This window comes from Streptomyces himastatinicus ATCC 53653 (genome assembly GCF_000158915.1).
GTDB classification, from domain to species: domain Bacteria; phylum Actinomycetota; class Actinomycetes; order Streptomycetales; family Streptomycetaceae; genus Streptomyces; species Streptomyces himastatinicus.
The window spans coordinates 6624381-6666222 of record NZ_GG657754.1; the positions used below are offsets into that span (position 1 = coordinate 6624381).

The window sequence follows — 41842 nt, forward strand, 5'->3', positions numbered from 1 at the left end:
CCGGCCCGCCGGGAGGTCCGCACGGCATCGGCGGCGGCCGCCGCCCCACTCGTTCCATGAACGCACGGCGTAGCAGTTCGCTCTCCTCGAAGATGTCGATGTCGGCCGGGGCGCGCGGCTCCGGCTCCGGACGGGACAGCGGCTCCGGGCGGGACACCGGTTCCGGCCGGGGCAGCGGTTCCGGGCGGGGCGCCGGGACGGCGGCGGGGCCGACCGGGCGGCCCCGGACCGCCTCGCGGGGGGTGAACCCCAGGTCGGTGAGGGCGCGGCCGGGGAACATATGGCGGAAGACGCGCTCGTAGGCGTAGTTGGGGCAGCGGATCGCCCCCGACTCGACACGGCCGATGTAGCGCGCGTCGCAGGAGACCTGTTCGCCGATCTCGCGGGCCGCGCGCCGTACGGACGCCGCGAACTCGGCCGGTGAGAGCTGCCCGCGTAACAGCCGGAACGCGGTGTTCGGCCGCGGTGACGAGGATGAGGGGGATTCCGGAAGCGGCCTCATATGACCCTCCCTACGGTGCTGCCGTGTCGGCGGGGGAGAACCGTACCGGTTACGCCGTTCCCGACATTCGGATATTCCCGGCAATCAAGACGAAACGCCCGCGATCTGCCATGAACTGCCATCCTTTACGGCGGCATTCGGCCGTAGCCGTTGACACTGCCGAGCGTTGAACCCTGTGCAACCCGATGAAGAGGGAGGCCGGAGTGGATATCAGCCGCTCGCGGACGACTGCCCAACATCACCCGCGCCAGGACTGCGATCTGGTCACCGTCCCTGCCCGCCAGGGGCTGGAGGCGGTGGACATCCTGCGCCGCGGCTGCGACGGCCTCGGCCCCGTGATGCACGACAACGCCTGCGACACCCTCGGCTTCCTGGTGCCGCCCGGCACCGCGGACGGCTGGGACATGCCGGGCAGTGCCTGCACCGAGACGGCCGGGCGCGGCATGCGCATAAGCGACGGCGGCGCCGCGGGGCAGGGCGCCACCCACTGGCTGGTGCCGCCGGACGCCGCGTACAGCGGGGCCACCGACCCCGTGGAGCTGCGGGCCGCGCTGGGTGAGGCGGCCCGCACGATCGAGGCCGTCGACCGCTGTCAGTAGCCCCAGGCCGGGGAAGCCCCTGGCCGGCATAGGCCCTGGTGGGCGGACCGGCAGCGTGGCTGTCGGTGGCCCGGCCCATACTGGGGCACATGGCGAAAGGCACGAAGAAGCGAGCGGCGGAGCGCGGGCGCGCGGCGGGCCGGGGGCGCACCCCCGAGCCGATCACCGCATCCGTCGACGGGGGCCTCGCCGAGCTGGTGCCGGACCGCGATCGCCCGCGCGGCTGGACGCTGCTGCTGGACGGCAAACCGCAGTCACACGTGGACCTGGACGACCCCACCCACCTCGACTTCGAGTATCAGCGGCGGCTCGGCCACGCCGCCGATCTCGCCGCCCCGCCGGGGCGCCCGCTGCACGCCGTCCATCTGGGCGGCGGCGCCTTCACCCTGGCCCGCTACATCGCGGCGACCCGGCCCCGCTCCACCCAGCAGATCGTCGAGATCGACACCGCGCTCGTCCAGTTCGTACGGCGCGAGCTGCCGCTCGATCCCGGCGACCGGATACGAGTGCGGGGCGCCGACGCCCGGGCCGGGCTCGCCAAGGTGCCCGAGGGCTGGGCCGATCTGATCATCGCGGACGTCTTCGGCGGGGCCCGCACCCCCGCGCACCTGACCAGCCTGGAGTTCCTGGCGGAGGCCCGCCGGGTGCTGCGCCCCGGCGGGCTGTACGCGGCGAACATCGCCGACGGCCCGCCGCTGGCCCATCTGCGCGCCCAGATCGCCACCGCCCGCGCCGCGTTCGCCGAGGTGTGCCTGTCCGCCGACCCCGCCGTGCTGCGCGGCCGCCGCTTCGGCAACGCCGTCCTGCTGGCCGCCGATCACGCGCTGCCGGTGGCCGAGCTGACCCGCCGCGCCGCCGGGGACCCGCACCCCGCCCGGGTCGAACACGGCCGCGCGCTCGCGGACTTCACCGGTGGCGCGGCCCCGGTCACCGACGCGACCGCCACGCGGTCCCCGGCGCCCCCGGCGGCCGTCTTCGACTGACCTGGCCTCAGTTGTGTCTGCCCGATGTTCAAGCGGGACAGGAAAACTGTGCGTCTTGTGAAGATCTTTTCGTGAGTGCCGATACCGGCCGTTACGGTGGCGCGCGTACGACGACCCCCCACTTCCGTAGGCAGGGCAGGCACACGTGATGAGCCGCAGGTACCGCCGCCGCACCATGAGCCGGAGCACGATGGCGATGGGCGCCACCGCCGCCGTCCTCGTGGCGGGCGGGGCGGCGTTCGCGCTGAGCAGCGCGGGGGGCGACGGCGGGGACATGGCAGGAACGGCACCGGACTTGGGCGCGGGCGCGGGAACGGGACCGGGGACCGGACCGGGCACCGCGCCGGGGACGACACCGGGCACGACGCCGGGGACGGAACCCGAGAAGACCCCGGGGAAGAAGCCGGGGAACGGAGCGGGGCAGGCCGCGGCCGCGCGCTTCGCCCCGTACATCGACACCTCGCTCCACGTCCCCTACGACATGGTGGGCACCGCGAAGAAGACCGGTGTCAAGGAGTTCACCCTCGGCTTCGTCTCCCCTGGCGGCGGCTGCACCCCCAAGTGGGGCGGCAGGACCGGGCTCGCTGCCGACAAGGTGGCCCGGCAGACGCAGGCGCTGCGCGCGGAGGGCGGCGACATACGGGTGTCTTTCGGCGGCCAGTCCGGGTCCGAACTGGCGCTGGCCTGCCCGTCGATGGACAAGCTGACCGCGGCGTACAGCCAGGTCGTGGACCGGTTCAAGCTCACCAAGGTCGACTTCGACATCGAGGGCAAGGCGCTGGAGAACGCCGCGGCGAGCACCCGCCGGGCGCAGGCCATCGCCGCGCTCCAGAAGCAGAACCCGGGCCTGGACGTCTCGTTCACCCTGCCCGTGATGCCCACAGGCCTCACCCGGGACGGCGCCGAACTGGTCGCCGACGCCCGGAAGAACGGGGTGAAGGTCTCCGCCGTCAACATCATGGCCATGGACTACGGCAGCTCCTTCGACGGCGACATGGGCCGGTACGCGATCGACGCGGCCACCGCGACCCAGAAGCAGCTCAAGCGCGCCCTCGGGCTGGGCGACGCGGCGGCGTGGAAGACCGTCGGCGTCACCCCGATGATCGGCGTCAACGACGTCAAGAACGAGATATTCACCGTCGACGACGCCACGGAGCTGGTGCGGTTCGCCCGGGCCAAGGGGCTGGGCAAGCTGTCGATGTGGTCCGCGACCCGCGACAAGCAGTGCGCGGGCGGCACCCAGGCCACGGCGTCGGCGATCTGTAGCTCGGTCGAGCAGGGCGCGCTCGCGTTCACCAAGGCGCTGGGCGGCTACCGGGGCTGACACCCCCTAGTGGTGTTGGCTCTCCTGGTGCTCGCGGTACTCCTCGGCCGTCGGCTTGGCGATCTGGCCGCCGTCGCCGAAGTAGAACTGGGACAGCCGCGCCCGCAGCCGCTCCTTGCGGGTCAGCTTCCGTTCGACCCCGGCCCCGTCCACGGCCGGTGGCAGCTCCAGGGGCTCGTACTGCTCGTAGGCCGTCAGCGTGTACCGCTCGCCCGGTGGCAGCGGCTCGTGCACCTCGATGTACTCGCCGTGCGGCAGCCGCTGGATGATGCCGGTCTCGCGGCCGTGCAGCACCTTGTCGCGGTCGCGCCGCTGCAACCCGAGACAGACCCGTCGGGTGATGGCGAACACCACGAGCGGCACCACGAAGAAGCCGATCCGGCCGGCCCAGGTGATCGCGTTGATCGACAGATGGAAGTGGGTCGCGAAGAGGTCGTTGCCGCCGCCGACCAGCAGGACCGTGTACAGGGCGATCCAGGCGGCGCCGAAGGCGGTGCGGGTGGGGGCGTTGCGCGGGCGCTGGTTGAGATGGTGTTCGCGCTTGTCGCCGGTGATCCACGCTTCGAGGAACGGATAGAGCCAGATGGCGAGCAGCACCATCGGGAAGACCACCAGGGGGATGAAGACACCGAGGACCAGGGTGTGGCCCCAGAGGTTGATCTCCCAGCCCGGCATCAGCCGGATCAGCCCCTCGGAGTAGCCCATGTACCAGTCGGGCTGGGCGTCGGTGGAGACCTGGTCGGGCCGGTAGGGGCCGTACATCCAGATCGGATTGATCTGGGCGATGCCCGCCATCAGGGTGGTGACGCCGAAGACGAGGAAGAAGAACCCGCCGGATTTGGCGACATAGACCGGCCACAGCGGGGGACCCACGATATTCATGTTCTTCTTGCCGGGCCCGGGCTCATGGGTGTGCTTGTGATAGACGAGCAGAATCATATGGAGGGCCAGCAGGCCGAGCATGATACCGGGGATGAGCAGGACGTGGAGGGTGAAGAGCCGGGAGATGACGATCGTCCCGGGGAACTCTCCGCCGAAGAAGAAGAACGACAGATACGTGCCGACGATCGGAACCGACAGCATCGCGCCCTCCATGAAGCGCAGCCCGGTGCCGGACAGCAGGTCGTCGGGGAGCGAATAGCCCATGAAGCCGTCGAACATGCCGAGAATCAGCAGTCCGGCGCCGGAGAGCCAGTTGATTTCGCGCGGCTTGCGGAAGACGCCGTTGAAGAACGTGCGCATCATATGGGCGATCATGCTCGCGATGAAGAGCACGGCCGCCCAGTGGTGGATCTGCCGCATGAGCAGGCCGCCGCGCACATCGAAGCTGATGTCCATCGTGGACTCGAACGCCTGGGACATGCGGATGCCGTTGAGCGGCTCGTAGCGGCCGTGGTAGACCACCTCGTTCATCGCGGGCTCGAAGAACAAGGTGAGATAGACGCCCGTCAGAATGATGATGACGAACGTGTACAGGGCGATCTCACCGATCAGGAAGGACCAGTGGTCGGGGAAGACCTTCCGCAGATTGGCCTTGGCCATCTTGAAGAGGCCGACCCGCCCGTCGAACCATTCGGCAAGTGCCTCGCCCTTTGCTTTGCTCATATCTCATGCATTTACCAGCACCGTCCGCCGTCCGCCCTGTCGGCCGGGCGTGTGGCCCATGCCGTAATCCATTCGGGGTATTCGGGGGAGGGAGCGGCTCCGCCCACCCCCCAGGTTGGGCGGAGCCGCGGTCTTTGTTTCGCTCCGGACGTGGCTACGCCTCCGGCAGCTCTCCGGTGCGGGCGACCTCCGCGTACCAGCGGGCGCTGGACTTGGGGACGCGGGCCTGGGTGGGGTAGTCGACGTAGACCGCGCCGAAGCGCTTGCTGTACCCGTACGCCCATTCGAAGTTGTCCATCAGCGACCACAGGAAGTAGCCGCGCAGATCGGCGCCGTCCGCGATGGCCCGGTGGGCGGTGGCCAGGTGGGCGCGCAGGTACTCGATCCGCTCCGGGTCGTGGACCTGGCCGTCCGCGTCCGGCTTGTCGTCGTACGCGGCGCCGTTCTCGGTGATGTAGAGCGGCACGCCCGGCGCCTCACGGGTGTAGCGCATCAGCAGCTCGTGCAGCCCGGTCGGGTCGACGGTCCAGCCCATCTCGGTGCGGTCGCCCGGCGTCTGGTGGAACGCGACCCGCTCGGAGCCCGGCCAGGGGGAGTGGGCGCTGGCGCCGTGGCCGTCGTGGCGGGCGGCCCGGGCCCCGTTGTCGGTGGCGGCTGATACCAATGAGGGCGTGTAGTAGTTGATGCCGAGCGCGTCGAGGGGGTGCTTGATGACGGCCAGGTCGCCATCGCGGACGAAGGACCAGTCGGTGATAGCCGCCGTGTCCTCGATGAGGTCGCTCGGATACGCGCCGCGCAGCAGCGGCCCGCTGAACACCCGGTTGGCCAGCGCGTCGATACGGCGCTGAGCGTCCAGGTCGGCGGGGTCCTGGGTGAGCGGGCGGACCACGGCCGGGTTGAGACTGATGGCGATCTGGGCGCGGGCCGGGAGGGCGGCCCGCAGCGCCTGCGCGCCGAGGCCATGGGCCAGGTTGAGGTGGTGGGCGGCGCGCAGCGGGGCGAGCCGTTCGGTGCGGCCCGGGGCGTGCACCCCGGAGCCGTAGCCCAGGAAGGCGCTGCACCAGGGCTCGTTGAGGGTGGTCCAGTACTCGACGCGGTCGCCCAGCGCCTCCGCGACGATCCCGGCGTACTCGGCGTACCGCTCGGCCGTCTCGCGTTCCGGCCAGCCACCGGTGTTCTCCAGCTCCTGGGGGAGGTCCCAGTGGTAGAGGGTCAGCACCGGCTGGATCCCGGCGGACAGCAGCTCGTCCACCAGGCCGCGGTAGAAGTCCAGCCCGCGCTGCACGGCGGGCCCGCGGCCGGTGGGCTGGACGCGTGACCAGGAGACGGAGAAGCGGTACGCCGCCAGGTTGAGGTCGGCCATGAGCCGGATGTCCTCGCGGAAGCGGTGGTAGTGGTCGACCGCGACATCGCCGGTGTCGCCGCCGAGCACCTTGCCGGGAGTGTGGCTGAAGGTGTCCCAGATGGACGGGGTGCGGCCGTCCTCCTGCGCGGCGCCCTCGATCTGATAGGCCGCGGCGGCCGCGCCCCACAGGAATCCGGGCGGGAAGGAAAGGGTCATGGAAGCGCTCCCATTCGAGGGTGAGGGTGTGGGGAGGGACGAGGAGAGGGAGGCGATGGCGGTACGGGCGGTGCCGGCGGCGCGGGCGGGCGGCTCAGCCCTTGACCGCGCCCTGCATGATGCCTCCCACGATCTGCTTGCCGAAGAGCACGAACGCGATCAGCAGCGGCAGGGTGCCGAGCAGCGCCCCCGCCATGATCACCGACTGGTCGGGGACATAGCCGCGGCCCAGTCCGTTCAGAGCGACCTGGACGGTGGGGTTGCCGGTCTGGGTGAGCGCGATGATCGGCCAGAAGAAGTCGTTCCACGCCTGGACGAAGGTGAGCATCCCCAGCACGGCCATGGCCGGGCGGGCCGCGGGGAAGACCACGTGCCAGATGATGCGCAGGCTGCTGGCGCCGTCCACCCGGGCCGCCTCGATCAGCTCCGTCGGCAGCGCCTGGCTGAGGTACTGCCGCATGAAGAACACGCCGAAGGCGGTCACCAGCGTCGGCAGGATGACGGCCTGGAGCTGGTCGGTCCACTCCAGCTTGGCGACCACCATGTACAGCGGCACCACGCTGAGCTGGGGCGGCACCATCATCGTCCCGATGGTGAGCATCAGCAGCAGGTTCTTGAAGCGGAAGCGCAGCTTGGCGAAGGCGAAGCCGGCGATGGTCGAGAACAGCACGGTTCCGACCGCGATGGTCCCGGCCACCACGGCCGTGTTCAGCAGCGCCGCGCCCATGTTGGCGTCGTTCCACGCCACATCGAGGTTGTGGAACAGGTTCCCGCCGAACCAGAACGGCGGCGGGGTCTCGGCGAGCCGGGTGTTGGTGCGGGAGGCGGCGATGGCGGTCCACACCAGCGGGAAGAGCGAGCCGATGGTGAACAGGATCAGCACGGCGTAGGTGATCTTCCCGCCGTGCAGCTGCCTGCCCGCGCGGTTACGGCCCTTCCGCCCGGCCGGGGGCGGTGCGGGCGGTGCGGTCGCCGGTCGGGAAGACACGGTGGCGGTCATGGTGGTCCCTCGTCTCCCTCACTGGCTCTTCCGCAGCCGTCGCTGCACCAGCCAGTTGGCCGCGGCGATCAGCAGCAGGATCAGGAACATGGTCCAGGCGATGGCCGAGGCCCGGCCGAGGTGGAGGTTCACCCAGCCCTGCTCGTACAGGTACAGGCCCAGCGTCTGGAATTGGTGGTCGCCCCCGCCGGTCGCGCCCGCGCTGCCGTTGAACAGCAGGGGCTCGCCGAAGAGCTGGGTCGCCCCGATCGTGGACACCACGACGGTGAACAGGATGGTGGGCCGCAGCGAGGGGATCGTGACATGGATGAACTGCTGCCAGCGCGAGGCCCCGTCGAGCGACGCCGACTCGTACAGATCGTGCGGCACGGCCTGCATGGCGGCCAGGTAGATCAGCGCGTTGTAGCCGGTCCAGCGCCAGATGACGATCGTGGAGACGGCGAACTGGGAGGTCCAGGTGCCGTTCTGCCAGTCGATCTTGTCGATGCCGATCGAGCCCAGCGCCCAGTTGATCATTCCGTAGTCGCGCCCGAAGAGCAGCACGAACACCAGCGTCGCGGCGGCCACGGAGGTGGCGTACGGAGTGAGGACGGCGACCCGGAAGAACATCGAGCCGCGCAGCTTGTAGTTGAGCAGATGCGCCAGCCCGAGGGCCATCAGCAGCTGCGGCACGGTGGAGATCAGCCCGATGGTGAACGTGTTCTGGAGCGCGTTCCAGAAGAACTCGTCCTCCCACAGCCGGGAGAAGTTCCGCATCCCGACCCACTCCATATGGGTGGGGTCGGTCAGCTCCACGCGGTGCAGCGCGGACCAGCCCGTGTACAGCAGCGGGAAGAGCCCGAAGGCGGCGAAGAAGAGGAAGAACGGGGCGACGAACGCGTACGGGCTCCACTTGACGTCCCAGTGGTGGCGGCGGGAGCGCCAGGCGCGCCGCCGCTGCTCCTTGGGATCGAGGGGCGCCGCCGAGGCGGCGCGGCGCGGGGCCGCGCCCCCCTGCCCTGCGGGGGGCGCGGCAGTACCGGAGGTGGTGGACATCCGGGTCACTGGTCCAGCGCGTTGTCGATCGTCTTGGTCGCGGCCTTCCAGCCCGCCTCAGGGGACTTGCCCTGCTGGTCGACCTGGAGGATGCCGATGTCCACGAGGTTCTGGTTGATGATCTGGTCCTTCGGGCCCAGCACCTGGACCGGGATGCCCTTGGCGGCCTCGGCGAAGATGGAGCCGATGGGTGCGTTCGCGAAGTAGGGGTGCTTGGCGTCCTTCACATCGGGCAGCGAGTACGACGCCTGGGCGCTCGGCCAGCTGCCGCGCTCCTTGAACAGCTTGGCCTGCTGCTCGGGTGCGGTCAGCCAGGCGACGAGCTTGGCGGCCTCTTCCTTGTTCTTGCCCGCCTGCGGTACGCCGAGGAAGGTGCCGCCCCAGTTGCCGGGCTTGGGCGCGGCGGCGACGTCCCACTGGTCCTTCGCCTTGTCCCCGGCCTTCTCCTGGATGTAGCCGAGCATCCACGGCGGGCAGGAGACGGTGGCGAACTGCCCGTTGGCGTAGCCCTGGTCCCAGGTCTTCTGGAACTGCTGGAGCTTGGCGGTCATCTTCCCGGTGGCCGCCTTGGTGGCGACCTCCCAGGCGTTCTTCACCGCCGGGCTGTCCTTGTAGATGATCTTGCCGCTCTTGTTGTAGTAGCGCTCCGCGTTGCCCGCGACCACCGCGTTGAAGACGCCGCCCGCCGAGTCGACGAAGGCCGTGCCGCTGGGGGCCTTCTTCATGTACTTCTCGCCCGCGGCCAGGTACTTGTTCCAGTCCCCGGCCCAGAGCTGGGCGACCTTCTCACGGTCGGTGGGCAGCCCGGCCTTCTGGAACAGGTCCTTGCGGTAGCAGATCGCCATCGGGCCGATGTCGGTGGCGAGACCGATCGCCTTGCCGTCCTTGGTGACGCCCTGCGGCCATTTCCAGTCGAGCCAGTTCTCTTTCTTGACGCCCTCTGTCTTCGAAAGATCAACGAACTTATCCGCCTGGGTCTGGACGACCTCGGCGATGTTGGCGACCTCGATGCCCTGGACGTCGGCGAGACCGCTGCCCGTGCTCAGGTGGTTGAGCAGCTGCGGGTAGTAGTTCTCATTGCGCTCGATGACCGTCTGCTCGATCTTGATGTCCGGGTGGAGCTTCATGTACTCGTCGTAGAGCCCGGCCTCCTTGAAGCCCATGGTGCCGAAGAGGCCCATGATGATCTTCGTCTTGCCGCTGCCGCCCTCGCCGCCACCGCCGGACTTGTTGGTGTCGCTGTCGCCGTCGTCGGCGCAGCCGCTGAGCAGTCCGGCCCCTAACGCGGCGATGGCCGCGAGGGCCACCGCTCTGCTGCGGTACGTACCAGTGGTCCTGCGCATTCCGTCCTCCTAGCGCCCTGACGTACCGCTCCCGGCCAAAAAGGGGGAATCCATGGGACTTTGAGATGCATCGGCACGGGCGGGCAGTGTGCGGGTTGTGTATGACTCAGGTACTGTGGGAGCGCTCCCAGGTTGATGTGTTGAAGGGTTGCGGGTCCCCGCTGGGGTGTCAAGGGACAGAGCGGAACAACTTCCGGAAACCACACTGCTGTTGAATGTCCACCGCAGCCGCCCAGATGGGGTGGATCTGCTGGGTACGGAGGCTGGAGGCGCGAGATGGCAGGAACCCGGCGGCATGGTGCGGGGCGCGGCAGGCCCACCCTCGAGGAGGTCGCGGCCCGCGCCGGCGTCGGCCGCGGCACCGTCTCCCGGGTGATCAACGGCTCGCCGAGGGTCAGCGACCGCACTCGTACGGCCGTCGAGCAGGCCGTCGCCGAACTCGGCTACGTGCCCAACCGGGTGGCCCGCGCGCTGGCCGCCAACCGGGCCGACGCGGTCGCGCTCGTCATACCCGAGCCCGAGACCCGGCTCTTCGCCGAGCCGTACTTCTCGGACATCATCCGCGGCGTCGGCGCCGAGCTGGCCGACACCGATCTCCAGCTGCTGCTGACCCTCATCCGCACCCCCAAGGAGCGGCAGCGCTTCGCCGAGTACCTCTCCGCGCACCGGGTCGACGGCGTCCTGCTGGTGTCCGTCCACGCGGACGACCCGCTTCCGGACCTGCTGGAGCGCCTGGAGATGCCCGCGGTGCTCAGCGGACGCCGCTCGGCCCACGAGTCGGTGCCGTACGTCGACTCGGACAACACCGGCGGCGCGCAGTCCGCCGTGGAGCACCTCATCGGGCGCGGCCGCACCACCGTCGCCACCATCACCGGACCGCTGGACATGTACGTCGCCCAGTGCCGCCTGGACGGCTACCGCGCCGCGGTCCGGGCGGCGGGCCGGGAGCCGGAACCGGAGCTGGTGGCGTCCGCCGACTTCACCGAGGAGGGCGGCCGCCGCGCCATGCGGCAGCTGCTGGAGCAACGGCCCCACCTCGACGCGGTCTTCGCGGCCTCGGACGTGATGGCCGCGGGCGCCCGCCAGGTGCTGCGCGAGTCCGGGCGACGGGTCCCGGAGGACGTCGCGATGGTCGGCTTCGAGGACTCCGCCGTCGCCCGCCACATGGACCCGCCGCTCACCAGCGTCCGGCAGGCGACCGAGGAGATGGGCCGGGCGATGGTGCGCGTGCTGCTGGAGGAGATCGAAGGCCCCTCGGAACGCCCCGCCAAGCGCCCGCAGGTGGTGTTGCCGACCCAGCTGGTGCGGCGCGAGTCGTTGTGAACGCCGAAGGGGCCGGTGGGCCGCTGGCCGCGGTCCTCCGGCCCCGCCGGGGGACGGACTGTTACAGCGCCGGGTAGGCGTTCCTCAGCAGCTGCTGGAACTGGGCGGAGAACCAGTGGCCCGACAGCGGCGCGTTCGCGAGCGCGCCGGACATGTTGTAGCCGTTGCGCGCGTTGCCCGTGTAGGTCGGGTCGCACATCTGGTCGAAGCCCTTGCCCTCGTCGTTGGGGATCTGGGAGCTGGCACCGTCGGACTCGCCCGGGGGCTTCATCCACACGTACGCGTCGATCCCGGCCGCGGGCGCTGCCTTGGGCCGTTCACCGAGCCCGGCCCCGGACTGGTTGCACCAGTTGCCGATGTGGATCCGGCGGTCGTAGCGGCCGCCGTTGACGTACGTGTCGACGCTGGTCGTGGCGCCGGGACCGGACGGGCGGGCGCTGCCGCCCCAGCCGTTGCGGGAGGTGTCGATGAGCGCGCCGATGTTGGAGGGGAAGCCGACGTTCACCAGTTCCTGGCGGAATCCCTGGGCGAACGACAGCTCGTCGACGTAGCGGTTCCAGTCCACCCACTTGGACTGGCGGACCGTGGTCCCGTTGACGGTGTCGTTGATGGTGAAGTTGTTTTCCTTCAGGGCGCTGTAGTTGGCGGTGTTGACAATGATTCCGCTCACCTTGTCGACCGTGCTGCCCTCGGCGGTCGCGGCCTGCTTGATGATCTGGGCGGTGGGGTTGAAATTGCTGTCCCAGCCGATCCAGCCGTGGTGCCCGGCGTCCACGTAGTTGTAGACGTTGCCGACGGCGCCCAGCTTGTTGAGCGCGTAGCCGACGCCCTTCACATAGTTGCCGTTGGCCTTCATGGTGTCGCACTGTGGCGTGGCGGTCGCGCTGCCGCCGGTGTTGGTGACCAGGTTGGGCAGCGAGTCGATCTCGACGGTGGTCACGATCCGCAGGTTGGAGTTGGCGTATTTCGACTCGCCCAGGATCGACGCGATCGGGTCGATGAACTGCGTCTTGTACTTGTCGATCTCGGTCGGGCCGAGTTCGCCGTTGGACGCGAGCGCCGAGCAGTCACGACCGGGCAGGTCGTAGATGACGAGCTGGACCACCGTCGGCGAGCCGCCCGACTGCGACAGGGCACGGTCGAGGTGGGCGCGCAGCCCCATCTTGCCGCTCGCTCCGTTGATTGCGGCGATCCGGTCCAGCCAGATACCGGTGGGCTGGTTGGAGACCTTGGAGCCGCCGGGCTCGGCAGCGGCGTTGGCGGACCACTCCGGGTTGACGTACACCTTGGCGCCCGCGTACGGGTTGTCGACCTTGGCGGCGGCCCTGGCGGCGCCGTCGGCCTGCGCCGAGGCGGTGCCCGCGAGCGAGCCGACGGTCAGGGCGGTGGCGGCCAGCAGCGCGCCGCCCGCCAGAGCGGCGGCGCGGGTGCGGGTGCCTGGCCTGCGGGAGGGTGGGGGAGGTGAGGTGATGCGGCTCATGACAGTCCTTTCAGGTGATCGCGGAGTCCGATGCCGAAAGCGGTCGGTGTGCCGTTGAAATCGCTGATGAGGGAGGGGCCGGAGGAGCAGTCCCAGGTGTTCCAGGTCCAGCCGAGGTACGAGGCGCGCTTGGCGTCCAGCCAGGCCATGACGCGGTCGATGTAGCCGTGCGAGCAGGTGTTCTCGCCGATCTCGCCCGCCACGAAAGGCACTTGGGCGATCACCGGGGCCAGCTGTTCGGTGAAGCAGCTCTCGCTGGAGCAGGTGTTGAAGTTGTACGTGTGCCAGGCGGCGGCGAGGTTGCCCGCCGGATCGCTCGGCTTGTACGTCAGCCACTGGCGCATGTCGTTGGAGTAGGCGAGGCCGCCGAGCAGGATCACGTTCTGGGCGCCGGTGGCCCGGATCGCCGTGACCAGGCTCTGCATCCCGGCCACCGGGTAGTCGATGCCGGGGCAGCTGCCGCCGTCCCGCCAGCACTTCCAGGCCGCGGTCAGGTCCGAGGTGGCGCGGTCCGGGAACGGCTCGTTGAACAGGTCGAAGACCACGGCCTGGTCGCCCTTGAAGGTCTGCGCGACCGAGGACCAGAACGCCGGGGTGTACTGGGCGTTCGGCATCGGCTTCTGGCAGGTGGCGTACTCGGTGTCCGGGCAGTGGGCATCGCCCCCGGTGTACGTGCCGTGGCTCCAGTGGAGTTCGAGGATCGGCGTGATGCCGTTGGCCTCAAGGCGGGCCACGAAGTCCTTCACCGCGTTGATGTAGGCGGTGCCGCGGTACGCGGAGTTGATGTGCGACAGACCGAGCCAGCACTCCTCGTTGAGGGGGACGCGGACCGCGTTCGCCTTCCATCCGGCGATGGCCTTGACGGACGCGTCGTCCACCGGTCCGTCGAAGATGCCGCGCCCCTGGACGCACATGAACTCGCCGCCGGAGCGGTTGACGCCCAGCAGCCGCCGGGTGGCCCCGTTCTCGTTCACGAAGGTGTTGCCCGAGACGCGCAGCTTCGGCGGGGTGCCGCCCTGACCCGGCGGGGGATCGGTCGGGTCGGTGGGGTCCGTCGGATCCGTCGGGCCGGAGCCGCCGTCGCACGCCACGCCGTTGAGCTTGTACGCGGAGGGTGCCGGGTTGGACCCGGACCAGGAGGCGGTGAACCCGGCGCTGACACTGCCGCCCGTCGCGATCTTCCCGTTCCAGGAGGCGTTGACCGCGGTCACCGTCGTCCCGGACTGCGACCAGGTGGCGTTCCACCCCTGGGTCACCTTCTGTCCGGCGGAGAAGTCGAAGGTGAGGGTCCAGCGGTCGAGCGCGGCTCCGTTGTTGGTGATCGTGACGTTGCCCTGGAAGCCGTTGTCCCACTGGCCGGCGGCGGTGTACGCCACGGTGCAGGACGCGGCCGCCCGGGGAGCGACGGAGCTGCCGGCCGCGGCGGCGGTGCCCGCGGTGCCCGCCAGGGTGAGCGACGCGGCGGCCGCCAAGGCGTAAAGGCGCGGTGGTGCTCGCATGGAGCGACTCCTCGGGTCCACGCGCCGTCCCGTGCGGCGCTGACTGCTGGAACCGCTCCCACTGGTTGAGCTGACCGTAGCGCCAGTGGCGTACATGTCAACAGAGGCGTTCACAGATTTATCGGTCGAAGACGTTCGACCGGCCCATCCTGTTCAAAGACTTGACACTTCTTCAGATGGAAACGGACGCTTGGGAGCGCTCCCACTGGTTCGCACTCCCCCCTCATTTCCGAACCCGCGTGGAGGACCCCCATGCGCGTACAGCGAGGCTCACCCTTGTCAGGAGCGCGTCGGCGGATGAGACGGCTGGTGACCGCGCTGGCCGCAGCCCTCTCACTGCCCGTGGCCATGACCGCCGCCGGTGGTGCCGCCCCCGCCCATGCCGACGCCCGCGCCGTGCAGTGCAACGTCGACTACAAGACGAACGACTGGGGCTCGGGTTTCACCGCCGATCTCACGATCTCCAACCCGGGCACCGAGGCCATCAACGGCTGGACCCTGACCTACGACTACGCGGGCAACCAGAAGCTGGGCAACGGCTGGAACGGCACCTGGTCGCAGTCCGGCAAGACCGTGACGGTCAAGAACGCCGCCCACAACGCGAACATCGCGGTCGGCGGCAACGTCACCACCGGCGCCCAGTTCAGCTACAGCGGCGCCAACGCCGCGCCCACCGCCTTCGCCGTCAACGGTGTCACCTGCCGCGGCGCCCACCAGCCGCCGATCACCGTCCTGACCAGCCCCACCCCGGGGGCCGTCTACAGCGCGGGCGGCACCGTCCCGATGGCGGCCACCGCCGCGGCCGCGGACGGCGCGACCGTCACCAAGGTGGAGTTCTACAGCGACACCAAGCTGCTGGGCACCGACACCACCTCTCCGTACAGCTTCGACTACACCGACGTCCCGGCGGGCGACTTCTCGCTGTACGCCAAGGCGTACGACAGCCAGGGCGCCGCCGCGGAGTCCACCCCCGTCGGCATCCATGTCGCGGCCGGTCCGGCGCTGGTCGCGAGCCCCGCCCAGCTCGGCGTCGAGCAGGGCAAGACCGGCACCTTCGGCCTCCGCCTGTCCACCAAGCCGTCCGCCAATGTCACGGTCACGGTGGCCCGCACCTCCGGCAACACGGGCCTGACCGTCTCCTCGGGCGGCAGCCTCACCTTCACCCCCACCAACTGGAACACCGCCCAGCAGGTGACGGTTGCCGCCGCCAACTCGGGCACCGGCACGGCGACCTTCACCGCGACCGCCACCGGTCACACCAAGGCCGAGGTCACCGTCACCCAGCTGGCCGCCGCCAAGACGTACGACGCCCGCTTCCTGGAGCTGTACAACAAGATCACCGCCCCCTCGGCGGGCTACTTCTCGCCCGAGGGCATCCCGTACCACTCCGTGGAGACCCTGATCGTCGAGGCCCCCGACCAGGGCCATGAGACGACGTCCGAGGCGTACAGCTATCTGATCTGGCTCCAGGCGATGTACGGCAAGGTCACCGGCGACTGGACCAAGTTCAACTCCGCGTGGGACATCATGGAGAAGTACATGATCCCCACCCACGCCGACCAGCCCACGAACAGCTTCTACAACGCCTCCAAGCCCGCCACGTACGCACCCGAGTGGGACCAGCCCTCGCAGTACCCGTCGAAGCTCGACGGCAACGTGCCGGTGGGCCAGGACCCCATCGCGGCCGAGCTGAAGAGCGCGTACGGCACCGACGACATCTACGGGATGCACTGGATCCAGGACGTCGACAACGCGTACGGCTACGGCAACTCGCCCGGCAAGTGCGAGGCGGGGCCGTCCGACACCGGCCCGTCCTACGTCAACACCTTCCAGCGCGGCCCGCAGGAGTCCGTCTGGGAGACCGTGACCCAGCCGACCTGTGACGGCTTCAAGTACGGCGGCAAGAACGGCTACCTGGACCTGTTCACCGGCGACGCCTCCTACTCCAAGCAGTGGAAGTTCACCAACGCCCCCGACGCCGACGCCCGCGTCGTCCAGGCCGCCTACTGGGCGTCCGAGTGGGCCAAGGCGCAGGGCAAGGGGAGCCAGATCTCCGGCAACATCGCCAAGGCCGCCAAGATGGGCGACTACCTGCGCTACGCGATGTACGACAAGTACTTCAAGAAGGTCGGCAACTGCGCCGGCGAGACCACCTGCCCGGCGGGCAGCGGCAAGAACAGCTCCAGCTATCTGCTCTCCTGGTACTACGCCTGGGGCGGCGCCACCGACACCTCCGCCGGCTGGGCCTGGCGCATCGGCTCCTCCCACGCCCACGGCGGCTACCAGAACCCCATGGCGGCCTGGGCGCTCAGCGCCTACGCCGACCTGAAGCCCAAGTCCGCGACCGGCGCGAGCGACTGGTCCACCAGCCTCAAGCGGCAGCTGGAGTTCTACCGGTGGCTCCAGTCCAGCGAGGGCGCCATCGCGGGCGGCGCCACCAACAGCTGGCAGGGCCGCTACGCCACCCCGCCCGCGGGCAAGTCCACCTTCTACGGCATGTACTACGACGAGAAGCCCGTCTACCACGACCCGCCGTCCAACCAGTGGTTCGGCTTCCAGGCGTGGTCCATGGAGCGCGTCGCCGAGTACTACAACCGCACCGGTGACGCCTCGGCCAAGGCCGTCCTCGACAAGTGGGTCACCTGGGCGCTGTCCAAGACCACCATCAACCCCGACGGCACCTACCAGTTCCCGTCCAACCTCCAGTGGTCCGGCCAGCCCGACACCTGGAACGCGTCCAGCCCCGGCGCCAATACGGGCCTGCACGTCACCGTGACCGACTACACCAATGACGTGGGCGTGGCCGCCGCGTACGCCAAGACGCTGTCCTACTACGCCGCCAAGTCGGGCCACACCGCCGCCAAGAACACCGCCAAGGCGCTGCTCGACGGCATGTGGGACCACCACCAGGACGCGCTGGGCATCGCGGTCCCCGAATCCCGCGCCGACTACAACCGCTTCGACGACCCGGTCTACGTCCCCAGCGGCTGGACCGGCACCATGCCCAACGGCGACAAGATCGACTCCGGCTCGACCTTCCTGTCGATCCGCTCCTTCTACAAGAACGACCCGGCCTGGTCCAAGGTCGAGGCGTACCTGAAGGGCGGCGCGGTGCCGAGCTTCACGTACCACCGCTTCTGGGCCCAGGCGGATATCGCCCTGGCGATGGGCTCGTACGCGGAACTCTTCGAGTAGCGGCTACGGCACCGTGGTGGGGTTCCCGGGAACGGGAGCCCCACCACTCCGTCCGGCCAGGGCCGCCTCCAGCCGCCGGATGTGGCGGTGTTGCAGACGTGCGGTGCGTTGCAGCGACATGACCACCCGCAGGAACTGGTCCATGTCGGCGGCCCGAGTGAGGATGTCGTCGGGCACCCGGTCGTCGGCCAGGCACTCCCGCTCGTCCTGGGCGAGCAGGGCCCGGGCCCAGGCCCGGGTGACCGGCTTGAACATCCCGGGGTGGTTGGCCACGATCCTGGCCCGGACGGCCAGGTCGTTCTCGGCCGCCTCCACATGCAGACCGTCGTCCTTGTTGCGCGCGCCGAACAGCGGCTCGTGGAGGTGATGGGCCGTGAAGCCGCGCTCGGCACAGGCGATCCAGAAGTCCCAGTCCTCCCCGGTGCGCATGTCCTCGGCGTAACCGCCCACCTCCTGCCACACCTCGCGGCGGTAGAGCGAGCAGTAGAACATGATCAGCTGCCGCAGCAGCAGGTCCTGGTCGTAGGCGGGAAGCTCCAGCGCCTGCCCGCGCGGGTCGTCGTCGGTGAAGACGGAGACGTCGGTGGAGACAATGGCGATGTCCGGGTTGTCGTCCAGCACCGCGACCGTCCGCTCCAGCATCGTGGGGGCGATCACGTCGTCGGCGTCCAGCGGCAGGACATAGCGGCCGGTGGCCGCCGCGATGCCCGCGTTACGGGCGGCCGAGACACCGGCGCCCGCCTGCTCCAGCAGCCGGATGCGCCGCCCGGGGTGGCCGGCGATCAGCGACCTGGCCACCGCGGCGGTGTCATCGGTGCTGCCGTCGTCGACCACGACCAGCTCCCAGTCCGGAAAGGTCTGGGCCAGTACGCTCTCCACCGCGTGCGGCAGATAGTGGCCGTAGTCGCGGCAGGGGATGACCACCGAGACCGCCGGGAGAGTGCCGCGCCGCCCCTCGTGCGAAGCCCCCGGGAGACCGGTCCCCCGGGGGCCGCGTTCCGGCCCGGTCGGTGCCGGGGTCACCGGTGTCCGTCGCCGTGGACGGCGTGGCCGTACGCGTTCCGGTGAGTCACCTCGGCCGTCGAGGGCTGGGCGGAGACGGCGATGTTGGCACAGTTCGAGGCCGCCGCGAGGGGCGTGGTGAAGATGAGGTTTCCCGTGTTGGAGGGGCCCGCGGAGTCACACCGGTTCGCCTGCACCACGCCGTGCGGATCGCCGAAGATCTGCGCGAAGTTGAGGCAGCTCGACCCCTGCACCGGCCCGAGGGTGTCGCACTCGTTGGTCTGTCGGAGGGGGCTGTCCAGATCGAGGGCGCCGGCGTCGGCTCCGCCGAAGACCACCGCCCCGGCCGCCGCCGTCACCAAGGCGGCCGTCTTTCCGATATTCATAAGATTCTCCTCGTGCTGCGGAACGCTCCAGGGATAATCGGCTAACGAGCGCTTCCGACGCGGGATTCGGAACCGGCGGCACCTTCACCTGCCTGGCTCATGGGGCCGTCGCCCAGGTGGTGGGGGTGCACCACTTCCACCGCGGGCAGCGCCCAGCACTCGACGCCCATGTCCTGGGCCAGCGCGGCCAGTCCCTCGGTCTCGATCAGCCCGCGGTGGGGGACGGCCGGGAACACCAGGCCGTCGCGGTGCAGATCGGCGTGGACCAGCAGGGCCGTACCGCCGACCGCGTCGACGCGGACGGTCTCGCGTGCGCGCAGTTCGTCGAGATAGATCCGGCCGAACCCCTTCGGCGGCTGGAGGATGCCGTCCCGGAGCCACTGGTCCCAGTTCAGCGTGTGCGCGTCCGGGCGCAGCACGAAGGTGTTGAGGTCGAAGCTGGGCCCGGCGGGCTCGGTGACGCAGTGCGGGACGACGATCTCCCGGCGGGCGCCCAGCAGGCGCTGGACGAGGTCGGCCGGGTAGTCGGTCACATCGACGTCGAGCCACAGCACCCACCGCTCGTCGGCGAGGGCGCGGGACAGCAGGTGGTTACGGGCCCTCGCCAGCACCGATCGCCGCTGCCGCTGGACGGCCGGCTCCCAGCGCGGCCCGGCCAGCTCCAGGCCGAAGTGGCGCCGTACGAGAGTGACGCGCCGGAACTCCGCCTCCAGCCCGGGCAGCGCGTCCTGGAGGGCCTCCCAGGTCCCGTCACGGCTGTCGCCTTCCAGCAGGCCGACCGAGACCGCGTCGCGGGGGTAGTCGAGGGTGTGCAGGTTGTCGAGGTAGCGCGGCAGGAAGGCGGCGGCATTCTTGACGGGGGTGAGGACGAGGAGCGGGGGATGCCCGTCGGTGTCGGTGCGTACGTCCACGGGGGCGGGGCGCCTGGCGTGAGGGACGCGCGCCGAAGGCCCGCCGGTGACGCCGGCCGCCTCACCGGCGGTGTCCGGGGCCGTGTACCGCGCGGCGGCGGCCGGGTTCTCGGCGTCGATGACATCCGCCGGGGCGAGGGGCAGCCGTGCCGCCATCGCGTGCACCTGGTCCGTATAGGAGTCGCCCGTGGGCCACACCTGGGTGGCGGCGTCGAAGAGGCTCGTGAAGTGCGGCTCGTCGAACGTGTTGGCCCCGTGGATCACGTAGGTGTACAGCTCCGGTGCGTCCAGGGACACGGTCCGTCCGCCGCGTACCACGGCCTCCGCGACCGGGGAGTCCTCGCCGCTCCGCCGCTCCGGATAGCGGGGGAGCGCGTCCTTCGCGCAGAGCATGGAGCTTTCCCACACCCGTACCCCGGAAAGCGCCAGCTTGCGGCGCGCGGGCCACCACAGCCGCTCACGGGCCAGGAAGCACGCCGTGGCGTCCAGCCCGAGGACCGCCGCCATCTGGATCTCCAGCCGCTCCGGGTCGTACAGGTCGTCGTCGTCCCACTGGCACACGTACGCCCCGGTGGCCAGGTCCACCGCGATGTTGCGCAGCTCGCCCAGCGTCCGCCCCTCAGGTGGCAGCCGGTGGAGGCGGATCCGCGGGTCGGCGAGGGCGCGTACGTGCTCCTCGAGGGAGTCGTCCGCGCCGTCGTCCACCACGACCAGTTCCGCGCGGGTGTAGGTCTGGGCGAGGAAGCACCGGATCGCCCGCTCGGCCAACGGCAGCCGGTCCTTGGTCACCATCAGACAGGACACCGTCGGCGCGGCCGACCCCGAGGCCCACCGTCGTCGCTGCGCGTCGAGGTCGACCACGCCGTGGGCGCAGGGGTGCAGCTCCTGGCTCGTCCAGAACCTGACCTGGCGGCCGGTCGAGGCCGCCGGCGGACCGGAGTCCTCACGCGCCCAACTGCTCGACCAGTGGTGCACGGCGTGGGCGCGGTCCCGATCCACCTCCCGCCGCCCGAACAACTCCTCCGCGAAGGCGCTCAGCGCGGGATACACGGTCTCCGCGCCCAGGATCGTGATCGAGCAGTCCTCCGGCGCGCTGTCGACCGCGCGCGTGAGCAGGAACGGGCCCGTCGCGTCCAACGGGCCGGGCATGGTGTGGGCGCCGACGAGCTGCCGGTGCACATGCGGCCAGAACGGATGGCCCGGCCGTGACGCCATGAACGCGTTGCCGACGATGCGCGGCAGACCGCTGCGGCGGTTCCACGGCAGTCCGGTGTGTTCCTCCGGCTCGAGACCGAGGACGAGCTCCTTCCCGGCGAGGAGCCCGGCCATCGGGCGCAGACACTCGAAGTCCATGTCGACGTACAGCCCGCCGAAATGGTCGAGGAGGAAGTAGCGGATCGCGTCGGCCCGTTTGATCGGCTCGGCATAGCCGTCATAGACGGGCAGGAACCAGGCGTAGTGCTGTTCGAGGAACGCCCGGTTGTCGGCGTCCGTCCACAGCCGGTACTCCCAGTCGGGATGGTGCCGGCGCCAGGTCTCGGACCACGTCCGCCACTTCGGCGGTACGTCCGCGTTCTTCCAGGTCTGGTGAATAAGAGGTGGAATCCCCTGCTTCTTGGGCATCCGCACAGTATGTCCATGCGGCGTGCCCACCGGGCGGAGCGCGTCGTCGGGACATCACCCGCCCGGCCCAGCGCACACACCGGACCAGGTGGGAAGGGCCTGCGCGTCGCCGTGGGACGCCGAGCGGGAGTCGCCCGTCCGGGGCATCCGGGGTGCGCGGGCGTCCTGCGGGCCGCAGCGTGGAGCCATGACCGAGAGCGAGAGCCCGCGCGTCACCCGGCCGACGATGGTGGTGCTCGGCGTCCAGGACGGCACGCCTCCCTACCGCCTGGTGGAGGTCGCGGGGGAGCTGGTCGGCAAGGCGCACTCGGTCCTGGACGTCATCGAGATCGCCCGCCAGCTCGGCCTGGACGACATCGACCTGGACGACCCGGACGTGGTCCGCTGGGTCGGCGGCGACAAGTTCACCTGGACCCCGTGGTGGCCCCGCCACCCGCCCAAGCCCGAGCCGCGGGCCTGAGGGCTACTGCTGCTGCGCGGGTTCCGATGCGGCCTTCAGCCGCGCCGCCGCCTTCCGGGTCACGTCCTGCACGAAGGCGGTCTCGCTGCTGGGGGAGAAGGTCACCTCGACGACCGTGGCGCCTTCCCGGATCTGCACCACGTTGGGGTCGGGCTCGGGGAGGCGGAGTCGTGCGACGCCTTCCCCTCCGGCTTCCCGCCGGATTCCGCGCCACAGCCCGCCGTGACCAGCATGGCCGCGACACAGACCGCTCCGGCCACCGTCTTCATGAACGGCTCAACGGCTCAACGGCTCAACGGCTCACGGCCGGGCAGGGCGACCGTGAGCAGCGCGCCCAGCGCCGCGACCGCCGCGAGGGCGGCCAGGGCGGGCCCCATCGCCGCGGCGAAGGCCCCGGCGCCCGGCAGCCGCAGCAGCATCGTCGCGGCGGCCACCCCGAGCGTCGGCCCGATGTTCATGGCGGTCTGCTGGAGGCCGCCCGCCACGCCCGCGTGCTCCAGGGACGCGTGGTGCACGATGACGGCCGTCGCGGTGACCATCACGGTGGCGAAACCGGCCCCGAGCGCGAAGAAGCAGCCGCCGATCTCCGGGGCGGTGGCCGCCCGGTCGAGCCGAGAGAAGAGCAGGATGCCGAGCGCGACGAGGACCATCCCCGCGCCCGCCGTACGCCGTGGCCCGTACCGGCGTGCCAGGACGGCCGACACCGGCGCGCCCAGCACCATCGTCGCGGCCAGCGGCAGCACCCGCAGCCCGCTCTCCAGCGGGTCCAGACCCAGGACGTCCTGGAGGAAGTACGTGCCGACGAACAGCGCCCCGAACAGCGCCGCCGACGCCGTCACCAGCACCCCGAGTGCCGAGGCGACCGTCGCCGAGCGCAGCACGCCGGGCGGCACCAGCGGGCTCGGTGTGCGGCGCCCGTGCCGTACGAACGCGCCCCCGGCGGCCGCCACGGCGAGGAACCCGAGCGCGGTGGCCGTCGTCCAGCCGGTCTCCGGTATCCCGGCGAGCGTATGGACCAGGCACACCAGGGCCAGCGCCAGCAGACAAGCGCCCGGCAGGTCGAGGGCCACGCCGGTGCGCGGCCCGTCCGCGGGGATGCGTACGACGAGCGCCAGCACACCGACCGCGACCGCGGGGGCCACGCTCAGGAAGAAGACCGACCGCCAGCCGAACTGCGCGGCGAGCGCCCCGCCCACGATCGGCCCGGCGGCCGCCGCCACCCCGATGGCGCTGGTGCGCAGCGCGATCGGCATCCCGAGCAGGTCGCGCGGGTACGCGGCGCGCAGCATGCCGAGGGTGGCGGGCTGGAGCAGCGCGCCGAACACGCCCTGCGCGACCCGCAGTCCGATCACCCAGCCGATGCCGGGCGCCGCCCCGATCCCCGCGGACGTGGCGGCGAAGCCGAGCGTGCCGACCGCGAACACCCGCTGGTGTCCGTACCGGTCGCCGAGCCGCCCGGCGAACACCAGCAGACTGGCGACGGCGATGAGATAGCCCGTACTGGTCCACTGGACCTGCACGAACGAGGCGTGGAGATCGCGCTGGAGGGCGGGCTGGACGACGGTCAGCACGGTGCCGTCGAGGGCGACGATCACGGCGCCGGTGATGCTGCCGACGAGGGTGAGCCGCTGCCGGTGCCGCGTCTTCACGCCGTCCCCAGGTGCGCGTCCATCGCAACCCGCAGCAGCGGTTCGACGTCCTCGGAACCGGTCGCGAGCTGGAGGCTGCCCCATTGCCGCAGTTGGGCGATGCCGTGCAGATTGGCCCACAGCGCCCCAGCGACGAGATCCGCCTCGGCCTCGGGGCGCACCCGGTGGACCAGCCCCGCCAGCACCTCGAACAACGGCAGACTGGTCTCCCGCAGCCCCAGCTGGTTGCTCTCCAGCAGGTCGTGACGGAACATCAGCTCGAACATGCCGCGGTTGGTCCGCGCGAACTCCAGATAGACCCGCCCCAGCGCCATCAGCTGCTCCCGGGGTTCCGGGCGCCCGTCCTGGACCGCCGCCCCGGCCTCCCGGGCCAGCGCTTCGAAGCCGCGCCGCGCGATGGCCGACAGCAGCGACAGATGCGTCGGGAAGTAGCGCCGCGGCGCCCCGTGCGAGACCCCGGCCTGCCGTGCGATCTCTCGCAACGACAGGGCCGCTACGCCTTCCCGGTCCACCAATGCGACGCCCACGTCGACCAGTCGGGCCCGCAGCCCCGTGTCCTCTTCGCTCATAGACAGTGTCTACCAGTCGTGCGTAGACACTGTCTACTGTCAACCAAGGGTTGACACGAATCAGAGTGTCAACCCATAGTTGACACATGACGAACCCGGACGCGAACGCGCAGCCCGTCGACATGACGCACTCCGTACGCCTCGACGACCTGATCGAGGCCATCAAGAAGACCCACACCGACGCCCTCGAGCAGCTCACCGACGCGGTCATCGCCGCCGATCACCTCGGGGACGTGGCCGACCACCTCATCGGCCACTTCGTCGACCAGGCCCGCCGCTCCGGCGCGTCCTGGACCGACATCGGCAAGAGCATGGGCGTGACGCGGCAGGCGGCCCAGAAGCGCTTCGTCCCCAAGGGCTCCGCCGCCCAGGACCTCGACCCCAGCCAGGGCTTCGGCCGCTACACCCCGCGCGCCCGGAACGTCGTGGTCTCCTCCCAGAACGAGGCCCGCGCGGCCAACAACGCCGAAATCCGCACCGAACATCTCGTCCTCGGCCTCCTCGCCGAGCCCGAGGGGGTCGGCGCCAAGGCGATCACCGCCCAGGACGTCCTGCTGGACACCGTCCGGCAGGCCGCCACCGCCGCCCTCCCGCCCGCCGTCGACTCCATGCCCGCGCTCGTCCCCTTCGACGCGAGCGCCAAGAAGGTCCTCGAACTCACCTTCCGCGAGGCCCTGCGCCTGGGCCACAACTACGTCGGCACCGAGCACATCCTGCTCGCCCTCCTCGAGCACGAGGACGGCTCGGGGCTGTTCGCGGACCTCGGTATCGCCAAGGCCGGTGTCGAGGCGTCCGTCGTCCGGATGCTGGAGCAGATCAAGGTGACCTTCCCCGAGGAGGACGCGTAACCCGCGGATGACCCCTGGGACGCCGCCCGCCGAACGAGTAGCGCGGGCGGCGTGGGGTGACCGGTACGCACATACGCCCGAAGCGTCGGACTTATGATCCAACGCGTGGACATCCCCGACAGAATCATCGCCCTCCAGCAGGCCGCCGACGCCGAGCACGCCAAACTGGCCGGACTCGCCGACGCCGAACGCGAAACCCAGTGGAAGCACTGGTACGAGGCCGCGGTCACCGTGCAGGCCGCCGTCACCGACCACGCGCGGGAAGCCGGACTCAGCCGGTCCGCGCTGGAGTCCGCCGTGAAGAAGGCCGTACGACATCCGGCTCCGGCCGACGGCTGAGCCCACGCACCTGCCCCGGGGAGTGTGAGCTGCGCGACCCCGCCGCGTGTTCCCTCCCCGGACCGGCTGAGCGACGATGAGGGTGGTGGCCCGGCCCCCACGGCCGGGCGCCGCACCCCGCATCCGCGCCCGCTCCCCGGAAGGACGCCGTCCGCTGATGCGTCTCCTGCTCGTCCGCCATGGCCAGACCCCCTCCAACCTCATCCACGCCCTGGACACCGACATGCCGGGCGCGGAACTCACCCCGCTCGGACGGCAGCAGGCGGAGGGCCTGGTGGGGCGCCTCGCGGACGAGCGCATCGACGCCCTGTACGCCTCCCCGCTGCGCCGCGCCCAGCAGACGGCGGCACCCCTCGCCCGCGACCGCGGCCTGGAGGTCGTCGTCCGCGAGGGCATACGCGAGCTGCGCGCCGGTGACCTGGAGATGCGCGACGACGGCGAGTCCGTGCAGCTCTACCTCAAGACGGTGATGGCCTGGGCCGCCGGTCAGACCGATCTGCCGATGCCGGGAGGGCAGACCGGCGAGGAGGCCCTGGCCCACTACGACGAGGTGATCGAGGAGATCGCCGACTCGGGAGCGGAGCACGCCACCGTCATCAGCCACGGCGCCGCCATCCGCACCTGGGCCGGTGCCCGCGCCCTCAACATCGACGCCGCGTTCGCCGCCCGGCACCCCCTGGAGAACACCCAGGTCGTGACCCTGGACGGCGCCCCGCGCTGCGGCTGGACCGCCACCCACTGGGGCACCGAACCGCTCGTCTGAGGCGACGGAACAGCCTCAGAAATTGCCGTTGGACAGGATCTCGCCCTCGGCGTCATAGACCGTGACGAGTCCGTTCTCGGAGTTCTTCCAGTCGGCGAAGGCCGACGCGATCAGTTTGCCGTCGGACGCGTGCGGGCCCATCATGCCGCCGGTGTAGTCGGTCCACACCTCGGCCGAATCCAGGACGTCGTTCTGCTCGTCCGCGCCCTGGACCTTGGTCACGTGCCCGACGGCCGCCTTCTCGGGAGGCGTGCCGTTCTTGGCGACGAAGTCCGCGAACTCCCGCGCCTGGCTCCTGTCCGCGGACTTGGCGTCGGCCTGCCCGGGTTCCGTCTTCTTCCGGGGCGCGGAGACCGCGGTGCCGGACCCGCCGGAGTCCTCGCTCTCTTTCCCACCGCCGGACGCGATGCCGCCGATGACGCCCACCGCGATGAGCGCCCCGACGGCGGTGAGCACCTTGTGCCGGGCGAACCAGCTCCGCTGAGGCTGCGGCGGGACGGCCTGCGGCATGGACTGCTGTGGTGCGGTGTGCACGGTGTCCCCCATATGTGTCGCTTGATGCGGTCGGCGTCGGGAGGGGAACGTATCAATGGATAAGCGGACTTGATGCTCTCTTGAACACCTGAGGATGGTTCTTGGGGATTTTGCCGAAGCTCGGCCGCGATGTGAGATACAGGGGCGCACCTACACGCCCGGCCAGCGCGTACCCAGCTCCGCGTCCCGGCACCAGGCGTACTGCTGATCGGGCGTCACCGTCAGGCCGAAGTCGTACAGCTCGGGACGCCCCTCCGCCAGCCACCGGTCCCACCCTCGCTCCACCTCGTCCGCCAGACGCCGGGGCCCGCCCTGGTGGGCGGCCGTGGTGCCGTCGCCGACCGCGGCGAGCATCGCCCATGACGTCGAACCGTCGTGGAGCCAGGCGTTCAGCCCGTCCTCGTCCTCGGCCGTCGTGATCCGTACGTCCGGTGCGGAGACGCGCAGGGCGAACCGCAGGTGCCAGTCGTCGCGAAGCGGCGTCAGGTCCCGCGTGAACGGCCGCTCGTCCGCGTACGCAGCGGCCTCGCGGACCTCCTCGAAGGGCCGGCCCGGGTCCGTACCGCGAGCGGGCATGAACGTGGCCAGGCCCTGCACCCATCCGCTCGCCGACCGGCCGTCGTCGGCGACCGTGAGCGCGACATGCCCCAACCGGCCCCAGGGGACGACGATCCGGCCGCCCGGCCGGGTCTGCTCGGCCCACGCCCACGGGACGCGGTCGACCGCGTAGGTGGCGATCACGCGGTCGTACGGCGCGCCCGCCGACCACCCCGCGGCGCCGTCGGCGACCCGCACGTCCACGTCCGCCCCGGCCCGCTCGAGCCGCCCGGCCGCGGCCGCCGCCAGCTCGGTGTCCACCTCGACGCTGACCACGGAGCCCGCGCGCCGGGCGAGCAACGCCGCGTTCCAGCCCGTACCGGTGCCCAGCTCCAGCACCCGCTGACCGGGCTCCAGGAGCAGCGCGTCGAGCATGTCCACCACGACGCCCTGCGCGGACAGACTCGACGACGGCACGCCCCCGCTGATCTCGGTGACCGCGGCCGTGTCCGGCGAGCCGTACACCTCGGCCGCCCACTCCGCGAAGGCGATACCGCGGTCGATGGGCACGTACGCCCGCCCGTTCCAGCGCCAGAGCCGGTCCGGCGCGAAGGCGTCCCGCGGCGTGGCCGCGACCGCGGCTCGGATCCACGGTGACCGCCCGGGCCACGCGCCGCGCTGGTCCATGGCGGCCTCCAGCGCGGCGCGCGGCCCCTCGTGGCCGGTCACTTCCGGTGCGCCCCGTTCCCGGGCTGCGGCGGCGGCACCTGTCCATCGGAATTGCCCGGCGGCGGCTTGCCCTGGCTCGTGTCCGGCGGCGGCTTCTCGTGCTTCCCCACGGCTTCGTCCCCTCCGTTGTGAGGCGTGAGCGTTCATGCTGACGCCGGACCGGCGTACGCGGCAGGGCGCACGGGCGCTCCGGGCGGGCGGCGTCGGGGCGCGCGCCTAGGGCTGATCAGCCCGGAAGGGAGAGCGGGGTGGCCTATTCCCTTCGCGGCGCGGTCACCGTCAGCCGCTCGGGGCTCTCGGAGGTCCATTCCCTGCCCCCGGTGAGCGCCCGGAGGATGTACGTCTTTCCCTCGCGCACGTCCGAGACGACCGCGTACCGGCCGGTGTCCTCGTCGCGGACCCGGTCGCCCACCCACACCTTCCCGTCCTTCACCCGGCCGCCTCGCACTTCATCTCGGCCCAGACCTGCTTGCCCCAGCGGTACAGATCCGTCCCCCATCGCTCGGCGAGGGCGTCGACGATGAGCAGGCCACGGCCCCTGGTGCTCTCGCCGTTGGAATCTGTCCGCAGGAGCGGTACGGACCGGGTTCGGTCCGAAACGCCGAGGCAGATGAACTCCTCGGACGGCCGGGTGACGACAACCCGGATCGACTCCAGGCGGGCGTGATTCACGGAATTGGAGACCAACTCGGTGATCACCAGCGCGGCATCATCGATCAGGTCCTCCTGACCCCAGGCGGCCAGTGCGGTGCGCACGAGCCTGCGGGCGGCTTCCGCGCTCTCCGGTACGCGTCGCATGGTCTGTGAATATCCGGGGTGCCCCTTGGGGCGAGGTGTGGCGGTCACGGGCATCAGGACCTCGGTAAGTGCGAAGTGAACGGCCTTGCCCGAGTGAACGACGGCTCGCCGCGCGCGATGAGGAAATGTCAGCTGGATGCGCAATCCGTACAACCGGAAATTATCGACCGACTCTTCTCACCGAGGGGGCTTGGCTGGCTACGGTGGGTAGGTGGAGGAGAACGAGAGCCTCAATAACGCCATGCAAGAGCTCGGCCTCACTCAGGCCGGGCTGGCCGATGCGCTGAACGACCACCTGATGTCCCAGGGGCATGAGGGCACGGTGAGCGACCGGACGGTCCGTCACTGGCTGGCCGGAAAATCCCGATGGCCGCACCCTCGGCAGAGGGCGGCGTTAGAGGCAGTATTCGGGTGTACCGCCGAAGAACTGGGATTCGTCCCACCGGTCCGAAGATGCCCCGTCACGGAACGGGAGGAGCCCGTGAGGCGCAGGAACTTCCTCACCGCAACCACCGGTACGACGGCCGCGGTTGCCGTGCCCCTCGTCGCACGACACTCCGTAGGCACCTCCGACGTGATCCGCCTCCGTTCCGGAGTGGACGACTTAGTGGCGTTGGATGCCACACGGGGAGGTCATGACGAACTGGAGCGTAGGGCCCTCGCCGGGGCGGCCGAGGCGCTGGAGAAGCAGAAGCTGGGCGCCTCCCAGCGCATCCGCCAGAGGCTGTTCAGTGTGGCCGCCGATTACATGTGCGGGGCCGCTTGGTCGGCCATCGACGACAAGCGGACCGACCGGGCCCGGGGCTTGCTGGACCGGGCACTCTATATGGCCGGGATGGCCAAGGACTCCATCGCCGGGCTGGAAGCCTGGAACATGTACTCCGTTCTCGCCCTGCATCGAGGTGAGTACACCGAGGCCGTCGACTCCGGCTATGCGGCGCAGGCGACGGCCATCGCCCGACGCGACCCGTTCTACGCCTCTCTGGCCCACGCCCGAACGGCGCTTGCCCACTCCACCCTGGGCGACCGACAGGCCGCCTTACGCTCCCTCGGGTGCGCCCACGAGGCATTGGGCAAGGCGTCCCTGGATGATCCCCGGCCGAGCTGGATCGCCTTCTACGGACCTGCCGAGCTGCTCGCCCTCACGGCCATCGCCCGGGACAAGATCGGCGAACCGGCGGAGGCCGAGGCTGCCTCTCACCAGGCCCTGGCGAGCATTCCGAAGGAGTTCCGCCGCAACCGCGCCCTGGCCACCGCGCGGCTCGCCCTGAGTCAGCTTCACCAGCGCGACATCGACCAGGCGTGCGCTACCGCTTCCACCGTCTTCACGCTGATGGCCGGGCACCCGATCCCCGGCCGTATGCGCTCTCTTCTCGGCGACTACTACCGGGACTTGATCACCCTTGCCCCCGACGCGAGCGTCGCCCGGGAGTGGGCCGACCGCTACCGAACCGAATGGAGCCGAGCTTGAGCGCCGCTGGTCTGAACATCCGCCACTTCACCCACGTGGATCTTCCGGAGATCCGTCAGACGCTGATCGACCTGCATAACGACGCTTATGCGGACGCGATGGATGATGAGTTCAATCAGCGCTTCCCCTGGTTCGTGGACCACTGGGGCGGCCGCCCCGGGTTCTTCTGCGTGATCGCGTACGACGGCGACAAGGCGGTGGGCTTCGCGTACGGCGCCCCGGGCACGCCCGGTCGCGAATGGTGGCGTGACCACGTCGACCCGGCGCCCGAGAAGCACCGGACCTTCTCGTACTCCGAACTGTCTGTCAGCCCGGGGTGGCGGAAGCAGGGCGTGTCCGAGCGGCTGACCCGCGCGCTCATGGAAGGACGGGACGAGGATCTCGTGGTCCTGCTCGTGGACAGGGAGCACCCGCGGGTGCAGGCCCTGTACGAGTCCTGGGGCTTCCGGAAGGTGGGGGAGGACCAGCCCTTCCCGGACTCCCCGGTCTTCGCCGTGATGCTCGCCGAACTGCCGCTGAGCTGAACCGCTATGGGTGCCCCAAGATGTTCGGGGCGACCGTAGCCGCCCCGGTGCTGATGAGGGTGCCCCGGTGCGCCGTTCCTCGCTACTGAAGAAGGCGCCCGCACCGCCGCCGCCCACACCGGTCGGGCCATCGTCATGGCCGAAGTCGCAGTGGCCCGTGACCGCGGCGCCCTGGCGCAATACCTGCGCAATGACGTCGCCCCGCTACGCCGAGGCCGCTTCCGCACGCAGAAGATCCGCCAGCACCCCACGCTCGCCGTCGAGTCCGGCGTTCCCGGGCACGACGGGTTCGTGATGCGCACACCACGCCCGGCGCCGTGTCGCTGATCAGCTCGTTGCCGTCAAGGCCTCGCGGGCGGCGGTGAGGATCTGCTCGGAGAGTGGGGAGCCCTTGGTGGCGCGGGCCAGGACGAGGGCGCCGAGCATCGTGCACAGCCGGGTGAGGCCGTCCTCGTCCTCGGTGGCGAGCCACTCGGCGAAGTCACCCACGCCCTCGGCGTAGACGCGGCGGGCCTCGCGGTCTTCGGGTTCGCGCGCCATGTCGTTGGCGAGCGCGGCGGCGGGGCAGCCGTCCGCCGCGCTGTCGCGGTGCTCGGTCGAGAGGTAGGTGTCGATCAGCGCCTGCTGGGCGGCGTCGCGCTGACCGGCGTACTGCTCAAGCCCGTCGTTACGAAGCCGGGTGAGCCCCTCGAAGGCGTGGGCGGTGGCTTCGTCGACGAGCGCCTCCTTGGAGGCGAACTGCTTGTAGAAGCCGCCGTGGGTCAGACCAGCCGCCTTCATGAGGTCCGCGACGCTGACGTGGGTGCCCTGCTCCCGGAACAGCCGGGAGGCGGTGTCCACGACCCGCCTGCGGTTTTCCTCCGCTTGCGCCTGCGATACGCGGCCCATCGGGCACCTCCCGGTTTGGATGTCGATTGACATCCATTCTAGGGCGTGCTTTAGATTATGGACGCCATCTAATTCAGCGCTGGGAGCAGGCATGGAACTGAAGAACGCGGTCGCGGTGGTCACCGGCGCCAACCGGGGGCTCGGGCGGCATCTGGCCGCCCAGCTCGTGGAGCGCGGGGCGAAGGTGTACGCGGCGGCCCGCCGCCCCGAGACGGTGGACCTCCCGGGCGTCACCCCGCTGCGGCTGGACGTGACGGACGAGGCGTCGATCCGGGCCGCGGCCCGTACCGCATCCGACGCGACGCTGCTGGTGAACAACGCGGGCATCTCCACCGCCACGCCACTGATCGCGGGCGGCCCGGATACGGTGCGCCTGGAGATGGAGACGAACTTCTACGGTCCGCTCACCGCGACGCGGGCCTTCGCCCCCGTCATCGAGGGCAACGGCGGCGGCGCCGTGCTCAACGTCCTGTCCGTCCTGTCCTGGCTGCACCCCGCCCATCTCGGGTCCTACGCCGCGACCAAGGCCGCGGCATGGGCGCTGACCGACGCGGCCCGGGAGGAACTGGCGCCGCGCGGTATCGCCGTCTCGGCGCTGCACGTCGGCTACATGGACACCGACATGGCCGCGGGCGTCCCCGCCGACCAGAAGGCCGACCCCGCCGAGGTCGCCGCACAGGCCCTGCACGGCATCGAGACGGGCCTGCCCGAGATCCTCGCCGACGAGATCACCCGGCACGTCCGGCAGAGCCTGGCCGCCTCGCCGAACGCGGCGTGAGCGCACCCCCTGTCGACCTTTGAGTGAAACCTGGTCGCCTCGGTGGAGGCCAGCCTGAAGCGCCTGGGTACCGGCCACGCCGACCTGCTCTGGGCGCACTTTCCCGACGAGCTCACGCCCGTGGAAGAGATCCTGCGCGGGCTCGACGCGAAGTGAGCGAGGTGCCGCCCGGAGTCCCCACGAGGCGATCGCCGGGTCCCTGGGCGGTGTCCAGGACGGCGCCTCCGGCCGCGTCATTCCCTCAGCCGCGCCGGTGGCCTGACGCCCCAAGGCGAGAAACGGAGACGACGATGAAGGCCTTCATGGTCGAGCGGTACGGCGACCAGGCCGGGGTGCGCGCCGGCGAGATGCCCGATCCGCGGGTGGGCGCCGACGACGTCCTGGTCCGGATCCACGCGGCGAGCGTCAACCCGCTGGACCTCAAGCTCCGCGACGGGGAGTTCAAAGCGATCCTGCCCTACCGTCTCCCGCTCATCCTGGGCAACGACTTCGCCGGAGTGGTGGTCCGGACGGGATCGGCCGTCACACGGTTCGCGGTGGGCGACGAGGTCTACGCGCGGCCCGGCAAGGACCGCATCGGCACGTTCGCCGAACTCATCGCCGTCCACCAGGACGACGTGGCGATCAAACCGACCACGCTCACCATGGAGGAGGCCGCGTCCCTTCCCCTGGTCGCCCTGACCGCGTGGCAGGCGCTGGTCGAGCGGGCACACGTGAAGCCAGGACAGAAGGTCCTGATTCATGCGGGCTCCGGCGGCGTCGGCACCATCGCCATCCAGCTGGCGAAGCAGCTGGGCGCGCACGTGGCCGCCACCGCGAGCACGGCCAAGGCCGACCTGGTGAAGGGGCTCGGCGCGGACGTCGTCGTCGACCACAAGCAGCAGGCTTTCGAGACGGTCCTCGACGGCTACGACGTCGTCCTGGACGCCCTCGGCGGCCAGACGCTCAAGAAGTCCCTGCGGGTGCTCAAGCCCGGCGGAATGGTCATCGGCATCGCAGGCCCGCCCGACGCGGCCTTCGCCCGCGAGCTGGGCGCGAACGCGATCCTCCGGCTGGCGATGAGCGCGCTGAGCTACCCGACCCGGCGCCGCGCCAAGCGCCGGAACGTGACGTACTCGTTCCTGTTCATGAGGGCCAGCGGCGACCAGCTGCGCGAACTCACGCCGCTCGTCGACGCCGGGAAGATCCGTCCCGTCGTCGACCGAGTCTTCCCGTTCGAGGAGACCCGGGAAGCCATGGAGTATGTCGAGAAGGGCCGCGCGAAGGTCGGCAAGGTCGTCGTCGCGATGACCTCGGGGCACGACGACTGACTCGCTTCGTCCTGTGTCACTCGCCCGAGCCTGGGCACACGGGGGTGGACCCAAGGGGGGCCTCCCGGAGGAGCACCGCCGTGATCAAGAAGCTGCACGACATGGGCCTGCGCAGCGAACACGCCTACACCGCCGCTGTCGCCTCCATCGGACTGTCCATAGTGACCTGGGCCGCCTCGCTCCGCGCCGAGCCCGGCCGCGGCCTCGACCGGGCGGACCGGTGGGGGATCTTCGTCGGCGAGTGGGCGCCCACCTTCTTCGGCCTCGGTATCGCCTTGTCCCACTACGAGCAGGAAGAAGGCTCGCTGATGGAGAAGGCGCACGCCAACGGGGAACGGCAGCGGCAGATGGCAGGCACCGCGTAGGCCGGCCGGACCCCTGCGTGTTCCCTGTGTGTTCCCACGGCACGGGGCACGACGAAGGGCCGACCTGCTTCCGCAGGTCGGCCCTTCGTCGTTCAGGGTGAGTAACGGGACTTGAACCCGCGACATCCTGGACCACAACCAGGTGCTCTACCATCTGAGCTATACCCACCACGACCGCTGCGTTCCGCACCGGCCGAGAAAAACTATACAGGGTCGGCGGGGGTGCTCGCTCCCGGCTTTATGGCGCGCCGGGAGCGAGTCGCTACGGCTGCCGGGCGGGCAGGACGTGGCGGGCCGCGATGGTCTTCGCCGTGTCCGAGTCCGGGCCCGGCTGGGGGACGAAGACGGCCTCCCGGTAGTAGCGCAGTTCGGCGATCGACTCGTGGATGTCGGCGAGTGCGCGGTGGTTGCCGTTCTTCTTCGGGCTGTTGAAGTAGGCCCGCGGGTACCAGCGGCGGGCCAGCTCCTTGACCGAGGAGACGTCGACGATCCGGTAGTGGAGGTACGCCTCGAGCGTCGGCATGTCCCGCAGGAGGAAGCCCCGGTCGGTGGAGACCGAGTTTCCGCACAGCGGGGCCTTGCCGGCGTCCGGGACGTGCTCGCGGATGTACGCCAGGACCTGGGCCTCGGCATCAGCCAAGGTGGTCCCGCCGTCCAGCTCCGCGAGCAGTCCGGAAGCCGTGTGCATCTCCCGCACCACCTCGGGCATGGTGGTCAGCGACTCGGCGGGTGGCCGGACAACGATGTCCACTCCGTCGCCCAGAATGTTCAGCTCGGAGTCCGTGACCAGCGCGGCCACCTCGATGAGCGCGTCGTCCGACAGCGAGAGCCCGGTCATCTCGCAGTCGATCCACACCATGCGATCGTTCATACGTCTCACCCTACGGGGCGTTCCCGCTGGCCGGGCAGGGTCGGACGGCCTGGTGCGCGGCCCGTGGCCTGCTCGGGCAGGCGTGGGGCGTACGCATCGGATTCCGGCTTGCCCGGTTCCGTACCGCCCGGTGGATGCGGCGAGTGCGGAGGGTGATGGTGGTGGCTCGTATGAGTGACCGGTCCGCCGGGTCGGCGCAGCGGCATGGCGTGCTCACCGGGGCGCTGTTCGAGCACCTCGGCACGGTCGCCGCCGCCGAGCCGTTCGGCCCGCTCCATCCGGTCCAGCCGGTCCGGGCCGCGGTCCGGGGCGCCGCCCTGGGGCCTGCGGGCGCGGTACGCGGCCCGGTAGGCGGCCGGGGAGGACCCCAGCTGCCGCCGGAAGTGCCCGCGCAGCGCGACCGGGGACCGGAAACCGCAGCGCCCGGCGACCTCGTCGACCGAGTAGTCGGAGGTCTCCAGGAGCCGCTGGGCCTGGAGCACCCGCTGGGTGATCAGCCACTGGAGTGGAGCGCTCCCAGTGAGCGACCGGAACCGGCGGTCGAAGGTGCGGCGGCTCATATAGGCGCGGGCGGCCAGGGCCTCGACGTCGAACTGCTCGTGCAGATGCTCGAGCGCCCACGCCACGACCTCGGCGAGCGGATCCGCGCCGATCTCCTCTGGTAACGACCTGTCCAGGTAGCGCTCCTGCCCTCCACTGCGGCGCGGCGGCACGACGAGCCGGCGGGCCAAGGCCCCCGCGGCGTCCGCGCCGTGGTCGGTGCGCACGATGTGCAGGCACAGGTCGATCCCGGCGGCGGTGCCCGCCGAGGTCAGTACGTCGCCGTCGTCCACGAACAGCTCGCGCGGATCCACGTGGACGGATGGGTAGCGCTTGGCGAGCGTCGGCGCGTACATCCAGTGGGTGGTCGCCGGGCGGCCGTCGAGCAGCCCCGCGGCGGCCAGTACGAAGGCCCCGGTGCACAGGCCCACGATGCGCGCGCCCTCCTCGTGCGCGCGCCGCAGCGCGTCGAGCGCGGCGGCCGGTGGCGGCTGGGTGATCGACCGCCAGGCCGGTACGACGACGGTGCCGGCCCGGGACAGCGCCTCCAGGCCGTATGGTGCGGTCAGTTCCAGTCCGCCAGTCGTTCGCAGTGGCACATCTTCGCCCGCGCACACCAGCAATCGGTACCGAGGGACTCCGGCGTCCTGCCGGTCGATACCGAAGACGGAGAGCGGGATGGAGCTTTCGAAGATCGGTCCGCCGCTGAACAGCAGCACCGCGACGATTTCTCGTCGCCGGCGTCCGGAGAGCTTGCGCGAGGTCTCCGGTACGGTCGTGGAGTCCTGGCTCATGGCTCTAAGCCCCCCTCGGTGGTCGCGTCCTCTCGGTCCTGCACGTTTCCCCTCGGTCCTGAACGGTTCCCCCGCCGGTCATGGCCAAGATCGAATCTACTGTGTCGCGTGTGGTCGCCGTGACCAGTTCACCACCCGCCACTATGTCGACATGACAACTTGGCGCGAAGCATTCGATCACGAAGCGTTGCACTCGTAGCCCTCGCTGTGAAGTGGGCCTCCTGCTGACGCCCACTTCCCGTAGGGGGTACGGGTGGCTCGTACCCCTTTCCACGCTGGCCGGAAGGGGGTTGAGCATGGCGTTTGCCAAGGGAAGAACTGGGATGCGAAGTTGGCCGAAAACCAGCGGGCGCAGACGTGCGGACGGGTCCTTCGACCGGCGTACGACCGGCTCATGCCGCGTCGCGGTCGGGTGTACGGAGTACGACGTGGCGCGCTTCCGGAGCCGTCCAGGAGCCGTCCCGGCCCCCGTCCCGCGAGCGCCCAGGGGTGCCGGCGGTACGGGGCCCGGTGTCAGGTCCGGCGGCCGCCCCGGTGCGTCCCGATCCCGGTGCGACTGTGCCGCCCGCGGTGCGGGCTCGCGGCGCCGGAGCCCAGCCGGGCGGCCGCGCGTTCGTAGTAGCGCAGGAGGCAGCGGCTGGCGGTGGTCACGGCGGCCAGGCCCACGGCGGCGCCCACCGCGCCGCTCAGCGGCGATCCACAGAGGAGGAGGACGGCGGGGACCACGGCGCAGCCGAAGGCGGACCAGCGGATGACCTCGTTCACCGGGTCGCCGCCGGAGACGCTGCCGGGGCCACTGGCACCGGTGGCACCTCGGGTGTCGCCCCGGGTGCCGCCGGGGGCGCTGCCGGGCGGGGCGCCGGGGGTGCCGCCGGGGGCGTCGTACTCACGGATGCCTGGCACGGTGGCGGCTCCTCTCGCGCGGTGGAACGAGCGGTGGACTACAGGGGTGGACAGATGGTGGACAGATGAGGGGAGGGTGGGTCGGCGGACGGTGGAAGGACGGTGGAACGGGGCTCCGGCGCGGGTCGGCACCGGTGTCCTGGAGGGTCCGTGGGGAGGTCGTAGCGGCGGCCGGTGCGGGCCGTCGGGGCCTGTTCCGTACGGAGGTGATCGCTCCGCGGGTACTACAACGTCCGGCCTGCCCACAGGTCACTGCCGGGCGGCCGCACGGCGTACGCGAGGGGTCGGCGAGGTCCGAGTCGGGACCACTTGGGGCATTGCGTTACGGGCCGCCCTCCGGCATGCTCCGGGGAACGCTTCGGCCGCTCCGCTGCCGAGGCATCCCCTGGGCAGGTGAGGAATGGGGCCGTACCCTGGGGGGTAAGGGCTTGGAAAGATGAATCCCGGACGGATTTTCTTCGTTCGATACTCGTCTCGAGCTCTAGCGGAGCTCTAGTCCCCCGCCAACTTCAACCTGAGCCCCCGCCGTATCCCTCCGCACGAGGACACCCTTCGCCGAGACACCGATGGCCGGTCACGAAATCCCCGAACCCGCGGACCGCAAGCGGGTCGCCGATCACCTGGCGCACCCCCAAGCGGCGGAAGAAACACGTCATTCCTGCGATCCAGCCTTCCAGCACGGCGTCGTGGTCGGATTCGACGGTTCCACATCGAGCGAGCGCGCCCTCGCGTACGCCATCGGCATGGCCCGGCGCTCCGGCTCAGGTCTGATCATCGTCCATGTGGCCAACCGGCTGCCGACGACCGTATGGGCGGGCTGCGAGCCGCCCGTCTTCGTCGACGTTCCCGATCACCGCACCGAGGTGCTGGGCCTTGAGCTGGCCTGTGCCGATCACCTCACCGAGGTGCCGTGGATCCTCGTCGAGCGGGGCGGCGACATCTGCCACGAGCTGGAGGAGGTCGGCCGGGAGTACGCGGCCGACGCGATCGTGGTGGGCTCCACGCACGGCCTGGTGGGGCGGATCTTCGGCTCGGTCGCGGGGCGGCTCGCGCGCCGCGCGCAGCGGCCGGTCGTCGTCATCCCCTGAGTGCCAGAGCGCCTGAGCGCCTGAGCGGCGTCCCCTGAGGGTCATCACCTGAGCCCGGCCCGGGCCTTGGGCCGGGCCCGGCCCAAGGCCCGGCCGATCGGCCGTGATCTTTTCTCCAGCGGACCCGCGCCGAAACCTCCGGGCGGGCCCCGCGCCGGGCGGACGTTCAGAACTGGACAGCCTCAACTCCCTTTCCCCGTATCCGAGATGGCCCCAAGACCGTCTTGACACCCGCGGAAACTACCCGCGCGTAGAGGTGGATTGGGCACGTGTGCGGGGCATAAACCGTTCGGCGTGGCGCCGGGCGGGAAGTGACGGTTCTCGCGCGGTGGCCAGCGCCGGCGTAGAGGGCGACGCCGGCCCAGGGGCGGCCCCCGCGTGCGTGGTGGCACACGCGGGGGACCGCCGAGCCTGGGAACTTCGTGGGAGCGTTCCGGCCGTGGATCAGCCGGAGGTGCCGGAGCTTCCGGACGGGCCGGAGGTCACTCCACGGTCACCGACTTCGCCAGGTTGCGCGGCTTGTCGATGTCCCGGCCGAGCGCCAGCGCCGTGTGGTACGCCAGCAGTTGCAGCGGGATGCCCATCAGGATCGGGTCCAGCTCGACCTCGTTGCGCGGTACCACGATCGTGTGGTCCGCCTTCTCCTGCTCTTGGTGCGCGACGGCGAGGATCCGGCCGCTGCGGGCCTTGATCTCCTCCAGGGTCGCGCGGTTCTTCTCCAGCAGGTCGTCGTCCGGGAGGACCGCGACGGTCGGCACCTCGGGCTCGATGAGCGCGAGCGGGCCGTGCTTCAGCTCGGAGGCCGGGTACGCCTCGGCGTGGACGTAGGAGACCTCCTTCAGCTTCAGGGACGCCTCGCGCGCCACCGGGTAGCCGCGCACCCGCCCGACGAACATCATGCTCTTTGCATTCGCGTATTCGGCGGCGAGCTTCTTGATCTCCTCCTCGCCGCGCAGCACCTCGGAGATCTGCTCGGGCAGCTTCCGCAGCCCCGCGATGATCCGCTTGCCGTCGGCGACCGACAGATCGCGGATCCGGCCGAGGTGGAGGGCGAGCAGCGCGAAGGCGACGGCGGTGTTGGTGAAGCACTTGGTGGAGACGACGCACACCTCCGGCCCCGCGTGGACGTACACGCCGCCGTCCGTCTCGCGGGCGATCGCGCTGCCCACGACGTTGACGACGCCCAGCACCCGCGCGCCCTTGCGCTTCAGCTCCTGGACGGCGGCCAGCGTGTCGTACGTCTCGCCGGACTGGCTGACCGCGATGTAGAGGGTGTCCGGGTCCACGACCGGGTTGCGGTAGCGGAACTCGCTCGCGGGCTCGGCGTCCGCGGGGATCCGGGCCAGCTCCTCGATGAGCTGCGCGCCGATCAGGCCCGTGTGGTACGCCGAACCGCAGCCGAGGATCTTGACGCGGCGGACGCCGCGCGCCTCGCGTGCGTCCAGGTTCAGCCCGCCCAGCCGGACGGTGGAGAAACGGTCGTCGATCCGGCCGCGCAGCACCCGGTCCACGGCGTCGACCTGCTCGTGGATCTCCTTGTGCATATACGTGTCGTGGCCGCCCATGTCGTACGACTCGGCCTCCCACTCCACCGTCGTCGGCGCGGGGGCGGTGCGGCTGCCCTCGGTGGTGTAGGTGCGGTAGTCGTCGGCCTTGATGGTGGCCATCTCGCCGTCGTCCAGGGTGATCACCTGGCGGGTGTGGCTGACCAGCGCGGCGACGTCCGAGGCGACGAACATCTCCTTCTCGCCGATTCCCAGCACCACGGGGGAGCCGTTGCGGGCGACGACGATGCGGTCCGGGAAGTCCGCGTGCAGCACGGCGATGCCGTACGTGCCCTCGACCAGGGCGAGCGCGTGGCGGACCTTCTCCTCCAGGGTGGCCGCCTGCGAGCGGCCGATGAGGTGGGCGAGCACCTCGGAGTCGGTGTCGGAGATCAGCTCCACACCGTCGGCGGAGAGCTTGGCGCGCAGGTCGGAGGCGTTGTCGATGATGCCGTTGTGGACGATCGCGACCTTGCCGTCCGCGTCCAGGTGCGGATGGGCGTTGATGTCATTGGGCGCGCCGTGGGTGGCCCAGCGGGTGTGCGCGATGCCCGCGGTGCCTGCGAAGCGCTTGGGCAGCTTGGCCTCGAGGTCGCGGACCCGGCCCTTGGCCTTGGCGGTCTTCAGCCCGGTGGCGGACTGCCCGTTCGCGCCCTTGCCCGGCTTGGCCTGGACGGCGATGCCCGCGGAGTCGTAGCCGCGGTACTCCAGCCGCTGGAGCCCCTCCAGCAGCAGCGGTGCCACGTCGCGTTTTCCGATGTATCCGACGATTCCGCACATGGTGTTCAGGCCCTCCCGATTGAATCGATCATGAATGCTCGCGCGCGGCGGTCCTGCGCCCCGTGTCGCGGGGCGCGTCGGCCGTATCAGCCGTAGACGATGCGGCGCAGCTGGCGCAGCGAGAGTTCGGGCGGCGCCACCGCGCGGTACGGCAGCTCGGCCGTGATCCGCTCGAAGATGTCCGCGTTGGTCAGTCCGCCGGACTGAAGTTCGCGGTGGCGTCGCCGGACGAACTCCTCGGTCGTCTCGTCGAAGTAAGCCAGTACGTCCAGCACCACCCGGGCCGCCTCGCCGCGACTGAGCGGCGTGCTGCGGACCAGGTGGTCGATGAGGTCATCGTGGGACAGACGGCGATCGAGCATCCGTAGATACTGCGGTCCATCGAGGTGATTCGCAAGAATCCTGCCCGATATCGGGCAGGCTCCAGTCTCAATGGCGAGAAAACCGACGGAGGACGGCCTGTTTGGCGGTGGTGAACTCCTCCTCGGTGAGGACCCCGCTCTGGTGAAGATCGCCGAGTTCGCGCAGGCGTCGCAGCAGGGCGTCGTGATCCGCGTCACCGTCGTCGCCCTCCCTCTCCTGACGTCCCGCGGGAGCCGCGTCCAGGACCGGGGGCGCGTCGGCGGGCTCCGGCGGGGCGAACGGATGCGGCATCCGGGCCGTGACGGCGGCCGCGACCAGCGCCATCAGCGGATCCTTGCGGAAGCCGTACAGGACGACGGCGTGCGGGTCGTACTTGGGCGGGGCCGTCGCCGTCGCCCTGTCCACGGTGAAGCGGAGGAAGCCGTTCTCCAGTCCGGCGGCGGGGAACCACTCCACTGCCGCCAGATCCTCCAGCGGGATGGTGCGGGGGCCGCCCGACTTCTTCGACTCCTCCGTCTTCCAGTTCCATTCCAGCCGGATCCGCTCACCGTCGAAGGACGCGGTGGCGTCACCCGCCGTCGCCGACAGCGGCACCGGCGGACCGGGCAGCAGATAGCGGTCGGACGGGCCGGACGGCACCTGGTCGAGCAGCAGGGCCTGCCGGACCTCGTCGACCAGGTACTCGGCGACGCCGGTGCGGTCCGCGTCGACCGACAGCTGATACGGATCGGCCGCGTCCGGCAGTTTGCCGCCCGTGGCCTGCGCCAACGGATCGGCGCCCGGACGTAACCGCAGCCGCAGCCGACCGGACTTCCGCCCCGGTTCGTACGCGACGCCCGCCAGCGCCTCCAGGGGCACGGTCAGTTCGCCGAGCGCCTGCCGCACCAGGTGCACGCTCTTGTCCCGCCCGGGGACGATCCGTACCGACTCACCGTCAAAGGTCCAAGCGCCATCGCGCTGGGTGATTTCCGCCATGGGGTGGATTCTGACAGCCACACAGCGACACATTGGTCTACACCTTGACCC

At 70.6% G+C, this 41842-nt stretch carries 40 protein-coding genes, 1 tRNA gene and 1 pseudogene; 16 read left to right on the forward strand and 26 right to left on the reverse strand.

Translation table 11 applies throughout. The features are described 5' to 3' along the window. Nucleotides 1–502: pseudogene (locus SSOG_RS56415) on the reverse strand (hypothetical protein); the annotation flags it as partial. A 185-nt stretch (nucleotides 503–687) separates the two neighbouring features. Between SSOG_RS56415 and SSOG_RS28305 the strand changes: the two are divergent. From SSOG_RS28305 to SSOG_RS28315, 3 genes are all read left to right on the forward strand, one after another. After that, the gene (locus SSOG_RS28305; RefSeq protein ID WP_039938901.1) at nucleotides 688–1101 is read left to right on the forward strand and encodes a hypothetical protein; all 414 of its coding nucleotides are present in this window, start codon (nucleotides 688–690) and stop codon (nucleotides 1099–1101) included. An 89-nt stretch (nucleotides 1102–1190) separates the two neighbouring features. Beyond that, the gene (locus SSOG_RS28310; RefSeq protein WP_009717683.1) at nucleotides 1191–2084 is read left to right on the forward strand and encodes a spermidine synthase; all 894 of its coding nucleotides are present in this window, start codon (nucleotides 1191–1193) and stop codon (nucleotides 2082–2084) included. A 148-nt stretch (nucleotides 2085–2232) separates the two neighbouring features. Continuing rightward, entirely contained in the window at nucleotides 2233–3408 is a 1176-nt protein-coding gene (locus SSOG_RS28315) for a chitinase (RefSeq protein WP_039938903.1), read from the forward strand. A 6-nt stretch (nucleotides 3409–3414) separates the two neighbouring features. Here the strand turns inward: SSOG_RS28315 and qcrB are convergent, their stop codons facing one another. The 5 genes from qcrB to SSOG_RS28340 form a co-directional block, all read right to left on the reverse strand. Then, the gene (gene qcrB, locus SSOG_RS28320) at nucleotides 3415–5013 is read right to left on the reverse strand and encodes a cytochrome bc1 complex cytochrome b subunit (RefSeq protein ID WP_009717685.1); all 1599 of its coding nucleotides are present in this window, start codon (nucleotides 5011–5013) and stop codon (nucleotides 3415–3417) included. 154 nt (nucleotides 5014–5167) lie between these two features. After that, a complete protein-coding gene (locus tag SSOG_RS28325) occupies nucleotides 5168–6574 on the reverse strand; it encodes a GH1 family beta-glucosidase (RefSeq protein ID WP_009717686.1) in 1407 nt (468 codons plus the stop codon). A gap of 94 nt (nucleotides 6575–6668) precedes the next feature. After that, the gene (locus SSOG_RS28330; protein ID WP_009717687.1) at nucleotides 6669–7574 is read right to left on the reverse strand and encodes a carbohydrate ABC transporter permease; all 906 of its coding nucleotides are present in this window, start codon (nucleotides 7572–7574) and stop codon (nucleotides 6669–6671) included. A gap of 18 nt (nucleotides 7575–7592) precedes the next feature. Continuing rightward, nucleotides 7593–8609 carry a carbohydrate ABC transporter permease gene (locus SSOG_RS28335; RefSeq protein ID WP_039938904.1) on the reverse strand — a complete coding sequence of 339 codons (1017 nt, stop codon included), beginning with the start codon at nucleotides 8607–8609 and terminating at the stop codon, nucleotides 7593–7595. Between the two features lie 5 nt (nucleotides 8610–8614). Further along, nucleotides 8615–9952: an ABC transporter substrate-binding protein gene (locus SSOG_RS28340; RefSeq protein WP_009717689.1), complete on the reverse strand. Its 1338-nt coding sequence runs from the start codon at nucleotides 9950–9952 to the stop codon at nucleotides 8615–8617. A gap of 276 nt (nucleotides 9953–10228) precedes the next feature. Between SSOG_RS28340 and SSOG_RS28345 the strand changes: the two genes are divergently transcribed. Then, a complete protein-coding gene (locus tag SSOG_RS28345; RefSeq protein ID WP_009717690.1) occupies nucleotides 10229–11275 on the forward strand; it encodes a LacI family DNA-binding transcriptional regulator in 1047 nt (348 codons plus the stop codon). A gap of 61 nt (nucleotides 11276–11336) precedes the next feature. On the opposite strand, the gene SSOG_RS28350 is transcribed toward SSOG_RS28345, so the two are convergent. Both SSOG_RS28350 and SSOG_RS28355 read right to left on the reverse strand, forming a co-directional pair. Beyond that, nucleotides 11337–12755: a glycoside hydrolase family 6 protein gene (locus tag SSOG_RS28350; protein WP_009717691.1), complete on the reverse strand. Its 1419-nt coding sequence runs from the start codon at nucleotides 12753–12755 to the stop codon at nucleotides 11337–11339. Further along, nucleotides 12752–14254 (reverse strand): cellulose binding domain-containing protein, encoded by a 1503-nt coding sequence (locus SSOG_RS28355; protein ID WP_039938905.1) that lies wholly within the window; start codon nucleotides 14252–14254, stop codon nucleotides 12752–12754. The genes SSOG_RS28350 and SSOG_RS28355 overlap by 4 nt, the downstream gene beginning before the upstream one ends. 297 nt (nucleotides 14255–14551) lie before the next feature. On the opposite strand from SSOG_RS28355, the gene SSOG_RS28360 reads away from it, so the two are divergent. Then, on the forward strand, nucleotides 14552–17449 hold the full coding sequence (locus SSOG_RS28360; RefSeq protein ID WP_039938907.1) for a glycoside hydrolase family 48 protein: 2898 nt from the start codon (nucleotides 14552–14554) through the stop codon (nucleotides 17447–17449). Nucleotides 17450–17452: 3 nt separating this feature from the next. On the opposite strand, the gene SSOG_RS28365 is transcribed toward SSOG_RS28360, so the two are convergent. The 3 genes from SSOG_RS28365 to SSOG_RS28375 all read right to left on the reverse strand — a co-directional run bounded on the left by SSOG_RS28365 (nucleotide 17453) and on the right by SSOG_RS28375 (nucleotide 21371). Further along, a complete protein-coding gene (locus SSOG_RS28365) occupies nucleotides 17453–18373 on the reverse strand; it encodes a glycosyltransferase family A protein (protein ID WP_245606399.1) in 921 nt (306 codons plus the stop codon). 95 nt (nucleotides 18374–18468) lie between these two features. After that, nucleotides 18469–18837 (reverse strand): hypothetical protein, encoded by a 369-nt coding sequence (locus SSOG_RS54965; protein WP_009717695.1) that lies wholly within the window; start codon nucleotides 18835–18837, stop codon nucleotides 18469–18471. Between the two features lie 41 nt (nucleotides 18838–18878). Beyond that, entirely contained in the window at nucleotides 18879–21371 is a 2493-nt protein-coding gene (locus SSOG_RS28375) for a glycosyltransferase (RefSeq protein WP_050799994.1), read from the reverse strand. A 187-nt stretch (nucleotides 21372–21558) separates the two neighbouring features. Here SSOG_RS28375 and SSOG_RS28380 point away from each other — a divergent pair, with 187 nt between their 5' ends. Continuing rightward, complete coding sequence (locus SSOG_RS28380; RefSeq protein ID WP_009717697.1) at nucleotides 21559–21831, forward strand: hypothetical protein; 273 nt, start codon at nucleotides 21559–21561, stop codon at nucleotides 21829–21831. A gap of 3 nt (nucleotides 21832–21834) precedes the next feature. Here SSOG_RS28380 and SSOG_RS57575 read toward each other — a convergent pair whose 3' ends face one another. The 3 genes from SSOG_RS57575 to SSOG_RS28390 form a co-directional block, all read right to left on the reverse strand. After that, nucleotides 21835–21969 carry a hypothetical protein gene (locus SSOG_RS57575; RefSeq protein WP_281048127.1) on the reverse strand — a complete coding sequence of 45 codons (135 nt, stop codon included), beginning with the start codon at nucleotides 21967–21969 and terminating at the stop codon, nucleotides 21835–21837. A 146-nt stretch (nucleotides 21970–22115) separates the two neighbouring features. Then, entirely contained in the window at nucleotides 22116–23480 is a 1365-nt protein-coding gene (locus SSOG_RS28385) for an MFS transporter (RefSeq protein WP_009717699.1), read from the reverse strand. Continuing rightward, nucleotides 23477–24049: a TetR/AcrR family transcriptional regulator gene (locus SSOG_RS28390; RefSeq protein ID WP_009717700.1), complete on the reverse strand. Its 573-nt coding sequence runs from the start codon at nucleotides 24047–24049 to the stop codon at nucleotides 23477–23479. The genes SSOG_RS28385 and SSOG_RS28390 overlap by 4 nt, the downstream gene beginning before the upstream one ends. Nucleotides 24050–24135: 86 nt before the next feature. On the opposite strand from SSOG_RS28390, the gene SSOG_RS28395 reads away from it, so the two are divergent. The 3 genes from SSOG_RS28395 (at nucleotide 24136) to SSOG_RS28405 (ending at nucleotide 25999) form a co-directional block, all read left to right on the forward strand. Next, nucleotides 24136–24897 carry a Clp protease N-terminal domain-containing protein gene (locus tag SSOG_RS28395; RefSeq protein ID WP_009717701.1) on the forward strand — a complete coding sequence of 254 codons (762 nt, stop codon included), beginning with the start codon at nucleotides 24136–24138 and terminating at the stop codon, nucleotides 24895–24897. A gap of 105 nt (nucleotides 24898–25002) precedes the next feature. Beyond that, entirely contained in the window at nucleotides 25003–25236 is a 234-nt protein-coding gene (locus tag SSOG_RS28400; protein WP_234365179.1) for a hypothetical protein, read from the forward strand. Between the two features lie 157 nt (nucleotides 25237–25393). Further along, nucleotides 25394–25999 carry a histidine phosphatase family protein gene (locus tag SSOG_RS28405; RefSeq protein ID WP_050799995.1) on the forward strand — a complete coding sequence of 202 codons (606 nt, stop codon included), beginning with the start codon at nucleotides 25394–25396 and terminating at the stop codon, nucleotides 25997–25999. Between the two features lie 15 nt (nucleotides 26000–26014). Here the strand turns inward: SSOG_RS28405 and SSOG_RS28410 are convergent, their stop codons facing one another. The 4 genes from SSOG_RS28410 to SSOG_RS28425 all read right to left on the reverse strand — a co-directional run bounded on the left by SSOG_RS28410 (nucleotide 26015) and on the right by SSOG_RS28425 (nucleotide 28597). Continuing rightward, entirely contained in the window at nucleotides 26015–26545 is a 531-nt protein-coding gene (locus SSOG_RS28410) for a hypothetical protein (protein WP_009717704.1), read from the reverse strand. 138 nt (nucleotides 26546–26683) lie between these two features. Further along, nucleotides 26684–27799 (reverse strand): methyltransferase domain-containing protein, encoded by a 1116-nt coding sequence (locus SSOG_RS28415; protein ID WP_039938909.1) that lies wholly within the window; start codon nucleotides 27797–27799, stop codon nucleotides 26684–26686. Nucleotides 27800–28052: 253 nt separating this feature from the next. Then, on the reverse strand, nucleotides 28053–28232 hold the full coding sequence (locus SSOG_RS28420) for a hypothetical protein (protein WP_106516469.1): 180 nt from the start codon (nucleotides 28230–28232) through the stop codon (nucleotides 28053–28055). After that, a complete protein-coding gene (locus tag SSOG_RS28425; protein WP_342634343.1) occupies nucleotides 28229–28597 on the reverse strand; it encodes an ATP-binding protein in 369 nt (122 codons plus the stop codon). The genes SSOG_RS28420 and SSOG_RS28425 overlap by 4 nt, the downstream gene beginning before the upstream one ends. A gap of 211 nt (nucleotides 28598–28808) precedes the next feature. On the opposite strand from SSOG_RS28425, the gene SSOG_RS28430 reads away from it, so the two are divergent. Continuing rightward, nucleotides 28809–30068, forward strand: a complete 1260-nt coding sequence (locus SSOG_RS28430; RefSeq protein ID WP_009717707.1) for a helix-turn-helix domain-containing protein — start codon at nucleotides 28809–28811, stop codon at nucleotides 30066–30068. Beyond that, nucleotides 30053–30592: a GNAT family N-acetyltransferase gene (locus tag SSOG_RS28435; protein WP_009717709.1), complete on the forward strand. Its 540-nt coding sequence runs from the start codon at nucleotides 30053–30055 to the stop codon at nucleotides 30590–30592. Before SSOG_RS28430 ends, SSOG_RS28435 begins: the two co-directional genes overlap by 16 nt. A 327-nt stretch (nucleotides 30593–30919) precedes the next feature. On the opposite strand, the gene SSOG_RS28440 is transcribed toward SSOG_RS28435, so the two are convergent. Further along, entirely contained in the window at nucleotides 30920–31480 is a 561-nt protein-coding gene (locus SSOG_RS28440) for a TetR/AcrR family transcriptional regulator (protein ID WP_009717711.1), read from the reverse strand. Nucleotides 31481–31571: 91 nt separating this feature from the next. On the opposite strand from SSOG_RS28440, the gene SSOG_RS28445 reads away from it, so the two are divergent. From SSOG_RS28445 to SSOG_RS28460, 4 genes are all read left to right on the forward strand, one after another. Further along, the gene (locus tag SSOG_RS28445; protein WP_009717712.1) at nucleotides 31572–32258 is read left to right on the forward strand and encodes an SDR family oxidoreductase; all 687 of its coding nucleotides are present in this window, start codon (nucleotides 31572–31574) and stop codon (nucleotides 32256–32258) included. A 30-nt stretch (nucleotides 32259–32288) separates the two neighbouring features. Then, nucleotides 32289–32414, forward strand: a complete 126-nt coding sequence (locus SSOG_RS51350; RefSeq protein ID WP_342634419.1) for an aldo/keto reductase — start codon at nucleotides 32289–32291, stop codon at nucleotides 32412–32414. A 134-nt stretch (nucleotides 32415–32548) separates the two neighbouring features. After that, nucleotides 32549–33568, forward strand: a complete 1020-nt coding sequence (locus SSOG_RS28455) for an NADP-dependent oxidoreductase (protein ID WP_009717713.1) — start codon at nucleotides 32549–32551, stop codon at nucleotides 33566–33568. 80 nt (nucleotides 33569–33648) lie between these two features. Beyond that, nucleotides 33649–33933: a hypothetical protein gene (locus tag SSOG_RS28460; protein WP_009717714.1), complete on the forward strand. Its 285-nt coding sequence runs from the start codon at nucleotides 33649–33651 to the stop codon at nucleotides 33931–33933. A gap of 96 nt (nucleotides 33934–34029) precedes the next feature. Here SSOG_RS28460 and SSOG_RS28465 read toward each other — a convergent pair. From SSOG_RS28465 to SSOG_RS57955, 4 genes are all read right to left on the reverse strand, one after another. Beyond that, nucleotides 34030–34102 (reverse strand) — tRNA-His (locus tag SSOG_RS28465). Between the two features lie 93 nt (nucleotides 34103–34195). After that, nucleotides 34196–34804 carry an oligoribonuclease gene (gene orn, locus SSOG_RS28470; RefSeq protein WP_009717715.1) on the reverse strand — a complete coding sequence of 203 codons (609 nt, stop codon included), beginning with the start codon at nucleotides 34802–34804 and terminating at the stop codon, nucleotides 34196–34198. Between the two features lie 5 nt (nucleotides 34805–34809). Next, nucleotides 34810–36138 (reverse strand): helix-turn-helix domain-containing protein, encoded by a 1329-nt coding sequence (locus SSOG_RS28475; RefSeq protein WP_009717716.1) that lies wholly within the window; start codon nucleotides 36136–36138, stop codon nucleotides 34810–34812. A gap of 513 nt (nucleotides 36139–36651) precedes the next feature. Further along, on the reverse strand, nucleotides 36652–37041 hold the full coding sequence (locus tag SSOG_RS57955; protein WP_342634345.1) for a hypothetical protein: 390 nt from the start codon (nucleotides 37039–37041) through the stop codon (nucleotides 36652–36654). A 566-nt stretch (nucleotides 37042–37607) separates the two neighbouring features. Between SSOG_RS57955 and SSOG_RS28485 the strand changes: the two genes are divergently transcribed. Next, entirely contained in the window at nucleotides 37608–38129 is a 522-nt protein-coding gene (locus tag SSOG_RS28485) for a universal stress protein (protein WP_009717718.1), read from the forward strand. A gap of 482 nt (nucleotides 38130–38611) precedes the next feature. Here SSOG_RS28485 and glmS read toward each other — a convergent pair whose 3' ends face one another. The 3 genes from glmS to SSOG_RS28500 form a co-directional block, all read right to left on the reverse strand. Further along, nucleotides 38612–40453 (reverse strand): glutamine--fructose-6-phosphate transaminase (isomerizing), encoded by a 1842-nt coding sequence (gene glmS, locus SSOG_RS28490; RefSeq protein WP_009717719.1) that lies wholly within the window; start codon nucleotides 40451–40453, stop codon nucleotides 38612–38614. Between the two features lie 86 nt (nucleotides 40454–40539). Next, a complete protein-coding gene (locus tag SSOG_RS28495; protein WP_009717720.1) occupies nucleotides 40540–40815 on the reverse strand; it encodes a hypothetical protein in 276 nt (91 codons plus the stop codon). A 67-nt stretch (nucleotides 40816–40882) separates the two neighbouring features. After that, nucleotides 40883–41791 carry a DUF4429 domain-containing protein gene (locus tag SSOG_RS28500; protein WP_009717721.1) on the reverse strand — a complete coding sequence of 303 codons (909 nt, stop codon included), beginning with the start codon at nucleotides 41789–41791 and terminating at the stop codon, nucleotides 40883–40885. Nucleotides 41792–41842 lie beyond the last annotated feature (51 nt).

What these genes read in the sequence shown, in the direction of transcription:
- qcrB (WP_009717685.1), bottom strand. Translation starts at nt 5,013, where the DNA reads ATGAGCAAAGCAAAGGGCGAGGCACTTGCCGAATGGTTCGACGGGCGG.
- SSOG_RS28495 (WP_009717720.1), bottom strand. Translation starts at nt 40,815, where the DNA reads ATGCTCGATCGCCGTCTGTCCCACGATGACCTCATCGACCACCTGGTC.
- SSOG_RS28440 (WP_009717711.1), bottom strand. Translation starts at nt 31,480, where the DNA reads ATGGGCCGCGTATCGCAGGCGCAAGCGGAGGAAAACCGCAGGCGGGTC.
- SSOG_RS28405 (WP_050799995.1), top strand. Translation starts at nt 25,394, where the DNA reads ATGCGTCTCCTGCTCGTCCGCCATGGCCAGACCCCCTCCAACCTCATC.
- SSOG_RS28485 (WP_009717718.1), top strand. Translation starts at nt 37,608, where the DNA reads ATGGCCGGTCACGAAATCCCCGAACCCGCGGACCGCAAGCGGGTCGCC.
- SSOG_RS28455 (WP_009717713.1), top strand. Translation starts at nt 32,549, where the DNA reads ATGAAGGCCTTCATGGTCGAGCGGTACGGCGACCAGGCCGGGGTGCGC.
- SSOG_RS28355 (WP_039938905.1), bottom strand. Translation starts at nt 14,254, where the DNA reads ATGCGAGCACCACCGCGCCTTTACGCCTTGGCGGCCGCCGCGTCGCTC.
- SSOG_RS28335 (WP_039938904.1), bottom strand. Translation starts at nt 8,609, where the DNA reads ATGTCCACCACCTCCGGTACTGCCGCGCCCCCCGCAGGGCAGGGGGGC.
- SSOG_RS28380 (WP_009717697.1), top strand. Translation starts at nt 21,559, where the DNA reads ATGACCGAGAGCGAGAGCCCGCGCGTCACCCGGCCGACGATGGTGGTG.
- SSOG_RS28350 (WP_009717691.1), bottom strand. Translation starts at nt 12,755, where the DNA reads ATGAGCCGCATCACCTCACCTCCCCCACCCTCCCGCAGGCCAGGCACC.
- SSOG_RS28310 (WP_009717683.1), top strand. Translation starts at nt 1,191, where the DNA reads ATGGCGAAAGGCACGAAGAAGCGAGCGGCGGAGCGCGGGCGCGCGGCG.
- SSOG_RS28425 (WP_342634343.1), bottom strand. Translation starts at nt 28,597, where the DNA reads ATGCGACGCGTACCGGAGAGCGCGGAAGCCGCCCGCAGGCTCGTGCGC.
- SSOG_RS28375 (WP_050799994.1), bottom strand. Translation starts at nt 21,371, where the DNA reads ATGCCCAAGAAGCAGGGGATTCCACCTCTTATTCACCAGACCTGGAAG.
- SSOG_RS28445 (WP_009717712.1), top strand. Translation starts at nt 31,572, where the DNA reads ATGGAACTGAAGAACGCGGTCGCGGTGGTCACCGGCGCCAACCGGGGG.
- SSOG_RS28395 (WP_009717701.1), top strand. Translation starts at nt 24,136, where the DNA reads ATGACGAACCCGGACGCGAACGCGCAGCCCGTCGACATGACGCACTCC.
- SSOG_RS54965 (WP_009717695.1), bottom strand. Translation starts at nt 18,837, where the DNA reads ATGAATATCGGAAAGACGGCCGCCTTGGTGACGGCGGCGGCCGGGGCG.
- orn (WP_009717715.1), bottom strand. Translation starts at nt 34,804, where the DNA reads ATGAACGATCGCATGGTGTGGATCGACTGCGAGATGACCGGGCTCTCG.
- SSOG_RS28500 (WP_009717721.1), bottom strand. Translation starts at nt 41,791, where the DNA reads ATGGCGGAAATCACCCAGCGCGATGGCGCTTGGACCTTTGACGGTGAG.
- SSOG_RS28390 (WP_009717700.1), bottom strand. Translation starts at nt 24,049, where the DNA reads ATGAGCGAAGAGGACACGGGGCTGCGGGCCCGACTGGTCGACGTGGGC.
- SSOG_RS28315 (WP_039938903.1), top strand. Translation starts at nt 2,233, where the DNA reads ATGAGCCGCAGGTACCGCCGCCGCACCATGAGCCGGAGCACGATGGCG.
- SSOG_RS28435 (WP_009717709.1), top strand. Translation starts at nt 30,053, where the DNA reads ATGGAGCCGAGCTTGAGCGCCGCTGGTCTGAACATCCGCCACTTCACC.
- SSOG_RS28340 (WP_009717689.1), bottom strand. Translation starts at nt 9,952, where the DNA reads ATGCGCAGGACCACTGGTACGTACCGCAGCAGAGCGGTGGCCCTCGCG.
- SSOG_RS28325 (WP_009717686.1), bottom strand. Translation starts at nt 6,574, where the DNA reads ATGACCCTTTCCTTCCCGCCCGGATTCCTGTGGGGCGCGGCCGCCGCG.
- SSOG_RS28360 (WP_039938907.1), top strand. Translation starts at nt 14,552, where the DNA reads ATGAGACGGCTGGTGACCGCGCTGGCCGCAGCCCTCTCACTGCCCGTG.
- SSOG_RS28305 (WP_039938901.1), top strand. Translation starts at nt 688, where the DNA reads ATGAAGAGGGAGGCCGGAGTGGATATCAGCCGCTCGCGGACGACTGCC.
- SSOG_RS28330 (WP_009717687.1), bottom strand. Translation starts at nt 7,574, where the DNA reads ATGACCGCCACCGTGTCTTCCCGACCGGCGACCGCACCGCCCGCACCG.
- glmS (WP_009717719.1), bottom strand. Translation starts at nt 40,453, where the DNA reads ATGTGCGGAATCGTCGGATACATCGGAAAACGCGACGTGGCACCGCTG.
- SSOG_RS28345 (WP_009717690.1), top strand. Translation starts at nt 10,229, where the DNA reads ATGGCAGGAACCCGGCGGCATGGTGCGGGGCGCGGCAGGCCCACCCTC.
- SSOG_RS28410 (WP_009717704.1), bottom strand. Translation starts at nt 26,545, where the DNA reads ATGGGGGACACCGTGCACACCGCACCACAGCAGTCCATGCCGCAGGCC.
- SSOG_RS28475 (WP_009717716.1), bottom strand. Translation starts at nt 36,138, where the DNA reads ATGAGCCAGGACTCCACGACCGTACCGGAGACCTCGCGCAAGCTCTCC.